Annotated in this window: 57 protein-coding genes (1 of these 57 running past the window's edge); 31 read left to right on the top strand and 26 right to left on the bottom strand. The window is 57.3% G+C overall.

What is annotated here, in order from left to right:
- Nucleotides 1-151, bottom strand: the beginning of a protein-coding gene (locus VGR81_10755; GenBank protein HEV2289421.1) for a hypothetical protein. Its footprint begins 338 nt before the window's first position; 151 of the gene's 489 nt are visible here — the first part of the coding sequence; its start codon is at nt 149-151; its stop codon lies off the left edge, out of view.
- Nucleotides 148-1,722, bottom strand: a complete 1,575-nt coding sequence (locus tag VGR81_10750) for an FAD-dependent thymidylate synthase (GenBank protein ID HEV2289420.1) — start codon at nt 1,720-1,722, stop codon at nt 148-150. The genes VGR81_10755 and VGR81_10750 overlap by 4 nt, the downstream gene beginning before the upstream one ends.
- A 289-nt stretch (nt 1,723-2,011) precedes the next feature.
- Here VGR81_10750 and VGR81_10745 point away from each other — a divergent pair, with 289 nt between their 5' ends.
- The 20 genes from VGR81_10745 to VGR81_10650 all read left to right on the top strand — a co-directional run bounded on the left by VGR81_10745 (nt 2,012) and on the right by VGR81_10650 (nt 21,561).
- Nucleotides 2,012-2,236, top strand: a complete 225-nt coding sequence (locus VGR81_10745) for a hypothetical protein (GenBank protein ID HEV2289419.1) — start codon at nt 2,012-2,014, stop codon at nt 2,234-2,236.
- A 46-nt stretch (nt 2,237-2,282) separates the two neighbouring features.
- On the top strand, nt 2,283-3,002 hold the full coding sequence (locus VGR81_10740) for a hypothetical protein (protein HEV2289418.1): 720 nt from the start codon (nt 2,283-2,285) through the stop codon (nt 3,000-3,002).
- A gap of 50 nt (nt 3,003-3,052) precedes the next feature.
- Nucleotides 3,053-3,406, top strand: coding sequence for a hypothetical protein (locus VGR81_10735; GenBank protein ID HEV2289417.1), 354 nt, complete (start codon nt 3,053-3,055; stop codon nt 3,404-3,406).
- Nucleotides 3,407-3,645: 239 nt separating this feature from the next.
- Nucleotides 3,646-5,076 carry a tRNA lysidine(34) synthetase TilS gene (tilS, locus tag VGR81_10730; GenBank protein HEV2289416.1) on the top strand — a complete coding sequence of 477 codons (1,431 nt, stop codon included), beginning with the start codon at nt 3,646-3,648 and terminating at the stop codon, nt 5,074-5,076.
- Nucleotides 5,077-5,083: 7 nt separating this feature from the next.
- A complete protein-coding gene (locus tag VGR81_10725) occupies nt 5,084-5,650 on the top strand; it encodes a phosphoribosyltransferase family protein (GenBank protein ID HEV2289415.1) in 567 nt (188 codons plus the stop codon).
- Between the two features lie 31 nt (nt 5,651-5,681).
- Nucleotides 5,682-7,622: an ATP-dependent zinc metalloprotease FtsH gene (gene ftsH / locus VGR81_10720; GenBank protein HEV2289414.1), complete on the top strand. Its 1,941-nt coding sequence runs from the start codon at nt 5,682-5,684 to the stop codon at nt 7,620-7,622.
- A gap of 73 nt (nt 7,623-7,695) precedes the next feature.
- Nucleotides 7,696-8,004, top strand: a complete 309-nt coding sequence (locus VGR81_10715) for a hypothetical protein (GenBank protein ID HEV2289413.1) — start codon at nt 7,696-7,698, stop codon at nt 8,002-8,004.
- A gap of 45 nt (nt 8,005-8,049) precedes the next feature.
- Complete coding sequence (locus VGR81_10710) at nt 8,050-9,225, top strand: VWA domain-containing protein (protein ID HEV2289412.1); 1,176 nt, start codon at nt 8,050-8,052, stop codon at nt 9,223-9,225.
- An 84-nt stretch (nt 9,226-9,309) separates the two neighbouring features.
- Nucleotides 9,310-10,179, top strand: a complete 870-nt coding sequence (folP, locus tag VGR81_10705) for a dihydropteroate synthase (GenBank protein ID HEV2289411.1) — start codon at nt 9,310-9,312, stop codon at nt 10,177-10,179.
- Between the two features lie 27 nt (nt 10,180-10,206).
- Entirely contained in the window at nt 10,207-11,793 is a 1,587-nt protein-coding gene (locus tag VGR81_10700) for a M20/M25/M40 family metallo-hydrolase (protein HEV2289410.1), read from the top strand.
- A 64-nt stretch (nt 11,794-11,857) separates the two neighbouring features.
- Nucleotides 11,858-12,331 carry a Holliday junction resolvase RuvX gene (gene ruvX, locus VGR81_10695; GenBank protein HEV2289409.1) on the top strand — a complete coding sequence of 158 codons (474 nt, stop codon included), beginning with the start codon at nt 11,858-11,860 and terminating at the stop codon, nt 12,329-12,331.
- 3 nt (nt 12,332-12,334) lie between these two features.
- Entirely contained in the window at nt 12,335-13,519 is a 1,185-nt protein-coding gene (gene mltG, locus VGR81_10690) for an endolytic transglycosylase MltG (GenBank protein HEV2289408.1), read from the top strand.
- Nucleotides 13,516-14,079 carry a hypothetical protein gene (locus VGR81_10685; GenBank protein HEV2289407.1) on the top strand — a complete coding sequence of 188 codons (564 nt, stop codon included), beginning with the start codon at nt 13,516-13,518 and terminating at the stop codon, nt 14,077-14,079. The genes mltG and VGR81_10685 overlap by 4 nt, the downstream gene beginning before the upstream one ends.
- A complete protein-coding gene (locus VGR81_10680; protein ID HEV2289406.1) occupies nt 14,080-14,631 on the top strand; it encodes a hypothetical protein in 552 nt (183 codons plus the stop codon).
- Nucleotides 14,632-14,986: 355 nt separating this feature from the next.
- Nucleotides 14,987-17,491, top strand: a complete 2,505-nt coding sequence (locus VGR81_10675) for a PilZ domain-containing protein (GenBank protein HEV2289405.1) — start codon at nt 14,987-14,989, stop codon at nt 17,489-17,491.
- A gap of 139 nt (nt 17,492-17,630) precedes the next feature.
- On the top strand, nt 17,631-18,458 hold the full coding sequence (locus VGR81_10670; GenBank protein HEV2289404.1) for a hypothetical protein: 828 nt from the start codon (nt 17,631-17,633) through the stop codon (nt 18,456-18,458).
- Complete coding sequence (locus VGR81_10665; GenBank protein HEV2289403.1) at nt 18,455-19,555, top strand: FtsX-like permease family protein; 1,101 nt, start codon at nt 18,455-18,457, stop codon at nt 19,553-19,555. Before VGR81_10670 ends, VGR81_10665 begins: the two co-directional genes overlap by 4 nt.
- 98 nt (nt 19,556-19,653) lie before the next feature.
- Nucleotides 19,654-20,337, top strand: coding sequence for an ABC transporter ATP-binding protein (locus VGR81_10660; protein ID HEV2289402.1), 684 nt, complete (start codon nt 19,654-19,656; stop codon nt 20,335-20,337).
- Nucleotide 20,338: 1 nt separating this feature from the next.
- Entirely contained in the window at nt 20,339-20,743 is a 405-nt protein-coding gene (locus VGR81_10655; GenBank protein ID HEV2289401.1) for a hypothetical protein, read from the top strand.
- Nucleotides 20,744-20,862: 119 nt separating this feature from the next.
- Nucleotides 20,863-21,561, top strand: coding sequence for an outer membrane lipoprotein-sorting protein (locus VGR81_10650; GenBank protein ID HEV2289400.1), 699 nt, complete (start codon nt 20,863-20,865; stop codon nt 21,559-21,561).
- A gap of 12 nt (nt 21,562-21,573) precedes the next feature.
- On the opposite strand, the gene ada is transcribed toward VGR81_10650, so the two are convergent.
- On the bottom strand, nt 21,574-22,683 hold the full coding sequence (gene ada, locus VGR81_10645; protein ID HEV2289399.1) for a bifunctional DNA-binding transcriptional regulator/O6-methylguanine-DNA methyltransferase Ada: 1,110 nt from the start codon (nt 22,681-22,683) through the stop codon (nt 21,574-21,576).
- Nucleotides 22,684-22,947: 264 nt separating this feature from the next.
- On the opposite strand from ada, the gene VGR81_10640 reads away from it, so the two are divergent.
- The gene (locus VGR81_10640) at nt 22,948-23,430 is read left to right on the top strand and encodes a PilZ domain-containing protein (protein ID HEV2289398.1); all 483 of its coding nucleotides are present in this window, start codon (nt 22,948-22,950) and stop codon (nt 23,428-23,430) included.
- A gap of 95 nt (nt 23,431-23,525) precedes the next feature.
- On the opposite strand, the gene VGR81_10635 is transcribed toward VGR81_10640, so the two are convergent.
- On the bottom strand, nt 23,526-24,404 hold the full coding sequence (locus VGR81_10635; GenBank protein ID HEV2289397.1) for a hypothetical protein: 879 nt from the start codon (nt 24,402-24,404) through the stop codon (nt 23,526-23,528).
- A 208-nt stretch (nt 24,405-24,612) separates the two neighbouring features.
- On the opposite strand from VGR81_10635, the gene VGR81_10630 reads away from it, so the two are divergent.
- Nucleotides 24,613-27,414: a protein kinase gene (locus VGR81_10630; protein ID HEV2289396.1), complete on the top strand. Its 2,802-nt coding sequence runs from the start codon at nt 24,613-24,615 to the stop codon at nt 27,412-27,414.
- Between the two features lie 7 nt (nt 27,415-27,421).
- On the opposite strand, the gene VGR81_10625 is transcribed toward VGR81_10630, so the two are convergent.
- Entirely contained in the window at nt 27,422-28,048 is a 627-nt protein-coding gene (locus tag VGR81_10625; protein ID HEV2289395.1) for a PEP-CTERM sorting domain-containing protein, read from the bottom strand.
- Between the two features lie 104 nt (nt 28,049-28,152).
- Between VGR81_10625 and VGR81_10620 the strand changes: the two genes are divergently transcribed.
- On the top strand, nt 28,153-28,611 hold the full coding sequence (locus tag VGR81_10620) for an acylphosphatase (GenBank protein HEV2289394.1): 459 nt from the start codon (nt 28,153-28,155) through the stop codon (nt 28,609-28,611).
- Nucleotides 28,612-28,626: 15 nt separating this feature from the next.
- Nucleotides 28,627-29,148, top strand: coding sequence for an adenine phosphoribosyltransferase (locus VGR81_10615; GenBank protein HEV2289393.1), 522 nt, complete (start codon nt 28,627-28,629; stop codon nt 29,146-29,148).
- Between the two features lie 2 nt (nt 29,149-29,150).
- On the opposite strand, the gene rlmB is transcribed toward VGR81_10615, so the two are convergent.
- The 17 genes from rlmB to VGR81_10530 form a co-directional block, all read right to left on the bottom strand.
- Nucleotides 29,151-29,906 carry a 23S rRNA (guanosine(2251)-2'-O)-methyltransferase RlmB gene (rlmB, locus tag VGR81_10610; GenBank protein HEV2289392.1) on the bottom strand — a complete coding sequence of 252 codons (756 nt, stop codon included), beginning with the start codon at nt 29,904-29,906 and terminating at the stop codon, nt 29,151-29,153.
- A gap of 58 nt (nt 29,907-29,964) precedes the next feature.
- A complete protein-coding gene (locus tag VGR81_10605; protein ID HEV2289391.1) occupies nt 29,965-30,546 on the bottom strand; it encodes a hypothetical protein in 582 nt (193 codons plus the stop codon).
- Nucleotides 30,547-30,599: 53 nt separating this feature from the next.
- Nucleotides 30,600-31,511 (bottom strand): 2-C-methyl-D-erythritol 2,4-cyclodiphosphate synthase, encoded by a 912-nt coding sequence (gene ispF, locus VGR81_10600; GenBank protein ID HEV2289390.1) that lies wholly within the window; start codon nt 31,509-31,511, stop codon nt 30,600-30,602.
- Between the two features lies 1 nt (nt 31,512).
- Nucleotides 31,513-32,229 (bottom strand): 2-C-methyl-D-erythritol 4-phosphate cytidylyltransferase, encoded by a 717-nt coding sequence (ispD, locus tag VGR81_10595; protein ID HEV2289389.1) that lies wholly within the window; start codon nt 32,227-32,229, stop codon nt 31,513-31,515.
- Nucleotides 32,230-32,311: 82 nt separating this feature from the next.
- Nucleotides 32,312-33,556: a PIN domain-containing protein gene (locus VGR81_10590; GenBank protein HEV2289388.1), complete on the bottom strand. Its 1,245-nt coding sequence runs from the start codon at nt 33,554-33,556 to the stop codon at nt 32,312-32,314.
- Nucleotides 33,557-33,716: 160 nt separating this feature from the next.
- Nucleotides 33,717-34,889 carry an alanine racemase gene (gene alr / locus VGR81_10585; protein ID HEV2289387.1) on the bottom strand — a complete coding sequence of 391 codons (1,173 nt, stop codon included), beginning with the start codon at nt 34,887-34,889 and terminating at the stop codon, nt 33,717-33,719.
- Nucleotides 34,890-35,150: 261 nt separating this feature from the next.
- Entirely contained in the window at nt 35,151-36,512 is a 1,362-nt protein-coding gene (dnaB, locus tag VGR81_10580; protein HEV2289386.1) for a replicative DNA helicase, read from the bottom strand.
- Between the two features lie 254 nt (nt 36,513-36,766).
- Nucleotides 36,767-37,213: a 50S ribosomal protein L9 gene (gene rplI / locus VGR81_10575; protein HEV2289385.1), complete on the bottom strand. Its 447-nt coding sequence runs from the start codon at nt 37,211-37,213 to the stop codon at nt 36,767-36,769.
- Nucleotides 37,214-37,286: 73 nt separating this feature from the next.
- On the bottom strand, nt 37,287-37,652 hold the full coding sequence (rpsR, locus tag VGR81_10570) for a 30S ribosomal protein S18 (protein ID HEV2289384.1): 366 nt from the start codon (nt 37,650-37,652) through the stop codon (nt 37,287-37,289).
- A gap of 12 nt (nt 37,653-37,664) precedes the next feature.
- On the bottom strand, nt 37,665-38,075 hold the full coding sequence (gene rpsF, locus VGR81_10565; GenBank protein ID HEV2289383.1) for a 30S ribosomal protein S6: 411 nt from the start codon (nt 38,073-38,075) through the stop codon (nt 37,665-37,667).
- Nucleotides 38,076-38,110: 35 nt separating this feature from the next.
- A complete protein-coding gene (pth, locus tag VGR81_10560; GenBank protein HEV2289382.1) occupies nt 38,111-38,734 on the bottom strand; it encodes an aminoacyl-tRNA hydrolase in 624 nt (207 codons plus the stop codon).
- Between the two features lie 27 nt (nt 38,735-38,761).
- Complete coding sequence (locus VGR81_10555) at nt 38,762-39,487, bottom strand: 50S ribosomal protein L25 (protein HEV2289381.1); 726 nt, start codon at nt 39,485-39,487, stop codon at nt 38,762-38,764.
- Between the two features lie 27 nt (nt 39,488-39,514).
- Entirely contained in the window at nt 39,515-40,459 is a 945-nt protein-coding gene (locus tag VGR81_10550; protein ID HEV2289380.1) for a ribose-phosphate pyrophosphokinase, read from the bottom strand.
- Between the two features lie 24 nt (nt 40,460-40,483).
- On the bottom strand, nt 40,484-41,362 hold the full coding sequence (ispE, locus tag VGR81_10545; protein HEV2289379.1) for a 4-(cytidine 5'-diphospho)-2-C-methyl-D-erythritol kinase: 879 nt from the start codon (nt 41,360-41,362) through the stop codon (nt 40,484-40,486).
- 12 nt (nt 41,363-41,374) lie between these two features.
- Nucleotides 41,375-43,459 carry a tetratricopeptide repeat protein gene (locus VGR81_10540; GenBank protein HEV2289378.1) on the bottom strand — a complete coding sequence of 695 codons (2,085 nt, stop codon included), beginning with the start codon at nt 43,457-43,459 and terminating at the stop codon, nt 41,375-41,377.
- Between the two features lie 130 nt (nt 43,460-43,589).
- Complete coding sequence (gene purH, locus VGR81_10535) at nt 43,590-45,155, bottom strand: bifunctional phosphoribosylaminoimidazolecarboxamide formyltransferase/IMP cyclohydrolase (GenBank protein HEV2289377.1); 1,566 nt, start codon at nt 45,153-45,155, stop codon at nt 43,590-43,592.
- 98 nt (nt 45,156-45,253) lie between these two features.
- On the bottom strand, nt 45,254-45,874 hold the full coding sequence (locus VGR81_10530) for an MXAN_5187 C-terminal domain-containing protein (GenBank protein ID HEV2289376.1): 621 nt from the start codon (nt 45,872-45,874) through the stop codon (nt 45,254-45,256).
- A 160-nt stretch (nt 45,875-46,034) separates the two neighbouring features.
- Between VGR81_10530 and selA the strand changes: the two genes are divergently transcribed.
- Nucleotides 46,035-47,474, top strand: coding sequence for an L-seryl-tRNA(Sec) selenium transferase (gene selA / locus VGR81_10525; protein HEV2289375.1), 1,440 nt, complete (start codon nt 46,035-46,037; stop codon nt 47,472-47,474).
- A gap of 11 nt (nt 47,475-47,485) precedes the next feature.
- Here selA and larB read toward each other — a convergent pair whose 3' ends face one another.
- From larB to VGR81_10510, 3 genes are all read right to left on the bottom strand, one after another.
- Nucleotides 47,486-48,238, bottom strand: a complete 753-nt coding sequence (gene larB / locus VGR81_10520) for a nickel pincer cofactor biosynthesis protein LarB (GenBank protein ID HEV2289374.1) — start codon at nt 48,236-48,238, stop codon at nt 47,486-47,488.
- A gap of 120 nt (nt 48,239-48,358) precedes the next feature.
- Nucleotides 48,359-48,829, bottom strand: coding sequence for a hypothetical protein (locus tag VGR81_10515; GenBank protein ID HEV2289373.1), 471 nt, complete (start codon nt 48,827-48,829; stop codon nt 48,359-48,361).
- 121 nt (nt 48,830-48,950) lie between these two features.
- Nucleotides 48,951-49,427, bottom strand: coding sequence for a hypothetical protein (locus VGR81_10510; protein ID HEV2289372.1), 477 nt, complete (start codon nt 49,425-49,427; stop codon nt 48,951-48,953).
- Nucleotides 49,428-49,741: 314 nt separating this feature from the next.
- On the opposite strand from VGR81_10510, the gene VGR81_10505 reads away from it, so the two are divergent.
- From VGR81_10505 to VGR81_10490, 4 genes are all read left to right on the top strand, one after another.
- Nucleotides 49,742-50,380: a UbiX family flavin prenyltransferase gene (locus tag VGR81_10505; protein ID HEV2289371.1), complete on the top strand. Its 639-nt coding sequence runs from the start codon at nt 49,742-49,744 to the stop codon at nt 50,378-50,380.
- The gene (locus tag VGR81_10500; GenBank protein HEV2289370.1) at nt 50,377-51,264 is read left to right on the top strand and encodes a UbiA-like polyprenyltransferase; all 888 of its coding nucleotides are present in this window, start codon (nt 50,377-50,379) and stop codon (nt 51,262-51,264) included. Before VGR81_10505 ends, VGR81_10500 begins: the two co-directional genes overlap by 4 nt.
- 15 nt (nt 51,265-51,279) lie before the next feature.
- Nucleotides 51,280-52,452, top strand: coding sequence for an aminofutalosine synthase MqnE (gene mqnE / locus VGR81_10495; GenBank protein ID HEV2289369.1), 1,173 nt, complete (start codon nt 51,280-51,282; stop codon nt 52,450-52,452).
- A gap of 305 nt (nt 52,453-52,757) precedes the next feature.
- Nucleotides 52,758-53,516, top strand: a complete 759-nt coding sequence (locus tag VGR81_10490) for an alpha/beta hydrolase (GenBank protein HEV2289368.1) — start codon at nt 52,758-52,760, stop codon at nt 53,514-53,516.
- Nucleotides 53,517-53,703: 187 nt separating this feature from the next.
- Here VGR81_10490 and VGR81_10485 read toward each other — a convergent pair whose 3' ends face one another.
- Complete coding sequence (locus tag VGR81_10485) at nt 53,704-55,035, bottom strand: glycosyltransferase 87 family protein (protein HEV2289367.1); 1,332 nt, start codon at nt 55,033-55,035, stop codon at nt 53,704-53,706.
- A gap of 17 nt (nt 55,036-55,052) precedes the next feature.
- On the opposite strand from VGR81_10485, the gene VGR81_10480 reads away from it, so the two are divergent.
- Both VGR81_10480 and efp read left to right on the top strand, forming a co-directional pair.
- The gene (locus VGR81_10480; GenBank protein ID HEV2289366.1) at nt 55,053-56,690 is read left to right on the top strand and encodes a cellulose synthase family protein; all 1,638 of its coding nucleotides are present in this window, start codon (nt 55,053-55,055) and stop codon (nt 56,688-56,690) included.
- A 201-nt stretch (nt 56,691-56,891) separates the two neighbouring features.
- Nucleotides 56,892-57,449, top strand: coding sequence for an elongation factor P (gene efp / locus VGR81_10475; GenBank protein ID HEV2289365.1), 558 nt, complete (start codon nt 56,892-56,894; stop codon nt 57,447-57,449).
- The last annotated feature ends 222 nt before the right edge of the window (nt 57,450-57,671 follow it).

Here is a 57,671-nt window from a genome sequence, read left to right as displayed (position 1 = left end):
AAATGGCGAAAAGCAAACTGATGACGCCGGCTGGTCCGTCCAATGCTTCGGCGCCCGTGAGCGAAATTTTTGCCCAAACGCAAAAGCTCATGAACGCGCAGCCGCAAACCCACGCGGCGAGATAATACGCCAGGCTGCCGCGGCGGGTCATATCCGCCGCTGGATGTTGGGGAAATCCTGCCAGACTTTCACGCCGCAGAAATGCGAGCCTTCGGTGCAGATCGGAGTCGTGATTCCGGCGCGGAGATAACATGGCGGGCCGATATACCGCGCAAGCTCGGGGAAAACGGCGCGGACCTGCTGCACTTCTTCCATCGAAGCTTGATAAATCTCTTCCTGCGCGTTGAAACACGTGCGCATGGTCCATTTGTGCAGCAGATGAAGCAGGGAGCCGGATTCAACGAGGCGGATCGATTTCGCGTTGGGCAGAAGATAGAGAGCGATTTCGGCGGGAACGCCGTGGTCAAGCAGCGCGTTCTTGGCCGCCCAGGCTTCGGCCATCGCGGTCTCGTAGATTTCGCGCGCGCGAGCGTTGTCGCGAATGAGCATCGGGACGATGTAATCCGGCGAGCGCGTGTCGGCGAGCGTCAGTAGCGGGCGCGAGCCGGGAATCATGCGATGGCGCTGATCCTGGCTGTCGGCCGTGTGGCTGATTTTTTTCGCGAAGGCGAAATTGGCGTGCTGGAGCGCGCGCATCATCGGAGCATTGACGCCAATGTCGAGCGTTTCGCGGCGATAGGGATTGCGTGCGGGATTCAGCAGGCGATCGATGGCTTCGGCGTCAGAGCAATTGGTTTTAGTGACGCCAACGACGGCGCGATAGGCCGAGGCCACGACTTGCATTGCGCGCGGAGAATAATCGACAAGCTTCGAGGTTTCACCGAAAAGCTGTGCATCAAATTCGGCGGCGAATGCCTCACCATTTGCAGATTTCGCAAAAGACTGCCATTCGGGCAAGTCTTCCATCGGCGCCGAATCGAAGCGATCGAAGAATTGCGGATCGACTTCGCGCACGCGGCTGACCATGGCCTCGAGAACGGCGCGCGATTCGGAAGGCGTGTCGCAGGCAGATTGCATGCGCCAGAGACGATGCAAGACGATGCCGGAGAGCGTATGCACCATGGTGGTGAATGCGGCGACGGGAAGAACGTAGCGGGCGACTTCGATGGCGCGCTTTTGCGCGGCGCGCTTGACCTTCTCGATGCGGCGCGGATGAGACATTGCGCCGACGTGCCAGATGTCGTCGAGGATGGCCTGCGCTTCGGATTCGAGAATCTTGGAGAGTTCGCGATAATACGACCAAGCGCGTGCGATGGCTTGCTCGTAAATGGCGCGCTCTGCTGGACCGAAGAGTCCGTCTTCGGGGGGAATGTAGGCCTGAGCGCGATCGAGGCGCACGTAACGCTGGCTCTGCTGTTCGGAATTATAGAAGGGGTGGGCGTGAAGGAAAGACCAGACGAATTGGCGGCTGACATTTTCGAGGCCGAATTCGAAGTGGGCGTGTTGGTACACGGTATGATGACCGCTGTAGAAGGTTGCGGCGCCGATATTGACGCGCTGCTTTTCGGTGATTTCCCCGGGGTTGACGATGCGCGGGGCGTAGCACGTGCGCGCGGCGGCAATGGCGGAATCGTAGGGATGCGTGAAGAAGTTTCGAAGAGTGACGCGCGGAGCGGCCGTTTCCACGGGATCGACGGGAAACGCTGAGATGGGGAGCGCCATGAGCGGGGACATTCTACACCCTATTCGGCGACTGGAGATTTGCACGAAGAAGCGAGACTGCGGGGCCACAACTTGAGGTTGCACAGCAGAGTCCCAGTCCGACAGTACTATAGTACCGTTGACATCGGCGGACGTGATGACTAGGCTGGACGCGAAAGGTGAAGTGAGGTTCTGGCAAACCAGGGACGAGAGGGGTGTATCTTTTAGACACATAGTCTAAAAAAAAACCCCTTGACGGCACAATAGCTCATAGAATCCGCCAGGTTGTTACCTGATTCGGGGGGTTCCTATGAGCAAGTGGTTGATGGTGGGTGTGTTAGTGCTGTTGGCCCTGGTAAGCGCAGTCGGACTGCGCAGCCTGACGGCGAATGCGCAGATGGTTGCCGGCGGCGGCGCACCGATGCCGATCACACCTTGGACAAACGCGAAGGGCGGCGGCGCACCAATGCCGATTACGCCTTGGACGAATGCCAAGGGCGGCGGCGCTCCGATGCCTATTACACCCTGGAACTAAACAGGGCGTAAGCGGCAGCTGGGCCTAGCCTCGCGATACGAAGTGAATGCTTGGCCCTTTTGATTACGTTATATGGATTACGAGTTTCCTAGCGGAACTCTACGTGGTGGTTTGGGCTCTCAGCCGTAAACAATTCCTTCGCAATATTTCCCTTAATGTCTATATCATGGCCGTCGCGCTGCAGAGCGCCGTCCTCTATCCGCTGGTCAGGCATTACGGAGCGGCGTCGCTGCAATACCGCTACACGTACTACTACACAGACAGCTTGCTGATCATCTTGCTGTACTTTGTCATCATGCGTTTTTACAAGGAAATGTTCCGCGAAATGCATGTAGGAAAGTATGTGCAGGGCGCGTCGGCGATGCTGCTGACGGCGACGGCGCTATTTTCCTACGTAGTCATCCACCAGAATAAGGATCACCTGACCAGCCGGTTCGTGGTCGAGCTGGGGCAGAATCTTTATTTCGTGGGGGTCGTACTGACCTATTTGCTTTGGGGCGCGATCGTGAAATTGAAGGAGACGCGCGCGAGGCTTGTCCAGCTGGTGCTGGCGCTGGGTATATATTTCAGCGCGAACGCTGCGGCCTATGCGATGCGAAATCTTTTCCCCGGCCTCCAAGCAAACTTCCTGCGATTCATTCCGCCGGTGATGGGAGCATTCCTGCCGCTGGCATGGGCCTATACGTTTACACGAGTTCCGGAAAGGGCGAAACTGGAAACGGCGCGCGTTGTGGCTTCGGGCGTTCCGGTTCAACAGCACTCATGATTGCTGCCCTTATCTGCGTGGCCTCCATTGCAGCGCTCCTGCAATTCTTTATGGCTCATTCGCGCGCGGTGATCGCCGTCTACCGGAAGTCGGAGCTTTCGGAACAAGTGCGTGAAGTCGCGGGCATCGAGGGTCAGCAAGTCAGCAGCGAGCAATTCGGGCGGCTGGTGCAATTGGTTCGTTTGTGCCCGCAAAAGAGCGACGATCAGACCGATCTGAGGGTGGTAGGAGTCTATTATCGCCTGATGGGCGTCCTGCGTTCAGTGGGCCGGGCGTTTTCTTCGCGAATTTCGGCCTGGGCGGAGAGTGAGCGAAGCGCTTGCGCATATTTTGCAGCGGTGGCTCTGGACCGACGGATCGCCAACAGCCGAGACCTGCTGGCGCAGCAGATGGGCGAGAATTAATCCGGCTTTTCCCTCCCTTTCTACTTATTGATTTTAGTTGTCACAAGCCGTGGTGAAGGTCCGTTTGCATTCTGAATTCCTCTGTCACGAACCAGAATATTCATGCTAATCCATCGTCAGAGCCCTAATGCTATACGCTACTCCTTGCGGCTGGTAAAATAGCCGTGCGCCAGTTTTCTTTTCCTGCAATGAAAAATACTCTTCATCAGAAGGTTCGAGAATCGATTCAAAGGCACGAGATGCTGCGCGCAGGAGACCGCGTTGGCGTGGCTGTGTCTGGCGGCGCAGATTCGGTTGCACTGCTGCGAATCCTGCATGGGCTGCGCGGCGAAATCGGATTTACGCTCTGCGCCCTGCACTTTAATCATCAACTGCGAGGCGCAGAGTCCGATGCGGATGAAAGTTTCGTTAAGGCTCTGGCGGGTGCGCTGAATCTCGAATGCATCGTGGATCGAGAGGATGCCGGCGCGACAGCAGAGCGAGAAGGCTGGAATCTGGAAGATACAGGACGACGGCTGCGGTACGGTTTTTTTGAAAGCGTGGTAATGCGCGGGATGGCCACGCGAGTCGCCACGGCGCACACCGCGGACGATCAGGCGGAAACAGTTTTGACACGACTCCTCCGAGGGACGGGACTGACTGGATTGTGTTCCATCTATCCGGTTCGCGGGAGGATTATCCGGCCGCTCATTGAAGTCCGGCGCGAAGAGCTGCGAAACTACCTGAGGCAAGTCAAACAGGAATGGCGCGAAGACGCAACCAATCTGGACACGGAACGGCTTCGAGCACGCGTGCGGCACCGATTGATTCCTGAGCTTGAGAAGGATTTTTCGAACGCCGCCGTCGCCAAGCTCTGCGAGGTTGCGCAACTCGCGCGAGACGATGAGTCATTTTGGGTGGCGCTGGTTGAGGACCGCTACGAAACGCTGGTCTCGCAAACGACTGATGGCGTATGCGTGAAAGCGGCGGACCTGCTGCGGCCGATTGCGCTGACGCTCCAAGCGGTTGACGAGGAATCGGCGCGGCGGCTGCATGCGCTGACAGCCAGGCTTGTGAGGCGATTGTACGGTGGAGTAAAAGGCGACAAAGGCGAGCTTTCCCAGAAACATGTGGAGCAAGTGATTCATCTCGCGGCAGCGGGAAAGAGCGGACAGCGCATCGAGCTTCCTGGTCGTGTGATTGCGGAGCGGCAGGCGGATCGGTTGATTTTTGGAGGCGCCGAGGAGGAAAAGGGCGCCCGTATTTCGAAAACCAACCGTTTTCCTGTGCGATCTTATGCCTATGAAGTGCAGCTTCCCAAGAGCGGGTCGGCGGCAGTTTCCATTCCGGAACTTGGGAGGGCCTTCCGTTTGAAAGTGATTGACTGGCCCATGAGGGAGCGCGACACTATTCGTGCAGGGGTATTTCTGGATTTCGAGAGGCTTCGGGCTCCGCTCATGCTGCGGAACTGGGAGCCTGGGGATGCGTATCGCCCTTCCGGGCGCCAGAGAGTGCGGAAACTGGCGCGGATGCTGGCTGCCCGCCGAATTGGTGCGGGGGAAAGAGCCGGGTGGCCGGTTCTGACGAGCGAGGGAAACGTGGTCTGGGCTGCGCGGATGCCGGCAGCGGCGAAGTATTCGGCTGGCGACGCGACGCGCACCGGCGTGTGGATTTTCGAGGAAGGCCTGTGAGGCAGGCATGAAGGCTGCGTATTCGCGTCAGCAAATTGCAGCGCGGGTGGCGCAGATGGGCCGAGCGATTTCGAAAGATTACGCCGGCCGGACGATCGACGTCATTTCGATACTCGAGAACGCGTTTCTCTTCGCAGCCGATCTGGTGCGGGAGATTTCGCTGCCGGTGGTTTGTCACTTTGTGCGGACCGAGTTGCGGCATGTGGAACTCGGCGGATTCGAGCGGGCGGAGATTTTCTTTTCGACCCCGCCGCAGCTCAAAGGGCGCGACGTGCTGCTGGTGGACGCGATATTGCACACGGGCGTGCCGCAGGATTTTTTGTGGAAGCGGCTGGAGGAATGCAACCCGCGGTCGCTGGCGATGGCTGTGCTGTTCGACAAGGAACGCGACCGGAGAGTGGGGCTCCAGGCGAAGTACGTTGGGTTCGCTTCTGCATCTAAGTATTGGGTGGGGTACGGTCTGGCAGGACGCGATGGGTTGTACCGCAACCTGCCGTATGTGGGAACGGCAAGGAAAGCCGGCGAATCAGGGGCCCGGAGACCGGCGAAGCGGCCGGTGCGGAAACACGGATGAACATTTCAGGGCCAGAGCGTGAGGCACAACGGTGAACTCGACAGTTAAAACGGTGTTCTTCTGGATGGCGATGATTCTGCTCGCCGTCGTGTTGTGGGAGATGGCTTCCAAGGGAGGCCAGACATCACGGGATGAATCTCCGAGCTATACGGAGTTTCAGACAGAAGTGCAGAAGGGCAACGTCAGCGAAGTGACGATCATGCTGTCGCAGGTAAGCGCGGAAGTGGATGGAGAGTTCCGCGATCCGAAGGCGAAGTTTCACGTCACCGTGCCCAAGGAAACGCTGAGCGACCTGACCAAGGAACTGCAGGACAAGAACGTCGATGTGAACATCAAGGAAGTGCGCAACAACGATTGGATCAGCATGTTGATCGATACGGTTCCGTTCATTTTGCTGCTGGTGATCTTTCTCATCATGATGCGGCAGATGCAGGCGGGCGGAAACAAGGCGCTGAGTTTCGGAAAATCCCGCGCGCGGCTGCTGACAGCGCAGCAGAAAAAAGCCACGTTCAAGGATGTGGCGGGCATCGAGGAAGCCAAGGAAGAGCTGCAGGAGATCATCGACTTTTTGAAAGACCCGCAGAAATTCCAACGATTGGGCGGGCGCATACCGAAAGGCGTGCTGCTGGTCGGACCCCCGGGAACGGGCAAGACGCTGCTGGCGCGAGCGATTGCCGGGGAAGCGAATGTGCCGTTCTTCTCGATTTCCGGTTCCGACTTTGTGGAAATGTTCGTGGGCGTTGGCGCGAGCCGCGTGCGCGACCTGTTCGAGCAAGGCAAGAAAAACGCGCCGTGCATCATCTTCATCGATGAAATCGACGCCGTGGGGCGGCACCGGGGAGCAGGTCTTGGCGGCGGACATGATGAGCGCGAACAAACGCTGAACGCGCTGCTGGTGGAAATGGACGGCTTCGAATCGAACGAAGGCGTCATTTTGATCGCGGCGACGAACCGGCCTGATGTGCTCGATCCAGCGCTGCTGCGGCCGGGACGCTTTGACCGGCGCGTGGTGGTTCCGCGGCCCGATGTTAAAGGCCGTGAAGAAATTCTCCGCGTACATACACGGAAGGTACCCATCGCTGAAGATGTGGATTTGTCGATTTTGGCGCGAGGCACGCCGGGCTTTTCCGGTGCGGACCTTGCGAATCTGGTGAACGAAGCAGCGCTCTGGGCGGCGCGGCAAAATCGCAAGCTCGTGACCATGGAGGACTTTGAGATGTCAAAAGACAAAGTCCTGATGGGCGCTGAGCGGAAATCGATGATTCTCTCGGAAGAAGAGAAGAAGAATACGGCTTACCACGAGGCCGGGCATGCGCTCGTGGCGGCGATGACGCCGGGAGCTGACCCGCTGCATAAAGTGACGATCATCCCGCGCGGCATGGCGCTCGGCGTGACGATGCAACTGCCGATCGACGACAAGCACACGTACACAAGAGATTTTCTCGAAAGCCAGTTGTCCGTGCTGATGGGCGGGCGCGTGGCGGAAGAGATGTTCTTGCAGCACGTGACGACAGGTGCGGGAAACGACATCGAGCGAGCGACAGAAATCGCGCGGCAGATGGTTTGTGAATGGGGTATGAGCACGCTCGGACCGCTGACCTTCGGCAAGAAGGAAGAAGCGATTTTCCTTGGACGCGAAATCGCGCAGCATCGCGATTATTCGGAAGATACGGCGATTAAGATCGATGCGGAAGTGCGCGGCATCGTGACGACGGCATACTCGCGAGCGCGGACGATACTCGATACGCACCGCGATGCTCTGGAGCGAGTTGCGAAAGCGCTGCTGGATCGCGAAGTGCTCGACGCGAACGAATTGAAGCTGCTGATGGACGGCAAGCCCCTTCCGGAAAAACCGCCGAACCCGCCACCGTCGGCGCCTCCCGTGCCTTCGAAGGAGCCGCAACTTTCCTTGCGGCCGGAGCCGCGTCCCGTGCCCGGCATGGCGAAGGGCGAGAAACCCGCGCCGGCTTGATTGATATTTTTCTTCCTTTGGATTTTGCTGCTGCGTGAAAACTTTCTCGCCGATTTGTCGTAATATATCTCGCATGGCAAAGGATCACCGGGAACCCATCGAAGTGGAATGTCCATGTTGCCAGGCTAAACTCACCATCGATCGTGAGCTTGGCGCTGTGCTGTCGCATACGCCACCTCCCAAACCCCCGTCTTCTGTCGATCTTGATGACACTGCGCGCTTGCTTCGCGAGCAGACCGAACGCGTAGAGGCAAAATTCCGGCAATCGGTGGAGGCGGAACGGACGAAAGACGATGTCCTCGAACGCAAATTCGCCGAGGGGCTGAAAAAAGCCAAAGACAAACCCGTCGAAAAGCCGATTCGCGATTTTGATCTCGATTGAACTGCAATCGCCTGGCGAGCGAATTTTTCGCCGTGCGCCAAATCCATGATCTTGCGCCGCAGCAACACCTACGCGATGTGTCTTTTGGGGGTATCGGCCGCGTTTGGCGCCGGGGCATGGGCGCAGAAAAAGCCGAAACTGCCAAGGCCCGTGCCGATGGATTCCGGCGTCCAGATGGAGCGCGACCGCGCAACAGGAGACCTGGTTTTCCAGCATCCGAAATCCGGCAGGCCGGCAGCGGAGACGCCGAAAAATATTCCGGCGGTGCTGCGAGTTCGCGTCAATCTGGTCGAAGTCGGGTGCAACGTCTTCGCGCCGGATGGGACGGCCGTGCGCGAGATCCCGCGAAGCGATTTTCAGATTTTTCAGGATGGAGTCGAGCAGAATCTCACGCACTTCGACGCTTCGAGCCAGGGCGCGAGCATTGCGCTGATCCTCGATGCAAGTCCCAGCGTCCTGCCAGATACCGATGCAATGAAAGCGGCTGGGGAACAACTGATTGCCAATCTTTCTCCTGCTGATGAAGTCGCCGTGGTGGAATTTGCCGAGCACACGTTTTTGCTGCTCCCCTTTTCGCGAAATCGAGAGTTGCTGCAGAAAGCCATCGCACGCGTGGATGTGCGCGGCTTGTTCTCGCAGGCGATCGGTTCCAACATTTACCGCTCAGTGTATCTGGCGGCGGATGAACTTTTTCCCGGCCGCACCGGACGCAAAGCGATCATCCTGCTGACGGATGGGCAAGACAGCGGGATGGGGCTCAACCTGGACGGCGAAGGCGTGCGGCTGCGTCCGGGCGATCCGCCGAATCGCGTTACGCTGGAAGACGTGGCGAGGACACTTTCATCGCAGGGCATCGAAGTTTACGCGATCTCGACGCAGAATCGCCCGAGCATAATGACACCCGAATGGCTCGCCGCGCATCAGGGAGATTCGCTGGTCACGCCGGATGCGTTGACGCTGGGCATTCCTGCGTACACGGATTTTTTGGCAGAGCTGGTGCGGCGCGCAGGGGGGCACCTCTATTTCATGAATGAGACGCGAACAGTCGCCAATGCCTATCGCGAAATTATTCAGAATTTGAGCGCGCAATACACGCTGGGCTACTATCCGCCGCGGACAAGCCAGCCGGGCTGGCACTCGTTGCGCGTGGAAGTCCGAGGGCAAGGGCCCGTGCGCGTCGTGCATCGTCTGGCATTTTACGAGTCCGCAGAATTGCATTGATTCCCGAGGAAAATGTGCTGTACCTGCATTTGGCATGAACCGAGATTTCCCGCGCTGCTGGCCAGTGTGATTTAATCGAAACTCATGGTGCCGAGAAAACGATTCCGGCTGCGGCTGCCCTCGCGCACGCTGATTTTGGGCGAGCGTACGCTGATTATGGGAGTCCTTAATGTGACTCCGGACAGCTTTTCTGATGGCGGGAAATTTCTCGACGCCGAGAAAGCTATAGAGCACGCGCTGGAAATGGAGCGCAAGGGAGCGGACATCCTCGATATCGGCGGCGAATCGACGCGGCCCGGTTCGACAGGCATAACTGCGGAGGAGGAGCTGCGGCGCGTGCTGCCAGTCATCCAAGGCCTGCGCGGGCGATTGAAGATTCCGCTCTCAATCGACACACAGAAGGCGGAAGTGGCCGAAGCGGTAATTGCCGCAGGTGCGGAGATCCTCAATGTCATCGGCGCAGTGCATGCCGAAGCGGAAATATTCGAAATCGCGCGGCGGCGAGGCGTGGCGACGATTTTGATGCACATGCGCGGAAGACCTCAGACGATGCAGAAAGGGCCATTTGCCAAGAACGTGGTTCAAGACGTGATGACGGGGTTGCGAAGCGGGATCACCCGCGCGCGCCACACCGGAATTGCAAAATCAAAGATCATCGTCGATCCCGGAATCGGTTTCGGAAAGAGACACCGGCAAAGCTTGGAATTGATCGCGCGGCTACCGGAGCTGGCAAAGCTCGGATACCCGGTGCTCGTGGGCGTGTCGCGCAAAGCGTTTATCGGCGATGTGCTCGGTGGCGTTGCCACGGAGCAACGCGGCTGGGGGACGGCGGCGGCGGTTGCCGCGTCCATCTTCGGCGGCGCGCACATCGTGCGTGTGCACGACGTCGATGAAATGAAACAGGTCGCGAGAGTAGCGGATAGAATCCTCGCGCTTCCGAGGAAGCACGCGTAGAATAAATTTCGCGGAGGCTTTAGGAATATGCTGCGCCGCTTGACAATCCTCAGTGCGACAGCCGCGCTGACATTTTCGCTCTGCACGATGCGCATCGCTGCGCAGGGACTTCCTCCGGCGCAAAAGCCATTCGAGCCAAAAGTGCCGCAAGGCACGGGCGCGTGCTCGATCGACAGGCCGTGCGCGGAAGTTGCTCCGCTGATTATCTCGAGTGCGCTCGGGGCTTCGCCGCTGGAAAACAATTTGCGCGAGCTGACCGATGTGATTGGCGGTCGGGTTGCGGGCACACCGGCGAATGACAAAGCCGTGGAATGGGCGGTGGAAGCGTTTCGCCGCGCTGGTGTGGACGAAGTTCATACAGAGAGATTCACGGTGCCGGTGAGCTGGGCCGAAGGACATACGCATCTAGAGGTGATTGCGCCGGAGGCACTTCCGGTGCATCTGGTGTCGATTGGATGGTCGCCGGCCACGCCCGCGGGAGGCATCACGGCCAGCATGGTGGACGCAGGAATAGGCGATGAGGCGGGTTTTGCGCGCCTAGGCAACGCGGCGAGTGGCGCGATTGTCCTGGTGCATACAAATGTGCTGAAAACGTGGGACGACCTCATGAACGAGTATAACTATGAGCCTGCGGTCATTGATCGCGCGGTGAAGGCAGGCGCAGCGGCGATTTTATGGATGTCGACGCGGCCGTACATGCTGCTCTACCGGCACAATCTTTCGGTGACTGGCGAACTGGAACGATTGCCACAGGCCGTGGTGGCGCGCGAAGATGCGATGCGGCTGGCTCGGTTCATCGCTTCCGGGCAGCCGGTGAAAGTCCGCCTCGACATGCCAAACAAAATCGGCGGACCTGTGCAGTCTGAGAATGTTGTGGCGGAGATTCGCGGCAGCGTGAAGCCGGATGAATTTGTGCTCCTGGGCGCGCATCTGGATTCCTGGGAGCTAGGAACGGGCGCGCTGGACGACGGCTGCAACGCAGCGATGACGATTGACGCGGCGCGTGCGATTCGCGCTGCGGGAGCGATTCCGAAGCGGTCGATTCGGTTCGTTTTGTTTTCGGGCGAGGAAGAAGGAATGCTGGGGTCGCGGGCCTACGCAGCGGCACACCGCGCGGAGCTCGATCAGATGGACACGACGATCATTTTCGATTCTGGCGACGGAAAAGTGACGGGATATTCGCTCGGAGGACGAAAGGACATCGCCGCAACGGTGACACGGGCTTTAGAGCCGCTGAGTACTTTTGGACCATTTGAGAATACCGATGACGCCGATCTTGGCACGGACAATTTCGATTTCTTGCTTGAGGGCGTGCCGACGCTCGTTGCCAATCAAGAGCCCGACGACTACATAATGAATTACCACGCAGCTTCGGACACTTTCGACAAAGTGGACTTCGCGCAACTTAAGCGCAACGAAGCGATCGCGGCGGTCACGGCATATGCGGTCGCGGATCTGCCGGAAAAATTGGGAGCACGGCAAAATCGAGAGCAAATCGAGAAATTGCTGGAAGACACCGGTTTGAAAAAGGAAATGCAAGCAGCGGGCGCCTGGCCACTTTGGGTCGATGGCAGGCGCGGGCGGCGGTTGACATCCAGCAGCAGCGGCCAGTAACTTTACGCGCTGTACGCGCGACAACTCCGAGTTCCATTCTGCGACGGCGCTATAATGATGAGAGATGGAATTCTCTCGCGCCACTTCCCGTTCCGCTGCGGCACAATCCCGCCGCATCCTGGCGATTGATTACGGACGGAGGCGCATCGGCTTGGCGATTTCCGATGAGCTGCGCCTGACGGCAACGCCACTCGAAACGCTGGTGAGGAAAAACAGGCGGGAAGATATGCGGCGACTCCGCGAAATCGTGCGGCAAAACAGCGTCGGATTCATTTTAGTTGGCTCGCCCGTGCATATCGGCGGAGAGGCAGGAGAAATGGCGGAGGAAGCGGCACGCTTTGCCGCGCGCGCAGGGAAAGAACTGGCATTGCCGGTGGCGCTCCGCGATGAACGATTGACGAGCTGGGAGGCAGAAGAGATCGCGAAGGAAACAGGCCGGAGAAGTGCGAAAAATCTCGATTCCGTGGCGGCGGCGATTTTGTTGCGCGAGCATCTGGATGAAATGCGCAATGGAACCCCTGCGGCGAAGGGTAAATAGAACATGCGGCGACTGGTATTTGTGATCGTTATTCTTATTGCCGCCGTGGCTGGTGCGGCCGCGTGGGTGCGCAGCGAACTGAAACGGCCGTACCGCGGCTATTCGCAGGCGCAGATCTTCGTCGAAATCCCGCGCGGCACGCCGCGGTGGACCATCGCCGAGATGCTGCAGAAAAGCGGTGTGATTGACAGCCGTGTGGCGTTCGTTTTGCTAAGCAAATGGCATCACCATGGCGTGCTGCAGGCGGGCGAGTATATGTTTTCCCGACCGATGACGCCGCGGGAAGTGTACGCGCAAATCGCGGGCGGGCACATCTACATGCACACAGTGATCGTGCCGGAAGGCTGGACGATGTTCGACATCGCCAACGAACTTGCAAAACAGGGCCTCAGCAGCAAAGAGGACTTTTTGCGCGCGGCGCAAGATACTTCGCTGGTGCGAGACATTGCACCGCAGGCTCCGTCGCTTGAGGGATTTCTGTTTCCTTCGACCTATCAATTTTCGAGGAACACCACGCCCCAAGAGATTGTTGCGACCATGGTGAAAGAATTTCGGGGAGAATGGGGGAAATTGCAGAACGAAGCGGCGGAGGATCCCAACCCGGATTCTCCGGAGCTACGGAATGCTTCTGCGAAGCACAAGATAGATGATTTGGTGTCCCCGGTTACAAAACTTTCCACCTCGCAAATTGTGACACTCGCGTCTCTGGTGGAGCGCGAAACACCTCAGCCTGCGGAGCGGCCGATTGTTGCGAGCGTTTTCTACAATCGGCTCAGGCTCCGGTTGCGGCTGCAATGTGATCCGACGGTGCAATATGCGCTCGATCTGGAGGGCAAGCCAACTCCGAAATTGACTCCAGGGGATCTGCTGGTCTCCTCGGACTACAATACCTACCGGCATCGCGGGCTGCCGCCTGGGCCGATTGCGAATCCGGGAGATGCATCTTTGCGCGCGGCGCTCGATCCGGCGCAGACGAAATACCTATATTTTGTGGCCAACGGATCGGGCGGCCATTTTTTTGCGCGCACGCTCGCAGAACACAATCGCAACGTGCAAAAATATCGGAGAATCCTTGAGGGTTTGCCGCCTGAGGCACCCCCTCCCGTGCATCGGAGGACGAAACCGGCACGCAAACGCCCGAGCATGAAGCATCGCAAATCCACAAAGAAGGCACAAAGCCGCTCATGAACGTGGAGAAAAAATCGGTGAAGAAGGAAATGATTCTGGCCGCCGCGCGCGAAATGAATAAGGCAACCTATACACCGGCGGAAATCGAACAGATCCGGAGAAAATTGATTGCTAAGCACGGCGAAGCCGGCAAGACTTCCGCGGACTATATCGCCGACGTCCTGGCTGCCGCGAAAATGCGCGTGGTGATGTCCGCGCACGTCGATACCGAGGGCCTCTACGAAGAAGAATTTGAGGACCTGCTCCATTTTTCCACCTTTGAAGAAGCGGAGATGTGTTTGGTCCGGCTGGATGAACTCTTGAGAAAATTTGAAACGGAAGGAGAGAAGGCCGCCGAGGCACGCGTGTTGGAAGTGGCGCGGCTCGGGCGGCGGCGCGCCGAGATGATCGCACGAAATCACAAAGTGGACGCGGAAAGGAGGCGCGAGAAGGAAGAAATCGCGCGATGGTTCGCAGTCTGGCTGGAACAGCCCGACGCTTTTTTCGACTGGCTCGAACTCCGGAAGCAATCCGCAGAATTCCGAGAACGCTTTCCACAGAGCGAAACGCAGGAAGATTAAATGGCCATTTTAGTGGTGGAGGCGATGGACTTGGGGCCCGACGTCCGGGCCGCCAGCCTTGAATTGGTGGAAGGTGCGGACCATGAACCTCTTCATGGATCGGAGGCTGCGCAAGTCTGGAGCTCCGCGCTTCCAGCGATTGCGGCACAAGATTCTTGGGCGCTCGATTTTTTCAGCCATCTCGAACCACTGCGCGAATATTGCGAAGCAAAGAAGATCGAATACCGGGAGGCATCCGAAAGATGCATCGTCATCCCCGCGCTCGGGCCAGAGGATTTGTCTTCACTGCTGGCACGATTCGAGCACGAGACAATCGGCGTGCGCGCAGGAAATCTCGTGAGTACGGGGGATGTAGAGCTCGAAAACGAGCTCTCACGGCAGGGCGGCGATGCTTACCATAGGGCCTATTCCAACTACCATTTCTGCGCCATTTGCGATCTCGAAAATGGTTCGGTCGTCGTGCTAAGTGCGAAACTCTGGGCCAGCGAAATTGTTCGGAGGCTGCGTCCTAGGCTCAGCGGCATGAATGTGGAAGTGCGAATCGGGGCGTGAGGCGCGTGGGATCTTTCCTTAGCGCCAGAAAGTGTCACTTTCTGTAACCTACTGATTCCCCCCGGGAATAGCTGACCCTTCGGCACTTGCCTGAATGCGCACGTTGGTACGCCCGTACCATTCCCACGGGGTTACTATACCGAGCAGGATGCTACGAAGAGATATTTGAGGTCCCCCTATGCCGACCGCAAACGAGTCGTTGCCCTCATTATCCAAAAACGAGTCGTTGCCCTCATTATCCAAAGCCTTCGTGCGCAGTTTGAACCTGTTGTTGAAGTTCGCCCGGCTCTATGGATTGGAACACGCGCGAACTTCGGGCCAGCTAGAAGGGGCGTGGACGGAGTTAAACGTAGCATTGAACGCTTCCGGATCGTCGGGTTTGGTTCTGGGCACATCAGGGACAGACCTGCTGGTGGACGGAATGACGCTGGAATCGACCGCATCGGAACGCAGCTTGGCTCAGCTCCTCACCACGGCCAACATCTCAAGTATCGTTTTTACGCACGAATTGACCAAGGACGCTTTTACGGCTTTTGTGCGCACATTCGCCGAGGCAGGACAAAAACCAGCGGAATTAATTGAGCGTTTAAAGGCCTCTTTTGAGGAAGGACCAGCGTCTGGAATCCGCGTTAATGAAGTTCGCTTTGTGGCCGCCGATTCGGAAATGGCCGACTCGGCGATTGCAGCGCAGCTTGCAGCGAAATCGCTCGGCGCGGATGCAGAGAAACTGCAGGACTGGCTGAGAGATCCAGAAAAACTGATTCAACTCATCAGCGCGGCAGAAGGCTCTGGCATCTCGAAAACTTCGGGGTATGTCTTCGGAGAGGAATTGATCGGGACGGGGAACGGCGGCGGAGAAAAACAGGGCGCTTACCTGTTATCCGAAGATGAGATGAAGTCGCTGATGCGCATGGCGACGAGTTTGAATGCCGCGTCGCGCGGGCCGGCCGGAGAAGCGCAAAAAGCAGACTGGAAAGAGCGGTTTGCGGCGCTTCCGGCACCTGCTCAAATCACGCTCCGAGAAGCTCTGGCGGGGATGAGTTCGAAACACCCGAGGCAAAAACTGGACGACGCAGCGATGTTGCGGCTGGCCGAAGACATGGCCATCCATTACGCGATCGAACGATTTCAGCGCGGCGACCTGAAAGTAGACGCAGTGCGGCAGGTGCTCGAGAAGCTCGGAAAAGAAGTCGAGACGCTGCGGAAGGTCCTGCAATGGCACGAAGACAAAATGGTCAAGGCCGGAATGAACGTGGAGACGCACGCAGATATTCTCGACCGGCAGTTTTGGTCCTCGGTGCCAGAATCCGGGAAGCGCGGTGTGCTGCTCTCGCCAGAGAGCTGGTGCGTGCCTACGCGAAATGTGCGGCAATACTGCGAGGAATTGCTGAGCCGCGGAGACAATGAAACCACGGGGAAAATTTTGACGCAGTACGCGGGCTGCGTGAAGCACCATGACCCGGAAGCGCGAAAAAAGGCGGCGACCGGTTTGAGCCAGATGGTTGACCTTTATGTGCAGGCGGATGATTCGCGTCTGGATGAGGCGGTTCGGTCGATCGGCGAGCAATTGGGAGTCGAACGCGATCCGCAACTGCAAAGCCTGCTCAGCGCAGCTTTTGTACGCTTCAGCCAGGAAGCGACGGAACGAAAATCGTACGGTGCGGTGCGCCATGCTCAGGATACGCTGGCGAAAATCGAACGATCGCGGCCGAACTGGTCGCAAAGCATCGAGCCGCGGATTGGGATCGCGAATCGAATTCCGGAATTCATCGATCATGGACTGAGAAATTCTGGTGTCGTGGCGGAGCTGCTGGAAGTCCTGCGGCGCGCTCCGGAAGCGGCGGTGGAACAGATGGCAGCGCGTCTGATGCGCGTAGCGCGTGGAGCGGAGCGCGAACAGCTTGTGAGCATGGCGAACGCGCTAGGCGAACGCGCGAAAGACCATCTGCGGCGGACACTGGAGTTTAGCCCGGCGGCGAACGCGGTTCGCGTCGTGGGACTATTGAGCCGGATGGAGCCTGCGATTGTAGACGAGCTTCTCCCTAAGAAGATTCGCTCCGGCGAGAGGTCTGCGCATGATGAAGCTCTAAGGCAGCTTTCTGTGGGCGGCGCGCCGGAACGCGGGCGAATGCTGATGAGCTTGATCGATCGGTTTGACCGAATGATTGTCCCTATGGCGCTTGACGAGGTGGGCATGTCCGGCGATCCCAGTGTCGCGCCTGAGCTCTTGCGCCTGGCCGAAGGAGATCTGCTGGCAGATAGCTCGGCCTTCGTGCGCGTGAAGGCTGTCGAGGCGCTCGGAAGATTGCGACCGCCTGATTGCGCCACTCATTTGCGGCTCATCATTGAGACGCGGAGTGCGTGGCGCTGGGCTTATCCTCCGGAAATGCGCTTGGCCGCAGCGCAGGCTTTGTTGAAGGTCGATCCCGAACAAGCGCAAGAAGTGCTGCCGCGTTCCGGGCTTGATGCGGAGATGCTGCGCCTGGCCCCGCTCGACGTGCGAGCAGACCGCGATTTCGTGCGCTACCGGCGCTATCCTCGGATTCGCATGACCAAGCCAGTTTCTGCCGTCATTCAGTCCAAACGCGGCAAATATCAGCCCGCAGTTCAAGTGTTGAGTCTGGAGGGCGGACTTTTGAGCGGCGATGTCCACCTTTCCGTGGGGACGGCTGCGGATTTGAAGATCTCCTCGGGAATACGGCCGATCCGGCTGGAGGTTCTCGTGAGATTTACGAAGACAAATCAGGCTGGAGTCGAAATGGTTGGCATGGATTTGGAAGATCGCTCGCGGCTGCGGAGCTTGCTGGTGTCCATGGCAGGCGCAGCGCCGCAAAGCCAGTCCTTGCCGATGTCTGCCTGACTTCGACTTTTCGCTCATTCACACCCGGCGATAGCCGTTGCGTTGACACCCCTAAATGCGGCTGTTAAATTCATTGTTTGTCCTTTTACGGGGGATTTCGCTGCAGATTCACAGGACACTTTGGATTGCGGGGCTATGCTTGAATGCCGCTATTTTGGCCGGTTGCGCCGTGAGCCGCAAGACGGTTACGATTCCCACCACAACAAAACCGGCGCTGACAGCGACGAGGGCCGAATTAATTGCGCGGTATAACCAGATTGCATCTGGCGTGCAGACGCTCAACGCGGCAGTGCGCATGTCGCCGACGGCAGGATCGGCGCTGAGCGGAGTCATCGAGCAATATCACGATGTAAATGGGTATATCCTGGCGGCGCGGCCAGCGTCCATACGAATGATCGGGCAGGCGCCGATTGTGGCCAAAGACATTTTTGATATGGTGTGCGACGGGCAAACATTCCGAATTTACATTCCGTCGAAGAATAAGTTTATCGTGGGGCCAGCGAACCTCCGAGAGAGGGCGCAGAAATCCATTGAGAACCTTCGGCCACAACATCTGTTCGACGCACTGATGTGGACCGAGATCGCAGCGGACGCGCCAGTGCTGATGGAAGAGGAAAATGAGCCGCCGGAGCAATATTACGTGCTGATCGTGGCAGCGCAGGGCCCGCAGGGATGGAATCTGGACCGCAAGATATGGTTCGAACGCAGCGATTTGCAGGTGGCACGCATACAGATTTTTGGCAGCAAGGGCGAGGTTCTATCGGATATTAAAACGAGCGATTGGCAGCCCCAAGGAAACATCATGTATCCTCGTGAAATTGTGCTGAACCGGCCAGCTGATGAATATCAGCTCGCCATCGCGATTACGAGTTTGACGTTGAATCAACCGGTCTCCGCAGACCGCTTCCAGCTGGCTCAGCCAGCGGGCACTGAACTCGTGCAGCTTGGCGAAGGAAAACAGCCGTGATTAAGCACATGATCCTGCGGAACATTCTGTACCGGCCGGTGCGGACGCTGATCACGATTATCGCCGTAGGCGTGGAAGTAACGCTCGTGCTGACGGTGGTGGGGCTGACGTCAGGGATGCTCTCCGATACGGCGAAGCGTATTGAAGGGATCGGAGCGGATATCATGGTGCAGCCTCCTTCCGCTTCGGTTTTCATGGCTTTCAGTGGAGCGCCCATGCCGATTGAAATCGGGCAGAGGCTCGGCCAAATCAAGAACGTGCAATCGGTTGCGCCCGTTCTGCTGCAATTCAATTCCACGAATGGGCTGGACATCATTTACGGGATCGATCCTGTGACGTTTAGCGAGGTTTCGGGCGGATTTGTCTTTCATGAGGGACACGGTCTGCAAGCTCACGATGACATCCTGGTTGACGACTGGTACGCGAAGGGACGAAAAGTGAAAGTTGGTGATACGCTCCACGTACTCGGACACGATTTTCATGTGGCCGGAATCGTGGAGCATGGAAAGGGCGCGAGGCTGTTTGTGCTCATGTCCACGCTGCAAGATCTTTCCGGGGCGCGCGACAAGGCTTCCGTATTTTTCATCAAGTGCGACAGCCCGGACCAAACCGAGAAAGTCATCGGCCTAATTAATGTGCTTTTGCCGCACTATGAAGTGCGCCCACTAAGGGACTACATGTCGCTAATGACGTCGTCCCATCTGCCGGGACTGAAAACCTTTATTGACTCAATGATCTGGCTCGCGGTGGCTATCGGATTTCTGGTGATCCTGCTTTCGATGTACACGACGATTATTGAGCGCACGCGCGAGATTGGCATATTGAAGTCGCTTGGAGCGTCGCGAAGTTACGTGGTGCGCGTGATCCTCAGCGAAACCACGGCTTTGTGTCTGGCGGGGATTGTGCTGGGATTTGGGATGAGTTATGGCGTTCGCATGCTGTTTCTCACGATTTTTCCCACTCTGACCATCCTGATCACGCCCAGCTGGCTGCTCAAAGCCGCTGGGTTGGCGATCGCCGGCGGATGGCTGGGCGCGACATATCCGGCCTGGCTGGCAAGCCGGAAGGATCCCATCGAGGCGCTGGCGTATGAGTGACCCCGAGATTCTCTTCTACGGCACACTAGCCATTGGCGAATTGACCGAATAGAATCATTGTATCGGGGGAAATGGGAGTTCCTTCCGGTGGGAGCGAGTTGGAACCGATACTCAAGACCGAGAACCTTTGGAAGATATTCCGCGCCGGAAGCCTCGACGTGGCGGCTCTGCGTGGAATTGATCTGGAGATATTTGCGGGGGAATTTGTTTCCGTCATGGGCCCTTCCGGGTGCGGCAAGTCCACGTTGCTTCACGTAATCGGTGGGCTGGCGCGGGCGAGCCGCGGGCGCGTCTTGCTCGATGGTAACGATCTGACGAGTCTGGGAGACGCGGGGCGGACGCTCCTGCGGCGGCACAAAGTAGGATTTGTGTTCCAGCGATTCAATCTCCTGCCCACGCTGGACGCGCGCGGAAATATCGCGCTGGCGCAGCACATTCATGGTGACGGTTTCGACCCGCACCGGTTCGACGTGGTTACACAAATGCTGGGATTGAGAGAAAGGCTGGAGCACCGGCCCTCGCAGTTGTCGGGCGGCGAGCAACAGCGAGTTGCAATTGCGCGTGCGATCATCCACGAGCCCAAAATCGTCCTCGCCGATGAACCAACCGGCAATCTGGACACCAAGAATTCGGAGAATGTCCTCGGGTTGCTCCGCCAGCTGAACAAGAATCTGGGGCAGACGATCGTGATGATTACGCACAATCCGGAAGCGGCGGCTTATGGAACGAGAGTGCTGCACATGCGCGATGGTCTGGTTGTCGACGGCGCGGCGGCGAACTGAGATGCGCAAACTCTGGCATGGCTTTGCCAATACGATTCTGTGGTCGTATGAGCGCGGGAGTTGGCCCTACGATGTCATGGTCGTCGCGATTGTGATGTTTGTTCTGCTTACGCCGCGAAGCTGGTTCCACGACAGGCAGCCGAGCAGCAGCCAAAGCAATAGTGGAATCACGCTGATCATGCGCGACCCAACCATGCACATCGAAACCTATCGGGTGGACGGCAGCCTTCTTCCGCATTCCGATCCTGTCAAAGCCGCAGACCCTCAGTTCGAGGAACGAGCACACGAGATTCTAAGTCAATCAGTGGACGAACTTAAGAACCAGTCGTTTCAAATTCGCAGAATCCAGACCGTGCGAGACAATGACGGGGCAGTTCTCTTCTACGATGTGGATGTAAGTCATTAGTTCCTACCTTCCATAGCAAATGTGTCCTTGTGGCAACATCTGTTCACTCAGCTTTTCCGGCACTTTCCGCCGCTGTGTTATCATCCATGTTTCTCAGAGAAGAGGTTTTTAGTCCGAACGTGTTTCGAAAATACATTTTGCTTTCGACAATCCTAACGATGGCGTTCGCGCTCCCCGTGCTTGCCGAACGCGCTCAAGAACGGAACCCGCTGACATTGAATGCCGTCTTGCGCGAACTGGACGATCAAGCCAAGGGTTTTCAGAGCCTTACGGCCGATATTGCGCGGACGAAGGTGACTGTGGTCGTGAATGTGAAATCTACCGAAACAGGTGTCCTTTACGTCCACGGCGAAAAAATGCGCCTGGAAATGAAGACTCCGGACCCACGCACCATCCTCCGAACGGGCGACACGATTTACATTTACACGCCGGGACTAAAACGAGTCGAAGAATACAATTTGGGCAAGCACCGCCAGCTTGTGGATGAATTTCTTCTCCTGGGTTTTGGAACCTCGGGGCATGATCTGGAAAAAGGCTTCCTGGTGACGCTTCTCGGTGAGCCAACGCTGGACCATCAGAAAACTGCGCTGCTGGAGCTCACACCCAAGTCAGCACAGGCCAGAAATCAAATTTCGAAAATCCATTTATGGCTCGATGAATCTTCGTGGCTGCCTGTCCAGCAAAAATTCTTCGAAACGGGGTCGGACGACTACTTCATTATTCAGTATTCGAGCGAAGTCCGAAATCCGAATATCCCCGATTCGAGATTCCGGCCCCACTGGCCCAAAGACACGCAGAAAATCCGGCCCGAGGGATAGCACAAGGGCGTGCTACTGGTTTTTCTGAACTAGTTCTCTTTCTTGCGTAATCAAAGCGTTCTTCCGATTCAAGCCCCAGCGATATCCAGCCAAGTTGCCGTCTTCCCGAACAACACGGTGGCATGGAACGACGACGGAGACAGGATTGGTGGCGCAAGCGCGGGCCACGGCCCGAATGGCGCGAGGCTTGCCAATCGCGCGAGCGACCTCGCGGTAAGAGCGCGTGGCGCCATACGGAATGCGGCACAATTCCTGCCAGACGCGGCGCTGGAAGGCGGTAGCCTGAACGTCGAGGGGGAGATCGATGTGCGGCTCGCGCCCGCGAAGGTGCTCGACAATCTCGCGAACCCAGGGACCGAGTCTCTTCGCATCACGGCGAATTTCAGCACGCGGATATTCCTCTGCAAGAGCCTTTTCGAGCGGCGCATCGGAGTCGCCCAGATAAACGGCGCTGACGCCGCGCGACGTGGCCGCGACGAGCACGCGGCCAAGCGTACAAGGAACAATCGTGTAACTGATGTTCATGCCCGCGCCGCCGCGGCGGTAGATGGCGGGCGTCATACCCATTTGCGCAGGAGCGCGTTCGTAAAGGCGGCTGCTTGAGCCATAACCTGCGTCATACATTGCCGTAGTCACTTTTTCCCCCTTGCGAAGTTTGGATTTCAGTTGCGCCATACGTCGCGCGTCGGTGAATTGTTTTGGCGTTATGCCCAGGATGCGCCGGAACAGGTGCTCCATCTTGTGCGATTTGAGGCCGAACGAACGGCCTAACTCAGACAGCGTTAGACGAGCCTCGGAATCAACGGTCAGAGTTTCATCGATTTTGGCGCAAATCTGGTGAACGAGACGAGCCGCTTCGCTTCGTGACGGCTCCATCTGCGGCCAACAGCGGCGGCAGGGGCGATAACCAGCGAGTTCCGCTTCGCGTGGCCCCTGAAAAAAAATCACGCGATCCCTGCGCGGACGTTTGGACGGACACGATGGCCGGCAATAGATTCTCGTCGTGCGCACGGCATAGACAAATCGGCCATCAGCAGCGGTGCAACGATGCTGCACATCGCGCCAGTAGTTGGCTATCCTCGTCGCCACAATTGGCTTCGCCGTCATTTTCTTCGTTCGCATTCAATCCAACTGCGCGTCCCCTTATTAATTTTCGGGTTTGCTCCGCTAAGCATCAAATTAGTCCATCCATTCGATGATATCTATCCGATTTTCGCATCCAAACCCGGCTAACCAAAGGCGGACGCTGAGGGTGATGGAGCTTCCTGAAACCTTGTTGAATCAAAAGACACATTTTTCTTGACACCGTTGACGTTGAGTAGGGGCGCGAGGCATATTGCCTTACTCGGCAAATTGGTGGTTGCCGGACACTTGGGGGGCATTCACATGGGGGCAAGCTCAAATCTCAAGCCACGACTGTCTGTCGACCCGTTCGCTTTTCCTGCTGAAAGATTACGTCCAAATCTCGAAACTCTGCCGCCGCGGCGATTTTTGCGCGTCCCAACTCACGCTGTCAGCATCGTTCCGGATCGCCGGCGAAGCCCCCGCGCATATTTGAGTCTGCCATTGCAATTGACGAAGATTGGCGAACGCGCCGAAGCGACTCCCGTTACGCTGGTGACCAAAAACATCAGCTCGTCCGGCATTTATTTCCTGGCTCCGCGCATTATCGAACCAGGAACCGGCATCGAACTTGAGGTTTCGCTCATCGAGCGGCCTCTTGGGAGAGGAAGTGTCCGGCTGAAGACTGCGGCGCACGTGGTGCGCATCGAGGTATGCGAGGTTCCGGGTTGGAACGGTTACGCAGCTTCTTTCGATGACATCGATTTTCGGCGCGACGACGACATTCCGCACAACAGCGCGTCTTAGCTGAGGATTCGCATCGACTCCTTGGTGTTCTTCCGTTGGAGAAACCTGCGCAGAGCGACAGACCTTCCGCTCAGAAACAATGCTGCGAATTCACTTTAGTTGGAGGGCTTTGAAGAAGGCGCCGCAGTAGGCGTTGCTGCTGGGCCGTTCGGCTTGAAATTCTCGGACCGGACAATGAGGCGGATAGGCACATCTCCATTGGGCGTTTTCACATGGCCGTCGGAACGAATATACGTCGGAAACCACAGGTGACCTTGCAGATTCTGGCTATATACCTCAAACATTGAAAAAGGAAATGTGGAATAGGCGTTGCCGGTAATCGTGAGAAACTGACCATCGCTCTTCACAATGGCGAAATCCTGATCGTCAACCCAAATGACGCCGTCGAATAGCGGTTTATTACCCAACTCCTTGGCCTTTACGCGAAAGATGAAGGTATTGATCTGGTCGAGTTTTTCCTGGCCCTCGTAGGTCAGATTGTAAAGCGGCAGGTTTTCTGAAGTCAGAAAAAATAAAGGCAGAGCGTCTATTGTCTTTACGTCTTCGAGTGAAAATTCCGTGTAGTGCAAAGTAGAGGTAGGCGGCTTCGTAACAGTCTCATAGCGCTCCCCGGAGGGTTTCGTGTATTCCTGTCCCGCGAAGTCGAATTCTCCGCCGCCGTTCACGAGCTCTTCAAGCTTAACGCTTTGATCAAAGCTCTGCGCATTGTAAGCGGCATTGATGAAATCCTCGTTTTTAACGAGTCGCTGAATAATCTGGTCAGCAGACATCGGCGGTGCACCAGGATTAGGCTTGGCTGGAATGGACTTCACTTTGAATGTGGGCGGCGGAGTAATGGGGCCGACGGTTTGCGCACGGGCAGACATCGCCGTAGCAAAGATAAGAAAAAATAAAGGCGCTTTTAGAGAAGGCGAGAATGTCACTTTTAGATATACCCTTCTTTTCTCCCGTATTTTACCGTGAATTAGATGCAAGAACGCACTTTTACGATGACTGCAAGTTTACTCACTCCCGGCTGCGGGTCGTGGCCCTTCCATTGCTTGCAGGCAAGAGAGAGGTGAGTCATAATCGCCAGATTCTTCGCTTGTTTCGTGGAGAGAGGGCAGGCGATACATGATCTGTCCCCAATGCCGGACAGAAAATGCCGATGAATCATACTCCTGCTTGAAGTGCGGTTCCTCGTTGGATCTGCAAACTCCCGGGGGATTCGACCGTCCGATGGATGCGGATCAGACGCTCGATTCCACGACGCCGATCTCGCGAAATTCGACGGACAATTTATCCTCTCAAGAGACCTCGCGTACCCCGGTTTCTTCACGCTCTGGGTCCGGATCCGCCTCGCGTACGGGCGCGCGTTCGTCCGTAACCGTCTATGGAGTTCTGGAACCTGGCGATGAACTTGGAGCGCGATATCAGATTGAGGCATTGCTTGGACAAGGTGGCATGGGTCGCGTCTATAAGGCGCATGACAAGGAACTCGACCGGTCCATCGCTCTGAAAGTTTTGCAACCTCAGCTTACGACCGACGCGAACGCCATGCAGCGATTCAAGCAGGAATTACTGCTTGCCAGTCGCATCTCGCACAAAAACATTCTGCGCATTCATGATTTGGGGGAAGCCGATGGCGTGAAGTTTATCTCCATGGCCTTCGTCGACGGAGAGGATTTACATCATTTGCTCCGTGAGCAAGGAAAACTGCCCGTAGCACGCGCGGTTGATATCACGCAGCAACTGTGCGAAGCACTCGACGCGGCGCATTCGGAAGGCGTGGTTCACCGCGATCTGAAGCCGCAGAACGTCCTGATGGGCAAGGATGATCACGTTTACATTTCGGACTTTGGCTTGGCGAAATCCCTCGAGTCCAGCTCTGCCGGAATGACGCGCACCGGACAATATCTTGGAACGCCCAAATACATGGCCCCAGAGCAAGTGGAAGCGAAGCCGGTGGACAACCGAGCGGATTTGTATGCGCTCGGATTGATCTTCTTTGAGATGGTCACCGGCACGGAGCCATTCAAGGGCGATTCGACGCTACAGATTATGTACCGGCGGGTGAAGGAAAAACCGCCGAGCCCAAAAGAGTTTTCTCCGAATCTTCCTGACAATATCTCGCGAATCATTCTTCGCTGCTTGGAGCGAGATCCGTCTCGACGGTACCAAAATGCGAAGGAAATTTTGGCCGATCTGGGGGCAGGCAAGGCGACTTCCGCAGGGCGCAGCCTGCGACTTCCATTACCAGAACTAGGCCGCCGGTGGTGGTATGTGGCAGGTGTGGCGATAGTAGTCATAGGCGGGCTACTCGCTATTCCTTCTGTTCGGCGAGCGATATTTCGCACTCAGACTGAATCTTCTGGCATTGCGACTCCTGCCGGTGTTCCGCCTCTGTCTGATGGGCGTTTCGTCGCGGTGCTGCCTCTGCAAACTCTGGGAGAGCAGTCACAGCTGAACTATCTTGCGCAAGGCATCGAGGAAGCGCTCTCGGCCAAACTTTTTCAGTTGAAGGGGATTCATGTTTCCTCAACAGATGCCACCGGAAAGGCAAACCAGAAGCAAAGTTTGCCAAAGATTGCTCGAGCGCTTGGCGCAAATTTGCTCGTGCAGGGGATGCTGCAGGGCTCTGGCGATAAGATTCGAATCATCCTGAACCTGGAGGACGTGGCCGACGGGAAGCGCCTTTGGAGCCAGGAATTTAACGGCGTTACGGGAGACCTTTTTACTCTGGAAGATCAAATGTACAACCAGCTGGTCTCGGCGCTGAACGTGAATCCGACGAATGAGGATTTGGCTCGTGCAGCGGTTCGGCCAACGGACAATGTCGCTGCTTATGACCTCTACTTGCGCGGCCGCAATGCTTTGCGAAATTCGCAAGACCCCAAGAGCATTCAGCAAGGGCTCGATTATTTTGATCAAGCGCTGAAACAGGACGCGAAATTCGCTCTCGCCTATACCGGAATTGCGGATGCCAGCCTGCGGATGTACCACATCAAGAAAGACAGTTTCTGGGCGGAGAAAGCGCTCGCGGCAGCGCAGCAAGCGGACCAGCTCAATGACAATTTGACAGAAGTCCACATGGCGCTGGGGAATGTATATAGCACGACGGGAAAGTATGTGGAGGCCATCGCAGAACTGAAACGCGCATTGGCTTTGGCGCCGAACTCAGAGGATGCTTACCGTTCGCTTGGCGATGCATATATGCGCAGCGGCGACAGTGCCAAAGCGATCGAGGCTTACCAGAAAACCATCCAGCTCGACCCGTACTACTGGTTCAATCAAAATATTCTTGGAAATGCTTACTTTCGTCTGAGCGATTATCAGAAAGCGCTGGGCGCCTACCAGAAAGTCACGCAGATGGATCCGGACAATGCCACGGGATATGACATGAGCGGAATGGTGTACGCGCAGGAAGGCAAATATGCCCAGTCGATTCCTAATTTCCAGAAGGCCATCCAGCTAAGCCCCGATTGGACGGCCTATACGAATTTGGGAACCGCATACTTTCTCCTCAAGCAGTACGGGCCAGCCGCCGACAACTTTGCCAAGGCTGTGCAATATGATCCCAACAATGAGATCAATATGGGAAATCTTGCAGACGCGTACCGTCTCTCAGGGCAACAGGATAAAGCGCGCGCATCCTATCTACAGGCGATTTCGCTGGCTTATAAACAGTTGCAGACCAACCCCCAAGATGCGGACGTAATGGATCATATTGCGCAATACTACGCTAAGACAGGCAACGCGCAACAAGCGGACAATTTCATCCGGCGCGCTCGTGCAATTCAACCGAGCAACGTCTCACACATTTACGACCAGGCGCAAATTGACGCGATTCTGGGACGGACAGACGCGGCGTTGAAGCTATTGAAAGACGCTCTGGGAAAACATTATCCGGCAGATTTTGCAGCAGCAGATCCGGACATGGCTGGCGCGCGGAAAAGCCCGGAGTTCGACAAGCTGATAAAGCAATACTCCAACGGAAAGCCCTGACTGGTAGTTAATCCCGGAATTTTTTGCGCAGAGTCCACAGCGGTAGCAACCCGCTGGCCAGCAGAACCAGGCTCGCTGGCTCAGGCGTCGGCACGGTTGTCACGGTCACCGTTGTGCCTGCTCCAGCCCAATCAAACGAGGCATTGTTTCCCCCCGGGGGGTTCGTAAACTGGAGGTCGAAAGTATTTCCGGGAAGGATTCCGCCACAGAGATCATCCGCGTCGTGGTCGCCATCCGGTGTGCATGGACCTGTGACTCCGACGTTAGAGAGGAGAACGTGGAACTCGTTATCTCCGGATATAGTGGACGTTACTTGCGTCACGTTGCAGCTATTGAAAAACGCATCTATAGAACAAGTGAAGAGGCTTGGGCTGACATTCAAACCCGTAAACAAGTCGAAGTTCAAACTCGTGAGAGTCACGTTAGTGCCGTTCTCAAACAGCAAATTCGCGGTACTTCCGGGCGGAATGCTTGGCATCGTGAATGAAAATGTGGTGGAGGTGATCAGAGTGCACGAGGTTGGCAGGCACGAAGGGTCCTTGATCCCGAAATTGACGTCTGCGGGATTGGCTGACGCGATGCCAGCAAGAAACAAAACCGCAGCACCCACCATCCAGAAACGCGAAATCCTCATGTTCTCTCCTTTGCAAACTGCGTTCGGGCAAACCACAGGTATGGGGATATTAAGCAAACCACTAGCCAAAGAACGTGCGGATTGCAGGTCCCTAACATCCTATAATGCAATGGGTTAGGGCACACCAAGTGCTCGGATTTCGAATCCCCGGCGCACGACCGCAAACGTTTTCTTCTTTTCTGCAATCGACACAGCATTCTGCGGCGTGGTGGATTCCGATGGCTCTGGTAAACTCCAAAAGGATTCGAGGAAAAAGCGAGTTACAGGTGACGCCAACCAAACGGGCAAAGCTCTATTATGCTTCTGGTGTTGTCCAAGGGGTTGGTTTTCGCTATTTCGCTCAAGCCGTGTCACTCCGAATTGGGGTGACCGGATACGTAAGGAACCTGCACGACGGACGCGTTGAAGTATACGCCGTCGGTACGGAGGCTCAGCACTCAGCGCTCCGAAAGGAATTGAAGCGCGGCCCGCGTGCGGCGTCGGTGAACGAAGTGGCGGAAGAGGAAGCGAGAATCGAGGAAAAATACACGCACGAATTTTCAATTGAGCACGACTCGTGGTGAAAGGGGAACGCTGGAATGGACGACCTCAAGAAACTGATTCGCGAAGTGCCCGATTATCCGAAGCCGGGAATTCTCTTCTATGATCTGACGACTCTCTTGCAGGACAAGAAGGGATTCCACGAACTGATCGAGAGGCTTTGCGGCCAGTTTTTGGGTAAGCACATCGACGTCGTTGCGGGAATCGAAGCACGCGGATTCATATTCGCGCCGGCACTTGCCTATCGGCTCGGCGCCGGATTTGTGCCGGTGCGGAAGCCGAATAAGCTTCCATGGAAGACCGCACAGGTGAGTTATCAGCTCGAATACGGCACAGACAAGCTGGAAATTCATCAGGATGCTGTGAAGCGCGGCCAACGTGTGCTCGTCTGTGACGACTTGCTGGCAACCGGCGGCACGGCTGCCGCCGCCATCCAATTGGTGCGCCAATTGGGAGGTGAAATCGCAGGCGCGGCTTTTGCTGTGGAGCTGAATTTTCTCAAAGGCCGCGAAAAACTGAACGGAACCGAAGTTTTTTCGCTGATCCGGTACGACGAATGAAATTACCGTGCCGACTGTTTGCGCTGGCGGACGGCTTCAAAAAGAACAACGCCGGCGGCTACCGAGACGTTGAGAGAACGAACCGGCCCTGTCGTTGGAATTGAAACGAGGAAGTCGCAATTTCTGCGAATCAGTTCGTGCAGACCCGCGCCTTCGCTGCCCATGATGATGGCAATCCGGCCCCTATAGTCCACATCGGTGTAAAGCTTCGGCGCGTGCTCGTCGAGACCAATCAGCCAAAAACCAGATTCTTTGAGCTGCTCCATCGCGCGAGCAAGATTTTTCACGCGTGCGACGGGCAAATGGGCAAGCGCTCCCGCGGAGACCCGCTCCACGGTTTCCGTCAGTCCAGCAGCACGACGTTCCGGAATCACAACGCCAGTTGCCCCGGCGGCCAAAGCAGTTCGAACAATTGCGCCGAGATTATGAGGGTCTTCGATGCCGTCGAGCAGAACGAGCAACTGCTCGGGCACGGTTTCTTGTCCTCCCGTTTTTCCGCTGACGGAAAGGAGATTCTCGATATCGATTGCAGGACGTGACGCAGCGATGGCCACAACGCCCTGGTGGCGCTCGCCACCGGCCGCGCGGTCGAGTTGGGCGCGATCCTCGAAGCGCACAGGGACGCTTTTTGCCTTTGCAAGATCGATTATTTTTTGTATTCGGCCCCCGTGCTGGCCGCGCGCGATCAAAATACGGTCGAGCGGTCGAGAACCGGCGAGCGCTTCTTCGACAGCATGAATTCCAGCCAAAAAATTCATCTCATCGCCACGTTCGTGAACCGATGTGCAGGTGCGAACCGCCGTGTCATCTTAATCGCTAGAGCAGTGCGGCGCAAAATTCGATCATGCGTGCTCGCGTAGTTTTGACCGATGCTGCAAAACCCAGATTTGCGGCCCCATCGAGAAGCAGGATGACCCGGTCAAGTTCGCCTTCGCCGACGCGCCCGGCAAGCGCGAGCCGGACGGGATGGAACAGCTCTCGCCCGCGAAAATGCAGCGACGCTTTCAGCGATTCGACGATCCGCTGATATCGCTCAGAATCGATTCTGGCATCTTCGAGGGGAGTCGCGGACAGGACGCGATTTGCCAGCTCACGGATCACTTCACGAGCGCCCTCGCGCGCCATCACCGTTTGATTGTTCACGTCTTCGAGCAGTGTTCGCGCATGGTAAGAGAAAACGAGCGACAAGAGGTCCCGCAAGCCGGAACGTGCATCACCCAGAGCAACGGAGCGGGCAGCAACATGTGGCCCCAAGAAGGCAGCCGCGACGTGCATCCACGCTTTCATCTCCGGCGTGATTTCGGAGGCCAGCCAGCCGTCTTCGCGCAGGATTGCTTCGACGTCCGCAGCCGAACAGGGATTCGCTCGTGCGAGAGACGATTCTGACAAGGGATTCATGTTCATTCGCAGAGATTGTACAGCACGGTTAAAGGAAAACGTGCGGGAGCAGATCAGCGTTCAATCGTAGCAATGGCATGCGCGACGATCGCTTCGCCGCGGCCAACTTCACCGAGTCCTTCGTTCGTTTTTGCCTTCAAATTGATCTGTTCCGGCGGCATGCCGAGTGCCTTTCCCAGTGTTTCCCGCATCACTGGGAAATGAGGGCCGAGCTTCGGCCGCTCCAGGACGACTACAGCATCGATGTGGCGGACTTTCCAGTTCTTTCTTTCGAGGTACTGGCGAACTTGGCGGAGAAAAACCAGGCTCGAAACGCCACGCCACTTCGGATCGGAATCCGGAAAATGCGTGCCGATGTCGCCCATCGAGGCAGCGCCAAGCAACGCATCGCAAATCGCGTGAGCGAGGACGTCACCATCCGAATGTCCGAGCGTGCCTTTTTCGAATGGAATCTCAACGCCTCCAATCATCAACTTGCGCTTTTCAACGAGTCGGTGAAGGTCGTACCCGATACCCGAAGAGGATGCATGTTTCCCCTCGCCAGCCGTACGGCCCAGACTGCGCGCGGATTTGCCCGGCGCTTCCATCTCGAGTCCGGCTTTCTGCAGAGCTTTGCGCAGCTTCGCATCCGTCGCAAGAACACAGGCCAGGAGGTGCACGGGCATGACCTGCTCGGAGCCGGACTTCTTTGCAATTTCAGCGGCGGAGACAAGAGCGCGTTTGGCTTTCGTGTCCAGGGGAAGGTCACCCGTAATCTGGCTGGCTTTGCGCAGATTTTCGGGCGAAAGGTACGCCAGCTTGATCGGCGATTTAGCCCAATTCACGCCGCGAAAAATGGCCGGGCTTTCTTTGCGAATTCCTGAGAGGAAATGCAGCGTGGTGATGTTCTTCGATTTTTCCGTCAATGCGGCGAGTCGCGCCATGAAGATGCAGCGCTGCGCTTCGGCGTTGAATTTTTCGAACATATTACTTCGCGCGGTGCTCCTGTTCGAGATAGAAGCGCGCTAACTCCATGTCCGCCGGGCGCGTAATTTTGATATTTCGCTCGGAACCCTGAACGACGTACACGTCACGTCCAAGGCGCTCCACAAGAGCCGCTTCATCCGACGCTGTGTACCCATCCTGCTCGGCGCGCGCGAAGGCCTCTTTCAGAAGGGCCACGTGAAAACCTTGCGGCGTCTGTGCGAGGACAATTTTTTCGCGTGGAATAGTCGCGGAGATCAGCGCCACATCTTCCGGCAGCGTCGACCGGCGAACCTCTTTAACCGTGTCAATCGCCGGAACGCCGAGTATGGCCGCGCCTCTCGCTCGAGCTTCGGCAATGACGCGCTCGATTTGCTCCCGTGTGACGAACGGTCGCACGGCGTCATGCACCAATACAATTTCCGTGTCGGTAGAAACTCGCCCCAGGGCATTACCGACCGATTGCTGTCGCGTCTCTCCGCCTTTCACGACATGCACGGCGCGGCCGAAATTTTCTTTTGCGAGGCGCTGCTGTACGGCTTCGACTTCTTCAGGACGTGTGGCGATTAAAAATTCCGTAATCGCCTTGCATTCCGCGAGCCGACGAAGAGTAAAAAGAAGCAGTGGAACGCCGTCGAGCTCAAGGAATTGCTTGGGGACATCGGTGCCCATGCGGGTGCCCAGTCCGGCAGCGGGAAGTATGGCGGCAATGCGGCTCATAAAGGGTGTCGTAGTCTATCGCATTCGAGGCGGCAGATAAATAAGGCCCAAAGCAGGGCACCCATCCTTCCTGCAACGGTGATCAGTTGTGACCTGTCTCCGGTGCAAGCGAACGAGGCGGACGCTCTCCCGGCGGGGCAGACTCAGGCGCACGGCTTTCCGAAGGCGGCGTGCGGAGCATGGAAGGTTCCGCCGCTGGGGCAGCGGTGCGGCCTTGAGATTGCTCTCCGCGTTCATCGTAGCGGCCAAAGATCATTTTCCCCGCAGTGGTCTGGTGCACCGACGTCACGGAAATGTCGACCGTCTTATTGATCATCTTGCGCGCGCCGTCGACGACGACCATGGTCCCGTCATCGAGGTACGCAACGCCCTGATTGTACTCCTTGCCTTCGCGCAGAATGAAAACGCGCATAATTTCGCCCGGGAGAACCACGGGTTTCAGCGCATTGGCCAGCTGATTGACATTGAGAATCTCGATACCCTGCAGCGTGGCCACCTTGTTCAGATTGAAATCATTGGTGATGATTTTGGCGTCGTAACGCTTGGCCAGCTCGATCAGCTTCAAATCGACTTCGGCGATATTCGCAAAATCATCTTCGGCGATCTGCACATCCAGATGGGGCATTTTCTGGACGCGCTGGAGAACTTCCAGCCCGCGCCGGCCGCGCTGGCGCCGCAGCGGATCGGCGGAATCCGCGACCATTTGTAGTTCGTGCAAGACAAATTGCGGAATAATGATCGTGCCATCGATGAAGTGCGCTTCGGCGATATCCGCCACACGCCCGTCAATGATCACACTGGTATCCAGAATCTTGTAGACGTGCCGCGTACCGCGCTCAGTGCCAAAGAGTCCGCCGAGCGCCTGCAGATTCAGCATGTCGCCCTTATTGGCGCCGACGATCAATCCGATATACGCCATCACCAGAAAAACCGCGAGGCTGATGAAAGAGCGCGTGCTCTCCGGCATGGTGGTGTGCGCTAGAACAAGCGTCGTAAGATAAGCGCCCAAAATCCCGAGGATTGAACCGATCACGGCTCCAATCAGCCGCCGGAGGCTCGCGCGCCGGAGGCGCAGTTCAAAGAAAATCACGCCGACCGCGAACGCCAGCCCCACGAGTGAGCCAAACAAATGCGAAAGGCTAAAAGGCCCAAAGTGATATCCAGCGGCGACGCAAACGACGGTAAAAATCAGCCGAATGGCGAGCATGTCCCAAAAACTCCCGACTCGGCCCACTTCGGCTCTGGAGAGCAAAACGGATTTCGGAGCAGAGTTTTCAGGATTCGCAGACGGCGAGGAAAGCTTGGAAATATTAGAAGTGCGGTTCATTCTGGGCCCCTTATATGAGAAATATGAAACTATGAATTCGCCAACTTCACCTGACTGCCATACGGTCCGGCTGGATGATTTGCTTCAAAATCACACCGGAATGAATTGGATAAAAGTGTGAACCCTGCTGGAAGTATACCACCGTGAGAGGGAGATTGGTTCAATGAACATAGAAGCGCGGTACGCGGCGGCCAATGGCGCAAAGCAAGTCGGAGGTAACCGTGCCGATCTGGCGAGCGACCTGATCCACGTGAATGGAAACATCGCCATCTTGCCCGTAGATCGTCGCAACGTCGCCAACGGCTGCACTCGGAACGTCCGTAACGTCCACCATGGAGAGATCCATCGAAATCGTGCCCACTAAGGGAGCCATGTTTCCGCGGACGATCACGCAGCCGCGATTGGTGCGTTGCCGTACAATTCCATCTGCGTAGCCGGCAGCGATCACCGCGATCCGCGAAGGCCGCTCCGTGACGAAGCGCGCGCCATATCCGACGCCTTGGCCGGTCGCGACGTCGCGTAATGAAATAATACGCGCGCGAAAACTAAGGCACGGGTGGAGCGACATCGCATTGCGTACCGCCGCCGCTCGCTCCGGTGGCTCGAATCCCTGGTGATAGCCGTAGAGCACAGCGCCTGGCCGCACCACGTCCGCGTATGTTTCCGGCCGCGCACAAATCGCTCCGCTATTCGCCATGTGAATGATTCCCGGAGAGACCCCCGCTGCTCGCAACCGGGCCAGCGAATCAGCAAAGATTTTTTCCTGCTGTTCATTCTGATCCGATTGGAAATTCTCCGAGGAAGCGAAATGCGTGAACGTCCCGCCCAGTTCAATATGAGAACAATCGCCGAGTTCGTGAACGAAGGCATCAATTTCTGCAGGCGAAATCCCCAGGCGGTTCATACCCGTGTCGATTTTGAGATGAACTGCAAACCTCTTTCTCGAATTCTTGCCGCGCCATCTCGCAACGGCGCGGTCGAGAGAACGAAGCTGGCCCAGCCGCGAGATTGTGGGCGTCAGGTTGTATTTCAGCAGGCGCTTCTCTTCGCCAGGCCAAAACCCGGTGAGCAGCAAAATCGGCCGGCGAATTCCAGCATCGCGCAATTCGATTCCTTCGGCCGAGCAGGTCACGCCAAAAGCATCAACTCCCATGCGTGACAGCGCTTTGCTGACTTCGACGGCGCCGAGGCCGTAGGCATTGGCTTTTACGACGGCAAGCACTTTGCGTTTCTTGCCGATTGCCTGGCGAATGATGCGCAGGTTGTGGGCAAGTGCCGAAATCGAAATTTCGGCCCAAACCGGGCGCCCTTCGAACTGGATTCCTTTCGTCATTCTGAGCGTGTGCCTGAAGGCGAATTACCAGCTTACTCCGCGCGACCTCTCGCGGCATCCGGAATCCGGCGTCTGCAATGCCGTTTAGTAAACAGCGCGAAATAGTGTGCAAATTGGTAGCCGGGTGCATACGAATGTGACGACGATTGAAATCCCTTGTTTTGACGACGCTACACGGTAGCCGCCATCCTGCAAGATAGCGCCACGCAGCCTCTCCATGTGCTGCGAGACACAATGTCGCTGCCTGAGGACAGTAGCTCTCTATTCAGGGATCACGCTGAAGGAATCCGGCGCGGCCTGCTCGAAGCGCGTAAAACGGTTCAAGAACACGAAATCCAGGCTGCCGGTCGGGCCATTGCGCTGCTTGGCGATGATTAGTTCGCACTTCGCACGTTCTTCTTCGGGAAGATCTGTTTTGTAGAAGCCGGGCCGATTGATAAAGAGCACGACGTCCGCGTCCTGCTCGATTGCACCCGATTCACGGAGATCGGCCAGTTGCGGCTTGCGGTCCTCTCGTTCCGGGGCGCGTGTCAACTGGCTCAAGACGAGCACGGGAATCTTCAATTCCTTCGCGAGCCCCTTGAGCGACCGGGAAATGCTCGAAACCTCTTCGTTGCGGTTGCCGAAGCGGCCGCGCGCGGAAATAAGTTGGAGGTAATCGACGATGAGCAGGTCGAGTCCTTTGTCTCGCTTCAAGCGTCGCGCTTTCGCGCCCATTTCCATCACGGTAGATGAAGCCGAATCGTCAATCCACAGCGGAGCCGTGCCCAACCGTGCCAGCGCCGGTCCGATTTTCGCCCAATCCTGCTGGCTCAAATGTCCGGTTCGGAATTTATGCGCATCGATGCGTCCATGAGAGGCGAGCAGGCGAAGCAGGAGCGACTCTTTGGACATTTCCAGGCTGAAAACCGCCACGGCGCGAGGCCCATCGCTCAGCGCCACATTTTCCGCAATGTTCAGAGCCAGAGAAGTTTTTCCCATTGAGGGCCGCGCGGCGAGGATGATCAATTCTCCCGGCTGCAGCCCGGCCGTATCGTTATCCAAATTGAGATATCCGGTCGCCACGCCCGTAAGCCGCCGCCCCTGCTCCATCATTTTTTCGAGGCGCGCGTAATTCTCTTTAATCAGGTCCTTGACGCCGATCAGCCCCGCACGAACGCGTTCCTCGGCGACTTGAAAAATATCGGACTCGGCTTTGTCGAGAATGGCGTCGGCGTCTTCTTCCGCGTCGAGCGCGCGCTGCTGAATGGCTTCCGCTGTGCGGATCAGATGACGCAGGATGGACTTCTCTTTGACGATGCGCGCATAATGCTCCACGTTTGTCGCGCGCGGCAGGCCATCCATCAACTGCGCAAGGTAAGCCGGCCCGCCTGCGGCTTCGAGCTCTCCGTGGCGATCCAGGCATTCGCTCAGCGTGACAAGGTCAATCGCCTGCTGCGCTTCGGCCAGCTCCACCAGCCGTTCGAAAATCCGCCGGTGCTGATCGAGGAAAAAATCTCCGGATTTTAGCTTTTCCACGGCGACGTTCAGCGAATGATTGTCGAGGAGAACTGCGCCGAGAACACTGCGCTCGGCATCGGCGTTGTAGGGCAGGGCGCGTTCGAGGGTCGCTTCGGTAGCCATCTATTTCGCTTTATTTTCGTCTAGCAAGATTCCGATGGCAACGCATTTTTTCACATGCGCCATTTCGGGTACTCGTCGCTCCAAATTTTTCTGCAAATTGAGGCAGGCATTCTCTGCGTCAAGCGGCGAAGAGTCAATGCGTAGCGGCTGTGGATTTCACAGGCGCTGTTGAAAAGCGTCACAGAGAAGAGAAGCGATAAAAAAATGGCGCTGAGAAATTGTTCCCAGCGCCAACCGTGAACCCACGCAAGAAATTATGCCTCGCGTTCGACCGTGAGTTTGACTGTTGCTGTGATGTCGCGATAGAGCCTCAGCGTAATCGGAAACTCGCCAATCGTCTTGATGGGCACGTCCAGCTGAATTTTTCGCTTGTCGATTTCGTATCCCTGCGCTTTGAGGGCATCCGCAATATCGCCTGCCGTCACCGAGCCAAAGAGCTGCTCGTTTTCGCCGGCCTTACGCGAAAGTTTCAACGCCACAGAGGAAAGCTGGTCTGCCTGCTTCTGCGCGCTCTCACGCTCCGTCGCTTCTTTCTTGGCAAAAGCGGCGCGCATCTTTTCGAGCCGCTTCATGTTGGAAGCATCCGCGACGATGGCCAGCTTGCGTGGGAGCAAATAATTCCGCGCGTAGCCTTCCTTGACGTTCACGACCTGTCCGCGCGTCCCCAGCTTCTCGACGTCTTCTTGCAGAATGATTTCCATGATTCCGTCCTCGAAATTTGGTTTGTGCGGCGCGATGGCCTGCGCCCCCGTGTTCCGTCCCGGCGATATTTACTCAGAGCTCCGAAGCAAACGGCAAGAGCGCGATGTTCTGCGCTCGCTTGATGGCAATCGTCAGCCAGCGCTGATGCCGCGCACAGGTTCCCGTCATCCGCCGAGGGAGAATCTTGCCGCGCTCCTGTACGAACGATTGAAGCACCTCGGGCTTCTTGTAGTCGATGAGGTCAACCTTGTCTACGCAGAAGCGGCAGACTTTCTTTTTGCGAACGTAATTACGCTTGCCCCGCCGATGCGGCCCAGCAGGCCGTCCGCCTGGCCCTCCGCTTTCGGGCCTGCCCGGTCCGCGTCCTCCGCCGGATCCGTGCTGCGGCGATGAATGCTGTGGCGATGAATGTTGTGGTGCGTGCGTTTCTTCAGCCATTCGATTTTCCCCTTATCCCTGTGCCGCGGCTTGTTCCGTGGCCGCTGGAGGAGCAGCCACAGGCTTGCGCGGACGCCGCGCGGCGCGTTTTTCGCGGCGCTTGCTTAGTTTTTCCTGGCGCTTGATTTCTTCATCGAGGCGCACTGTCAGGTATTTCACAACGGCGTCCGATACCCGCAGGCGCCGTTCCAACTCCTTGAGCAACTCGCCGTGGCTCGAGCGCAGAACCATGTAGACGAAGAATCCTTCCCGCAATTTCCGGACGCGGTATGCCAGCCGCCGCGTGCCCCATTTTTCCACTTTCTCAAGTTTCGCCTGCTTCTCCTGGATTGCGTGCTCCAGCGTGGCGATCAATTTATCGATCTCCGTCTCCGGCGTGTCCGGTCGGCAGATGAAGATCAGGTCATACAGTCTTTCTTCCATGTTTCCTCTTTTCATTCACCACAACAAGCGTTGACTCAAGAACTTTGCTCGTCAGTTTCGTCGAGCGGCGTCTCGCGGCGATTGAATCGCGACATCGCCCGTCCCGCGCCTTCCGCAAGAATCATTTCTACGGCTTCAGCCGCCGCGGAAATCATTTCGTCGGCAATCGCTTGTACATCCTTGCCGATCGGCGCAAGAACGTAAGCCGCCAAATCGCTCGGCGGGAATTTCGGCTGAATCCCCAGTCGAATCCGCAAAAACTCGTCCGTGGCCAGCGAACCGATAATCGACTTCAGCCCGTTATGCCCGCCGGCGCTGCCGCGTTCGCGAATCCGAATTGTTCCCCAGGGCAGTGCAGCCTCGTCACTGGCCACGATCATTTCCGCCGGATCCGCTTCATATCGCCGAATCAGCTCGCTCGCCGCTTGTCCGCTCAGATTCATGTACGTCTGCGGCTTTGCAAGCACGACATCGTGACCAGCAATCTGCCCGACGCCGATCAAGGAATGTGCCTCGGAGCGAGTCACGCGAATCGCAAACCGTTCCGCCAGCAGGTCAATCACCCGGAAGCCCAGATTATGCGGCGTCCAGGCGTATTCGCGGCCGGGGTTGCCAAGCCCCACGATAATTCGATTGCCAAGGCCCAAAATGATTCGCATCCGCGCGTGCCCGTCTTGGGCGCCGCTTTACTTCTCCTTGCCCTTTTTCTCCTGCTTTTCGGCCTTCGCCGGTTCCGCGCCCTCTTCGCCTTCCTCGGCTTCCTTCTTGCCCTTCTTGATGACCTCGGGCTCGGCTGGCACCGCCTCGGTCGTAGCCGCGGCCGCTGCTTCCGGCGTGACTTCCTCTTCCTTCTTGAGCACGACAACGTGCGCCAAAACGCGCTGCGGGTCCGTAATCAGCTTGATTTTCGCCGGGTCGATCGGCAGGTCCGCGGCGCGAAGCTGCTTGCCGATGGTCAGTCCGCTGACATCCATTTTAAATTCTTCCGGGATGTCCGCGGGCAAACATTCGAGTTCGACTTCGCGCGTCACCATCTCGAAGATTCCGCCTTGCAACTTCACACCTTCAGGCTCGCCGAACACATGTACCGGAACGCGCACGCGCATGCGCACATCCATCGCGATGCGCAACAGATCCACGTGCAGCAAGGAACCGCTCACAGGATCGACCTGCCAATCCTTCACCATCGCCTTTTCATCTTTGTGGCCGGTGACGTGAACGGTGAAAATCGTGTTGTGACCAGTCTCCGAGCGCAGAATCCGCGCGACCTGCCGCGCATTTACGGACATTGCCAATGGCTCTTGCTTGCCGCCGTATAGCACGGCCGGAACCTGTCCCGTTCGTCGCGTCCGCCGGGCGGCGTTCTTGCCTCGCTCCTCGCGCGGCGCTGCTTCCACAACAAAGGCTTCCATATGTCTGTCCTTCCTGTTAAATGCCCTCTAAATGAACAATTCGCTGATCGAAGTTTCTTCGTGAATCGAGCGGATGCCGCGCGCCAGCAGTTCCGCCACGCTGAGCACTTTAATCTTCGGAACTTTTCTCGCTTCCGCGGAAAGCGGAACCGAGTCAGTGACAATCACTTCTTTTATCGGAGAGCTGCAAATCCGCTCCACCGCAGGCCCGGAGAGAATCGGGTGCGTGCACCCTGCGTAGACATCGGTCGCTCCTTCTTTCAGCAGCGCCTCGGCCGTTTTCACCAGCGTGCCCGCTGTATCGATGATGTCATCAATCACGAGCGCCGGCCGGCCCTTCACATCGCCGATCAAGTGCATCACTTCGCTCACGTTTACATCAATGCGCCGCTTATCAACGATAGCCAGCGGTGCATCCATTTTTTTGGCGAAAAATCGCGCTCGTTCCACGCCGCCAGCGTCCGGGGAGACGACCGTGGGCTTCTGCATCCCGCTCTTCTGGAAATACTCGACAAGCACCGGCGCGGCGAACAAATGGTCCACAGGCACGTTGAAATAACCCTGAATCTGCGGTGCGTGCAGGTCGAGCGTCAGTGCACGGCTCGCTCCGGCAGTTTCAAGCAAGTCCGCAACCAGCTTCGCGGAAATCGGCACGCGCGGTCGGTCCTTGCGATCCTGCCGCGCGTAGGCGTAGTAAGGAATCACTGCCGTCACGCGCCACGCCGACGCGCGCTTGAACGCGTCGATCATCAGCAAAAGTTCCATCAAGTGGAAATCCACAGGATGGCAGCAGGCCTGCACGACAAACACGTCCGCGCCGCGAACATTTTCCAGTATCTGGAATCGCGACTCGCCGTCGCTGAACTGCCCGCGTTCCGCATGTCCGCGCGGCACGCCCAGGTAGTGGCAAATCGCTTCGCAGAGCGCCGGATTCGCGCTTCCACTGAAGATTTTGAATTTGTCGTCGGTCAAAGGATTCCTCTTAGACGACTGCCTCTAGAGCACAGCCCTGCGATACTCTTCCTTCGAAAGGGTTCTGGTTACAAAAACCTCGTCCTTCGGAAAAGCTCGCGCGGCTCGGCGCGCCTGCGCTGGGGATTGGAAAACTCCAAACACCGCCGATCCGCTACCCGCCAGCGCGGCTTCCGCAGCTCCTCCCCGGAGCAAAGCCCGCTTGATTTGACTCAAACGAGGGTGACGGTGGAAAACGGCATCCTCGAAATCATTCGCGATGCCGCTACCCTGCCGACTCCAGCACAGAGCGCAGAAACCCCATATTTTAGGGGCAGCGGCGCTTCTTGTCAATCGTTCATCTACCCATGCGTAGGCGTCCTTCGTGCTCACGCTCACGTTGTGCGGTGAGACGACCAGCACTGTTTGCCGCGGTCCATCCGGTAACGGATAGATCTCATCGCCTCGATTCACGCCGAGCGCGCGTCCGCCGAAAAGAAAAAAAGGCACGTCGGCTCCCAGGCTTGACGCAATTTCGATCAATCGCGGAAGCGGCACTTTACCGCTCGTCAGCCGCAGCACGCCCAAAAGCGCCGCTGCTGCGTCGCTCGAACCGCCCCCGAGCCCTCGCGCCACCGGAATTTGCTTTATGAGGCGCGCGTGAACTCCCTGTTTTAGCCGGAGCTCGCGGCGCAGGAGATCAATGGCGCGCCAGACCAGGTTTGTCGAATCCGCTGTCAAATCCGAGTTATCAATCTCGAGCGAAATTCCCCCCGAAGCGGAAAGCCGGAGCTCCAGTGTGTCGTGCAATGAGACGGCCTGGAAGATCGTGCGCAATTCATGGTAACCGTCGGGCTTGCGGTCCAGCACGTGCAGACGCAGGTTTATCTTCGCAAACGCGGGCAGTCGAACGGATTTCTTCATCCGCAGAGGATATTACGGATTGCCACTATTGCCGGAGGACTTTTCGGCGACATGGCGCTTGAGGTCTTTGAGTTTTGCTTGCAGGTCCGCAACTTTATCGGGCGCATAATCAGCTGGCAGCGCCTTTTGCCAATAGAAGAGGGCTTTCTTCCAGGATTGCTCTGCAAGGTCGTTCTGCCCGAGCTTGGCATAAACCTCGCCCAAATGCCCGAGCACCGTCGGATCGTTTCCGCTATGAGAAACCGCCTGCAGTAGATATTGCTGTGCCTCCGTTAGATTCCCCTGTTTGTAATAAGCCCAGCCGAGGCTATCGAGATAGGCGCCATTCGTCGGGTCTTCCGCCACGGCGTTGCGAATCATCGAAATCGCTTCATCGAGCCGCACGCCTCGATCCGCCAGCATGTAACCGTAATAGTTCAGAACCATCGCATCGTGTGGGTCCACGGCCAGCGATTTGCGGAACATATCCTCGGCTTGTTCGTATTGCTTTTCATCGTCGTAAATCGCTCCAAGCATGAACCATACCGACTCCTTGTCCGCAGGCGCCTGGGACATGGAAAGAGCGGCATTGGCGTCTTTCTGGGCTTCTGAATATCGCTTGCCGCGCTCCTCGACTTGCGCGAGGTCCAGATACGTATCGCGGTTCGCTGCGTTTCCCTGGCTCATGCCACGAAGAACTTTTATCGCATCGTCCGTCTGGCCGTTATCGCCAAGCAGCATGGCGTGAGTAACAGCGAGATTCTGGTCCTCCGGATTGGCCGTCGAGGCCTTTTCCGCCTCAGCGATGGCTGATTTAATGTCTCCACTGGCGCGATAGCTGTCGATAAGCAGAAGTTCTCCGCGCTTTTGCGTTCCCGGTCCGAGTTTTTCCATCTCCTCGAACGTTCGCTCCGCCGTCGCATAATCCCCGGAATCTTGGTAAGCCAGCCCCAGCTGTTCGTACAATATGCCCAGCGCATTTGGCGCCGGCTGACCCTGTTGTTGCTGTGCCTTCACACCGGCGATCGCATCGGAAAGAATTTCAATGGCGTCTTTGTAACGCGCTTGCGCTTCGTAGAGGAGCGCCTCGTTGTACAGCACCTCCAGATTATCCGGTGCGTATTTTTTCGCTTGCATCAGGCTGCTCTCTGCCTTGTCGAGCTCATCCAGATGACGATAAATTTGCGACATACGCAGGTAATTCTGCGCAGAATCAGGTTCGAGCTGAGTCAGACGCTGAAATTGCGCCAGCGCTTCTTGGTACTTGTCATTCGCCAGCAGCGCATCCGCTAATCCATGCCGGTGGCTCGGCTCATCCGGATCGAGTTTCACGGCGCGCTGGTATGCGGCTTCCGCCTTTTCCAGATCGTTCATCTTTGTGTAAGCGCTTCCCAACAAATCGAAAATCGCCGGGTCCTGAGAATCCGACGCGGCGTTCTGCAGCACGGAAACCGCATCCTGTGGCCGGCCTTCATCCAAATAAAGCTGGCTGAGCTGTTCGAGCGCCCCTTCATTGTCTGCTGCGCGGCTCAAGATAGCTTTAAGAACTTTTTCTGCTTGATCCGGATTGTTCTGGAATCGGTATAAGTGCGCCAGCCAAAGCTGTGACTGGGCGTCATTCGGATCCAGCCGCTGCACCGCCTGCAACTGCGTGACAGCCTCTGCGATTGTCGCCGCCTGCGTATCGTTGGAACTCGCATCCCCCAGCTGGCGAATATAAATCCGCGCCAGTAGGCGATGTGCAGCCAGGTTATTGGGATCTTTTTCCAGCGCGGCTTTCGCTTCCTGGATCGCATCATCGGTCCGTTGTTCGGCGGCATAGACTTCCGCCAACCGTTCGGTAATGTAGGGATCTGAATCAAGCGTCAGAGCCTTCTGGTAATAGCCGATTGCCTGGTCGGCCAGTTCGGCTTTCCTTGACTCATCGAATTGCTGCTCAGCCAGATGCCCCAGCATGAAATCGGAGTAGGCTTCGGCGCGTTTTGTTTGGTCGGTCTGCGTGTAGGGAAACGAGTTTGCCGCGGACTGCGGCGTTGACCCTTGCGAAGCAGTTTGCGCCGCCGCACCGCTCGCGCTCAGCGCTGCAACGAGGACGGCGCGGATTAGATTATTTTTCATGCCTACCCCACAATCCTGCTGCTCATTATGGTATACGAAGCCGGAGGCGTCAAAGCGTTCCCGCCCATTGTTACCGCTGCCATCACACTTTAATTTTGGATGCGCGGAAGTCTTTCCGCGGCTAATTCCATTAGTGGCGGAAATGCCGTACGCCGGTGAAAAGCATCGCCAATCCGAGCCGGTTCGCTGTTGCCACCACGTCGGCATCGCGTACCGAACCTCCAGGCTGAATCACCGCCTTGGCGCCAGCCTTCGCCGCTTCTTCGACGCCGTCAGCAAACGGGAAAAAAGCATCCGAAGCCACCACGCTTCCGGCCAATGGCATTTGTGCCTTCATCACCGCGATCTTGACCGAGTCCACGCGGCTCATCTGTCCCGCGCCGATTCCAAGAGTCTGCCCGTCACGCGCAAAGACGATGGCATTCGATTTCACGTGCTTGCAGACCTTCCACGCAAACAGCATGTCGCGTCGCTCCGGCTCTGTCGGCGTGCGGCTTGTCACCACTCGTAATTCAGACTCTTCCAGTCTGTGGCTATCCTGCTCTTGCACCAGAACTCCTCCAAAGATTCTCTTCAACTCCAGTTGCTTCGCTGGTTCCTCGCCGGCCATTTCGAGTAGGCGCAGATTTTTCTTCGGCGCGAATTTGTTTCGCGCCGCATCGTCGTATCCCGGCGCCACGATGCATTCCACAAAAAGCTGTGCCACTTCCTCGGCGGTTTCGGCATCGAGCGCGCGATTGAACGCGATCACGCTGCCATACGCCGAGACCGGATCGCACGCCAGCGCGAGGCGATACGCTTCCGCAAGATTTGCATGCTCGGCGACGCCGCACGGATTGTTGTGCTTGATGATTGCCACGGCCGGCGCGGAGAACTCGCTCACGAGCGACCATGCGGCGTCGAGGTCCACAAGATTGTTATACGAAAGCTCCTTGCCCTGATGTTGCCGCGCCGCCGCGAATCCTGCATGTGGGCGTCCAGCCGGAGCATAAAGCGCGGCCTGCTGGTGCGGATTTTCGCCATAGCGCATCGCCTGCTGACGTTCGAGCGCGTAGTGCAGTCGAAACGGCAGAGTTTCAGCTTTGCTCGCGAGATGCAATTCATGATTGGCCGAAAGCCGCTCCATCTGCGTCGCGATTTCGCCGTCGTATCTCGCCGTTTGCGCAAAGGCTTTGCGCGCAAGCCTCAGTCGGGTCCCGAGGCTTAATTCGCGGCTTGTTTTCAGCTCTTGGACAACCTTCGCGTAATCATCCGAACTCGTGACCACCGCGACGTTTTCGAAATTCTTCGCCGCCGACCGCACCATCGTCGGCCCGCCTATGTCGATATTTTCGATCAGCTCTTCGGCCGTCACGCCCGCCTTGCTCGCCGTCGCGGAAAAAGGATAGAGGTTCACAACCACCATATCGATGGCCGAAATCGAATGTTGGGCCGTTTCCTCGCGGTCTCCCGCATTTCCGCGCCGGAAAAGAATCCCTCCGTGAACCTTCGGATGCAAAGTCTTCACGCGTCCGCCCAGCATTTCTGGCCAGCCGGTGAGCTCGGCCACGTCCCGCACGCGAATTCCCGCCTCGCGCAGCAGCCGTGCTGTCCCCCCCGTCGACACAATCTCGATTCCCAGTTCTGCGAGCTGGCGCGCAAAATCCACCAGGCCCGTCTTGTCATAAGCGCTGATCAGTGCGCGCTCAATCGCCACACAATCCTCCTCATTGAAAATGGGCATACTAGTGTATGCGGTCGCGGAAAAATCGAAAAGGGGAACCTGGGGCGAAAAAAAGAGGTGAGAATCTGTACTTATTTGCTGACGCGCGCTTTCAATTTCACGCGCCCGCCTTCCACGCTCACCGTGTACTCCACTTCCGCGGCGCCTTTCTGCGTCTTCAATTCGTGCGTCTTTTGGCGGACGAACTTCCCGAAATCCTCGAAGCTCGGCGTCCCGCCGGTTTCCCCGGTGGAATTTCGCGCTTCCACGAGCTTGCGATAAAGCTGCTCGACGCGATCTTTTTCCTGCTCCGGATCGCGAAGCGCCATCGAGTACCCCGTAGCTGCGGCTTGGCGCCGTGTCTCCGGCGCCGGCACGGGATGATGTTCTGTCTTGGCGCGTTCGGCTTCGATCGCCCGCGCGGCAGCGCCGAAATGCCGTTGCGTCGTGCCTTCCTCTCGCTCCTTCAGTTTTTTTCGCCAGATTTCGCAATATTTCGCGAAGGTTTGCGCGATATTCGTGTAACGGAATCGCTGCGCATTGTTCATATCCGGGCCGCGGTCGCCATACTTCTTGATGATCGTCTCCACGCGCCATTGCGTGTCTGCGGGCGGGCGTTTGCGTCCGCCGCCGAAGAATTGTTCGTACTCGATCTTCAGTTGGCGGATGTCTTTTTCGAGTTGGGCGAGATCTTCCTCAGCGGTTCCGGCCATAATCGAAGGGCAAAGAAAGGCTCCTCACAACATCCTAAATTTGCTCGATTCCGGGGGTCAACGACGGCGTAAAAATCTGTGCCCGAAGGGTATTTGTCCCCCCAGGCAGGCTCATCGCCAGGTTGCTTCGGCGCGGGGCGTATGCTGAAATAGCTTTATTATGGCCTCTCCCACCCGGCGTGCAGCGAAGCTGCAGAATCCGCAAGCGTCGGCCCTTCGGCAAATTCCCTCTGTCGACGAACTCTTGAATCGGCCGAAAATCGCGGAGATCATTCACCGCGCCGGCCGCGAAACTGCGGTTTTGGTTGCGCGCCAGGTGCTCAGCGGCATCCGCGAAGAACTCGCCGGTCATTCCCCGGATGGTCAAGCTTCCCGTAACTTCGATGCGGCGCAAATCGAATCTCGAATCGTCGCCTGCGTGGAGCGCGAATTGGCGCCCTCTCTGCGCAGCGTCATCAACGCAACCGGCGTCGTCCTCCACACCAATCTTGGCCGTGCGCCTCTGCCGAAATCCGCCGCGGAACGAATCGCCGCAACGGCGACGCACTATTCCAATCTCGAATATGATCTCGATACCGGTGAGCGCGGAAAGCGCGACGTTCATACCAGCCGCGCTTTGGCGGAATTGGCCGGCGCCGAATCCGCCATCGTCGTCAACAATAACGCCGCGGCGGTTTTTCTCGTCCTGAACACTCTGGCGAAGGGCGCGGAAGTCATCGTTTCGCGGGGCGAGCTAATAGAAATCGGCGACGGATTCCGCATCCCCGACATTATGGCGGAAAGCGGCGCGCGATTGCGCGAAGTCGGCACAACGAATCGCACGCGCATTGTGGATTACGAGCGTGCCATCGGCAAAGAAACTCGCTTGCTGCTTCGCGTGCATCCGTCGAATTTCAAAATCATCGGCTTCACCAAGCGTCCGGAACTCGAGGAATTGACCGCGCTCAGCCGCAAGAAACGCATTCCCCTCTTCGAAGATTTAGGCTCCGGCTGCTTGACGGGCCTCGCGGATGCTGGCGCCGGCGAGCCAGTCGTGCGTGCGAGTTTTGCCGCCGGAGTCGACATCGCCACGTTCAGCGGAGACAAGTTGCTCGGCGGCCCGCAAGCCGGAGTCATCGCCGGCAAGCGCAAGCTCGTCGAACGCATCCGGCGGAATCCGCTCTTTCGCGCCTTGCGCGTCGATAAATTGACCGTCGCCGCCCTCGAAGCGACTTTGCAGGCCCATCGCCGCGGCGCATTGGACGAGATCCCCGCGCTGCGCATGATTCGCATGTCCGCCGACGAAATGAATCGTCGTGCCTGCTCGTTCGTCGAAAACCTGCGCGAGAAATTGCTCGATGGCGCGGCACTTGAGATTTGCCGCGGATTCTCCGTGATCGGCGGTGGTTCGACGCCCGAACAAAAACTGCCGACGACGCTCATTGCCGTGCGCAGCCCGCGCCACTCCGCGGATTCGCTGGAAGAGCGGCTGCGCAAGCCGCAAACTGGCTCGCCGGTCATCGCGCGAATCGAAAAAAACACGCTGGTACTCGACTTGCGGACGGTTTTTGAGGATGAAGAATCTGCCCTGCATCAAGCGCTTGTATTGGCGCTGCTCTGATCCCGCGCGGCCTACAGACGGTTGATGCAGCTCGCCACGCACGCCGCGCCAAATCCGTTGTCAATATTCACCACGCTGACGTTCGATGCGCAGCTATTCAGCATCGCGAATAGCGCCGCCAGCCCCGAAAAACTCGCACCGTAGCCAACGCTCGTCGGCACGGCAATCACCGGCGCGCTCACCATCCCCGCCACGACGCTCGGCAGCGCGCCCTCCATCCCCGCCGCACAAATAATCACGCGCGCCGACGTCAATTTCTCTCGATGCTTCAGCAAGCGGTGCAGCCCCGCCACGCCTACGTCGTAAATCGCCTCCGCGCGGTTGCCCATCATCTGCGCGCTCACCAGCGCCTCTTCCGCCACGCGAATGTCGCTCGTTCCCGCCGTCACCACGAGAATCAATCCTTTGCCGGTGACCTTTTTGCTTCGCTCGATCGTGATCGCGCCCGACGTCGCGTGAAATCTCGCCTGTTGCGAAATTTTTCGTACCCGCCGGTAAATCTTTTCGTCGGCGCGCGTGATCAGAATGTTGTGTGACGACTTCGTTCGCAGCATTCCGCGCACGATCTCCGCCACTTGCTCCGGCAATTTCCCTGCGCCGAAAATCACCTCCGGATAGCCCTGCCGCAGCTCTCGGTGATGGTCGATCCGCGCGAACCCAAGATCTTCGTATGGCAAATTCTTCAGCCGCTCGACCGCCCCCTCCGGCGACACCCGCCCCTTTTGCACCGCCTCCATCAGTCCGCGAATGTATTCTGCGTTCACATGTTCCTCTGCTGTCCGAAACGCGAACAAGATTTTAGCATTTTGGCGCTGCGCATATCGAAGAGCCCTCAGTTTCTTGACGGTCAGATCGCAGAGGCGTTACGGAATCGCTTGTCGTACTCATTCATCCTTGGATTTCATCACCCAGCGATATTCACAGAAAGCCAAGGCTAAAAGGATGCCGCCAAGACAAAAAGGAAAGAGGGATAGTCTTCGTCCTGAAGTAATAAACCAAATGGGAAGACGAGGCTTGACAGCCAGAGCCTCGGTCGTAATGCCGTAAACAACCACTAACGCAAGACAATGTCCCAGCAGGGCTTTTCCACGGATCAGTCGATTCCAGGGAACGAAATTGAGGAAACGGTCTGACGCGATGTAAGGAATCAAAAAAGTGTACGCCACCATCGCGAGAGTTTGGATTCCGCCCGGATGGTCTACTAGATTCACGCACAGGACGCCACTAAGCACAAGGGAGCCAAGCGTGATGAGGACAACCATGCCGTAATTTCTCTTATTTGGGTCGGGTTCGGCGGAGCCTGATTCAGGACTTCTTGGCGTTTGCAGCAGACTAAGCGGTTCGTCGTCGGGCATGATGGTAGGCCTCAAGCATACATGGCAAACGGATTTTGCATCAAACTTCTCCCCTTCTTAAATTTGTCCGAAGCCGCTCCATAAACTCGAAGATTCACCTCAGCCCAACGCCTCCGCCGGTTCAAAGCTTCGCAAGAATCTTGAGCGCCAACGTTTTCTCGATTGCTTTGACCTTGTCGTCCGGCATGCCGTAGCTGAGAACGTGAACGTCAAAGACCACGTCCCCTTTTTTGACGGTCATAACCGAAGCGGTCCCCTGAAATGTGGTGTAGACCGCGTCGTCGCCAACACCACTGGCGCCGGTGACAATCTTTCCGGAAATCGGTATTTTGGCGTAAGTCAACGCCTGCGCGTCCTTAAGAAATAGCTGTACTCGGATGTTGGTCCGAGCGGCGGTAGACCGCCATTGACAATCTTTCGGGTGGCTCGCAAAGAGGGGCGTGCCCGCGTCTACCGCCGTCCCCACGGCGTCGCTCACCTGCGCGGACGTGAGCAACAAGCATGCATTCGTCGGCGGCGCAGCGTTCGTGATTCGTGCGCCGCCCACATACGAAACAAAAACCGCAGCAATTGCTAAAAACTTGAATCTTGAATTCATTTTCTCATCCTCCGTTTCGGAAGTCGCTGCGTCCCCAGCTTATTCCGTATCAATCGCGATCCCCGTGTTTCCCCCATCGGCTCCGCCAACGCTCATCGCTCCTTCAAACAAAAGGACTTTCTGGCCGAGTCAACGTAACGAATAGCCCCTTACCCCTGGTCGCGACTTGAGAAGAATTGCAGTGGAGGGAACAAGGGAGGATTAACAAAGGTCTTAGTGCCTGTCAACTATAAAGCCGCAGGAACTGCCCCCTCGCTCGCCGGCTTGACTTTGCGCAAAGCGGCTGCCTAGACTCAGAGATTCGACTCATCGCAATGGCCCATACCGAAGCCAAGACCATCACTGTTGGCATCACCGGCGCTAGCGGCGCGATCTACGCGCAAGCCATGCTCCGCGCACTCGACCGCGACCCGCGCGTCTCCCGCGTCTATGTCGTCGCCAGCGACGCTGGTCTGCGCCTCATCTCGACCGAACTCGGCGTCGTCGCGCAGGAACACAAAAAGCTCGCCTCGCTGCTCACCGCAACCGCCGCGAAAAAATTCGAGTGCCTGCCGAATAAAGACATTGGCGCAACCATCGCCTCTGGTAGCGCCACGGTCGACGGCATGGTCATCATTCCTTGTTCCGCTGGAGCGCTCGGCGCTATTGCCTCCGGCACGAGCGACGATTTGCTCGCGCGCGCCGCCGATGTCTGCCTCAAAGAGCGCTGCAACCTCGTCCTCTGCCTGCGCGAGACGCCGCTCAATCGCATTCATCTCGAAAACATGCTTCGTGTCCACGACGCCGGCGCCATCGTCATGCCCGCGATGCCCGCGTTTTATTACGCGCCGCAATCCATCAGCGAAATAGTCGAGCAATACGTTTTTCGTGTCCTCGCGCAGCTCGGCCTGCCGCAGGAAGAGCAATATCGCTGGTCTGGCGCGGCAAAAAAGAGTGGAGCACAAAATAAATGACGCGCTCGCGCATCCGCACTGTGCTCGAGATGATTAAGTTCGAGCACTCCGTCTTCGCACTGCCCTTCGCGCTTGTCGGCGCGCTCCTCGCCGAGCGCGCCGGCCGCGTGGGATGGCCTGCAGGACGCACCATCGCCTGGCAGCTTTGCTGGATCGTTGTCGCCATGGTCGGTGCGCGTTCCGCGGCCATGACCATGAATCGCATCGCCGACGTGCGCTACGACGCCGCAAATCCCCGCACGCAAAATCGCGCGTTGCCGAAAGGCGAACTCACGGTCCGCTTCGCCTGGACCTTCACGCTCGTCTCCGCCGCCATCCTCGTCATCGCCGCCTGGCAACTCAACCGCCTCGCGCTCGAACTCTCTCCCGTCGCGCTCGCGATTCTGTTCCTCTACTCCTACACCAAGCGCTTCACCGCCTGGTCGCACATCGTCCTTGGATTCTGCCTCGGCATTTCTCCCGCCGCCGCGTGGATCGCTGTCCGGGGCGCGCTCGATGCGCGCATGCTCATCCTCTGCGCCGCCGTCACGCTGTGGGTCGGCGGCTTCGATGTCCTCTACGCTTGCCAGGACGTCGAATTCGACAAGCAAGCCGGCCTCTATTCCATTCCCAAGCGTTTCGGCGTCGCGGGCGCTCTCGCCGTCGCGCGCGTCATGCATGTCCTCATGGTTTTGTTGCTCGGATGGCTCGCCCGGAGCTTCGCTCTGGCGTGGCCTGCCTGGGCGGGAATCGTCGTCGTCGCCGCGCTGCTCGCCTACGAGCATTCGCTTGTTAAACCGAACGATCTCAGCAAAATCAATGCTGCGTTTTTCACCATCAACGGCTATATTAGTTTATTGTTCCTGATTTTCTGGGGCACGGCGACTTTCGTGACCCGTTTCTGAACTGCGCCTTTTTCGATGAACACGCAACCGCAAATCACTGACCCGCGCCTCGAGCCCATCGCGCAAAAAGTTCTCGCTGGCGAACGCCTCTCCGCCGCCGACGGCCTCGCGCTCTATTCCTCGAGCGATCTTCTCGCCATCGGCTGGCTCGCCAATCACGTCCGCGAGAAGCGCCACGGCAACGTCTGCTACTTCAACGTCAATCGCCACATCAATCCCACAAACGTCTGCGGCGCGCACTGCAAGCTCTGCGCCTTTGGCCGCGACAAGGACGTGACTGGCGCTTACACCTACTCTCTCGATGAAATCTGGCACCGTGCGGCGCAGGGCGTCTCCGAAGGTGCCACGGAATTTCACATTGTCGGCGGCCTGCATCCCGATCTGCCCTTCGATTTCTATCTCGACATGATTCGCGGCCTCAAGCAGCGCTTCCCGCAAGTCCATCTGAAAGCGTTCACCATGGTCGAAGTCGGATTCTATTCGCGCATCTCGAAACTCTCGATTCGCGACACGCTTCTCGCCATGAAAAACGCCGGCGTCGATTCTCTCCCCGGCGGTGGCGCGGAAATTTTCAATCCGCGTGTGCGCAAAATCATCTGCGACCACAAAACCAGCGGCCGCATGTGGCTCGATATCGCCCGCACCGCACATCAAATCGGCTTGCGCTCCAACGCCACCATGCTCTATGGCCACATCGAAACCGTCGAGGAGCGCGTCGAGCATCTCCTGCTGCTTCGCGAATTGCAGGATGAAACCAAAGGCTTCCAGACTTTCATCCCGCTAGCGTTTCATCCCGACAATACCGGACTCGACTTCTGCCCCAAGCCCACCGGCTTCGACGACTTGAAGACCATCGCCATTTCGCGCCTGCTGCTCGACAATTTCGACCACATCAAAGCCTACTGGATCATGCTCACGCCGCGCATCGCGCAAATCGCTTTGCGCTTCGGCGCGGACGACATCGACGGTACCGTCATCGAAGAAAAAATTTATCATGACGCCGGCGCCACCACTCCTCAGCATATGACCCTCGCCGAACTCGAGCGCCTCATCCGCGCCGCCGGCCGCGTCCCTGTCGAACGCGACACGCTCTACAATCCCGTCGACCGCTCCAAAATGCCACCTGCCCCCAACGCCAACCGCACCGCCGACTTCATCCCCCAAACCTCCCTCTCCCTCAACGTTTAGTTTTTTGGAACAGAGCGTTTCTTCCGCGTTGTACTCACCGAATTTCCGCGTACAGTTGGCAGCCTAAGCCTTGATATCTAGTGCGAATCCTGCATGGAATGAAGGTTATGAATAGAGTGCTTTTGATCTTCGCAGCGTGTTTCGCATTTTTATTTTCGTTTCGCGCTTCGTCAGCACGAACGAACGTCTGGCAACCCTCGCCCGGTCACACCCAAATCGCGATCTGGCCCGGGACGCCTCCCGATGCGCAACCTGTCCCGGGTCCGGAATACGTGCAAAGAATTGGTGAGGAGCCGCCAGGCGCTGTGGTTGAACACAACATTTCGCAACCAACGATGACGGTGTATTCACCCAAAGGAAACAACAACGGAGTCGCGGTCGTCGTATTCCCCGGCGGGGGGTTTCAAGAGTTGTACATGGATCTTGAAGGCACCGAGGTCTGCGACTGGCTCACGTCCAAAGGAATCACCTGCGTGCTCCTGAAGTATCGCGTGCCGAGCCTGCCTTATGACTGGCACTGTGACTGTCGTCCCCACAATCGCATGATATCGACATTGTCCCTGGAAGACGCGCAGAGAACCATCGGCATCGTGCGTCTTCACGCCGCGGAATACCACGTCGATCCGCACAAAATCGGAGTGCTCGGTTTTTCAGCGGGCGGCTATCTGATCGCGGAAATCAGCACGAATTACAAGCGCCGTTTGTATAACCCCGTCGACGCGGCCGACAAAGAGAGCTGCCGCCCGGATTTTGCCGTGGGCGTTTATCCGGGGCATCTGTGGGTTGACGGTGCCGGGTACAAGTTGAACCCGAACATTCCGGTCACGCGCCAGACGCCCCCAACGTTTTTGGTCCAGGCAGAGGATGATTATGTGGACGGCGTAAACCAATCGCTCACGTACTTCATCGCTCTGAAAAACGCAGGCGTTCCTGCGGAGATTCACATCTACGCGCACGGCGGCCATGGCTTTGGCCTGCGCCGCACGAATCTTCCGATTACCGAGTGGCCGCAGCTTGTGGAAAAATGGCTCGGGACAATCGGCATGATCTCAACATCGCATTGATAAACTTCGGCAATCAGTGAACTCATTTCCGCACGATGCAGGTTTCGCCAGCGCCGCCATCGTGCTGAATATCTGAACGAACATTTGCTCCGTTTCGTCAGGGCACGGCTTCAGCCGTGCCGAAAACAATCGCAACGTCATCGGCTTTAGCCGCTGAGGTGCGTCGCTTTTGCTTTTAGTCCCTCCGCTAAGCTTCCGCCGTCACGTTCATCTTTGTTCGATTCGCGCGAACCAACTCCCACCCCATCCACCCATAAAACGGCGCATATTCCAGCCACAGCATCAGCGGACTCCAATGCCACGTCCCCAAAATCCCATATCCAATCAGCACGCTGTACGACAAAAACTGCAAGATCGTCAGCAGTAGCCACGCCGGATTCGGGAAAAAGCACAACAGCGGAATGATCCACGTGAAATACCACGGATACGCATTCGGCGAGAGCAAAAGGATCGCTCCGAAAATCAGAAACGCCGCCCGCTCTGGCTGCATACGCCTCGCTGCCGCCCAGAATGCCAGCGCAACCACAATTCCTTCCCCGATTCCCGCCGCCACTTCTGCGTGCCCGCTGAACATCCGCAGCAACGTGAACAGGCTCGCGTTGTTGTCCAGCCAGTGCGCTGAAAAATAAGCGAGCGTCGCCGGAATCTGCGCCAGCGCCGCGTGATATGGCCAGAAGCAAATCGCCGCCAGCGCTGCCGAACCGATTCCCGCCGCCCAGGAAACGCGCGTCCGCGGCCAGCCCGCGCGCCGCAGCCATAGCGGAAAAAGCGTCGCCGGGAAAACTTTGAGCAGCGCTGCCGCGGCTAGCAGAATCGTTGACACCCCAATCCGCGACCGTATAATCAAGAGCGCTGCCAGCAGCGCGGCCAGGGCCAGCGCGTCGCTGTGCCCCGTACCCGCGAATTCGACGATGACCAGCGGATTCCAGGCGTAAATCGCCAAGCGAAAGTTCCGGTTCGTGCTGGACCTCAGGCACCCAGCCAGCAGGAAAACAGCCAGCAGATCGGCGAAAAGGAACGGAAGCTTGAATGCGATTGCCCCTGGCAGATATCGCGCCGCCGTTTTGAAGACCATCTCGGCGAGCGGCGGATAAACGTTGGGCATGTCGTGGGCAGGCAGCGCGTGTCCCAGCGGCGTAACGTGCTGGCCCAGTGGCAGCGTATCCGGGCTGGCGATATACGGATTGTAGCCAGCGAGCTGAATGTCGCCGTCCCAGTGGTAGCGATACGGATCGTCGGATAGCGTCGGCGCCAGTGGTAGGAGCGTCAGTCGAAAAAGCATCGCGCCGATCATGATGATCCACAGCGCGGTGCGATTGGCGCGCGAATCGCCGGGCCGATGTTCGAGCCCGTAGAGGACGATGAAATAAACGATTCCTGCGCCGAGGCCGATCGTGATCGTGCCGATGGCGTGCGCTTCCAGATCTCTGAAGCGGTAAAGAATGAGAAACAGAAGTTCGAGAACGACGAAGCCGGCGAGTACGATGGTGCCACCCGAAATTCGGGCGCGGCGCATCATGCGAGGGTGATTCGGACGTGAATTTTTATTCCATCATGGCGTTGCTGGCTGCGATTGCTGCGAATCCCTTCACGGATTATCTGCGCAAGCTCACCAATCGCACCTTCAGCGGGATTTATCAGCCCAACGCTTTCGATCTGGCCATGATGATTCCGTATTTCATTGTGCTTGTCATCCTCGCCGCGTACGGAATTTATCGCTACGTCCTGGTCTACAATTTTTATCGTTACCGCCATAATGTTCCCGGTCCGCCACCTCCGGTCATCGAATGGCCCAAGGTTACCATACAGCTTCCTATCTTTAACGAGCGCTACGTCGTCGAACGCCTCGTCGATTGCGTCGCGCAATTCGATTATCCGCGCGATAAGCTTCAGATTCAGCTCCTCGATGATTCCACGGATGAAACGCAGGCTGTTGCTCGCGCGTGCGTGGAGCGCCATCAGCAGCTCGGCGTGCCAATCGTCTATATTCACCGCGAAAATCGCGAAGGCTTCAAAGCCGGCGCGCTGCAAGAAGGCTTGAAAACTGCCACGGGCGATTTGGTCGCCATCTTCGACGCCGATTTTTTGCCTCCTGCCGATTTTTTGCAGCGCACGGTTCCTTATTTCGCGGATCCCAGGCTGGCCATGGTGCAAACGCGCTGGAGCTACATCAACCGCGATTATTCCGCGCTCACCGAAGCCGAAGCCATTCTCCTCGATGGTCACTTCGTCATCGAACACGGCGCGCGCTATCGTCGCGGCTCGTTTTTCAATTTCAACGGCACCGGCGGCGTCTGGCGCCGCACCGCCATCGAAGACGCCGGCGGCTGGCAGCACGACACGCTCACCGAGGACACCGATCTTTCCTATCGCGCGCAGCTTCGCGGCTGGCATTTTCTCTATTTGCCGGAGATCGATTGTCCCTCCGAACTTCCCGTGGAAATGAACGCGTTCAAATCCCAGCAAGCGCGCTGGGCCAAGGGCCTGATGCAGACGGCTATCAAAATTCTTCCGCGCGTCCTTCGCTCCGATGAGCCGGGTTATGTGAAGGCCGAAGCATTTTTCCATCTCACCGCCAACATCAGCTATCCGCTGATGGTGATTCTCTCCGTGATTCTGCTTCCCGCCATGATCGTGCGTTTTTATCAGGGCTGGTTTCAGATGTGCCTCATCGACTTGCCGCTCTTCCTCGCTTCCACCTGTTCGATTTCCAGTTTTTATCTGACGTCCGAGCGCATCCTGTACCCAAAAACCTGGTGGCGCGCTATTTTGTATCTTCCTTTTGTTATGGCTGTCGGCATCGGGCTTTCGGTTCGCAACGCCGTCGCCGTCGTCGAAGCGCTCTTCGGCAAGCAATCGGAATTCGTTCGCACGCCGAAATACAAAATCGACCGCAACGATCGCGGCGCATGGCTCAAGCGCAAATATCGCAAGCGCGCCGGCTGGATTCCGTACGCCGAAGTGCTCCTCGGCTTGTATTTTGCCGCCACGGTCCTTTACGCAATTCAAAACGAGAACTACATCACGATCCCGTTCCTTTTGCTGTTCGTTTGGGGCTATCTCTATACCGGACTGATGTCCCTCGGGCAGGGTTTGTTCGACCGCATTCGCCTGGGCCGCGTTCCGGAGCCTGCTGAAGTTCGAGCCGCTGCCACCGGCGCCCCCGGCTTTTAACCTTTGCAAGAAATCCGTGCGCCGGCGCGGACATTCCTCTCGCCGTTTCCAGCCTCTGACCACATGCGCGCGTCGACCAAGCGCGCGTTGACCATTCGCGCCTTGGCCCGTTATAATTGAGGCTAGAACATTCGATTCGCGGGACAAGCTTCCACACGCTTCGGCAAGCAGGAAGTTCCCAAACAGAATCAGGAGCAGCGCATGGTCAAGGCAACACAACTGCGCCCGGGGATGATCATCCAGCACGAGGGCGATCTTTACACCGTTTTCAGCGTCGAGCACCGCACGCCGGGCAACAAGCGCGGCTCGATGCAAACCAAAATGCGCAGCCTGCGCACCGGCTCGATTATCGACTATCGCTTCCGCGCCGAGGAATTCGTGGAGCGCGCCATCATGGACGAAGTCGAGTTCGAATTTCTTTACGGCGACGCGACCGGCTACCACTTCATGAACTCGCAAACCTACGAACAGATTTCGCTCGATAAGGATCTTCTCGGCGAGACGACCGATTATCTGATCCCCAATTTGCAGGTGAAGATCGAATTCTATGAAGGCAAGCCCATGGGCGTGCTGCTGCCGGATACGGTGGACCTGACCGTGACGGCCACGGAGCCGACCATGCAGAAGGCCACGGCCAGCGCCGTCGGGAAGCCGGCGACGCTCGAGACTGGCCTCGTTGTCACCGTCCCGCCGTTCGTCAACGAAGGCGACAAGGTCAAAGTCGACACCTCCGAAGGCCGCTACATCCAGCGCGTCTGATACCTCAGAATGACTGTTTCTTGCAAAGCAGGCCGCCACAGGTGGCCGACACGGGAAAGCCTCGACCGCCCGTAAGTGAAGGTGTCCGAAATCGTAAAATTTTTCAAAAAATCGAAAGAATAAGCGATTAGAACGATGTCCGGTTGTTTGTTTTGTGCGAGTTACGGTCAGTTCTAATTCTTCATAGGACAAGCGATTAGAATTGAGTTTTTGAGGGCAAAT

The organism is Candidatus Acidiferrales bacterium, from assembly GCA_035934015.1.
Classification (GTDB): domain Bacteria; phylum Acidobacteriota; class Terriglobia; order Acidiferrales; family UBA7541; genus DAHUXN01.
The sequence above is the reverse complement of the archived record's forward strand: the minus strand, read 5'-3'. Positions and strand labels throughout refer to the sequence as shown.

Excerpts from the sequence above, each read along its gene's own strand:
- VGR81_10750 (HEV2289420.1), bottom strand. The coding sequence starts at position 1,722 with ATGGCGCTCCCCATCTCAGCGTTTCCCGTCGATCCCGTGGAAACGGCC.
- VGR81_10745 (HEV2289419.1), top strand. The coding sequence starts at position 2,012 with ATGAGCAAGTGGTTGATGGTGGGTGTGTTAGTGCTGTTGGCCCTGGTA.
- VGR81_10740 (HEV2289418.1), top strand. The coding sequence starts at position 2,283 with ATGCTTGGCCCTTTTGATTACGTTATATGGATTACGAGTTTCCTAGCG.
- VGR81_10735 (HEV2289417.1), top strand. The coding sequence starts at position 3,053 with ATGGCTCATTCGCGCGCGGTGATCGCCGTCTACCGGAAGTCGGAGCTT.
- tilS (HEV2289416.1), top strand. The coding sequence starts at position 3,646 with ATGCTGCGCGCAGGAGACCGCGTTGGCGTGGCTGTGTCTGGCGGCGCA.
- VGR81_10725 (HEV2289415.1), top strand. The coding sequence starts at position 5,084 with ATGAAGGCTGCGTATTCGCGTCAGCAAATTGCAGCGCGGGTGGCGCAG.
- VGR81_10715 (HEV2289413.1), top strand. The coding sequence starts at position 7,696 with ATGGCAAAGGATCACCGGGAACCCATCGAAGTGGAATGTCCATGTTGC.
- VGR81_10710 (HEV2289412.1), top strand. The coding sequence starts at position 8,050 with ATGATCTTGCGCCGCAGCAACACCTACGCGATGTGTCTTTTGGGGGTA.
- folP (HEV2289411.1), top strand. The coding sequence starts at position 9,310 with ATGGTGCCGAGAAAACGATTCCGGCTGCGGCTGCCCTCGCGCACGCTG.
- VGR81_10700 (HEV2289410.1), top strand. The coding sequence starts at position 10,207 with ATGCTGCGCCGCTTGACAATCCTCAGTGCGACAGCCGCGCTGACATTT.
- ruvX (HEV2289409.1), top strand. The coding sequence starts at position 11,858 with ATGGAATTCTCTCGCGCCACTTCCCGTTCCGCTGCGGCACAATCCCGC.
- mltG (HEV2289408.1), top strand. The coding sequence starts at position 12,335 with ATGCGGCGACTGGTATTTGTGATCGTTATTCTTATTGCCGCCGTGGCT.
- VGR81_10685 (HEV2289407.1), top strand. The coding sequence starts at position 13,516 with ATGAACGTGGAGAAAAAATCGGTGAAGAAGGAAATGATTCTGGCCGCC.
- VGR81_10680 (HEV2289406.1), top strand. The coding sequence starts at position 14,080 with ATGGCCATTTTAGTGGTGGAGGCGATGGACTTGGGGCCCGACGTCCGG.
- VGR81_10655 (HEV2289401.1), top strand. The coding sequence starts at position 20,339 with ATGCGCAAACTCTGGCATGGCTTTGCCAATACGATTCTGTGGTCGTAT.
- ada (HEV2289399.1), bottom strand. The coding sequence starts at position 22,683 with ATGCGAACGAAGAAAATGACGGCGAAGCCAATTGTGGCGACGAGGATA.
- VGR81_10640 (HEV2289398.1), top strand. The coding sequence starts at position 22,948 with ATGGGGGCAAGCTCAAATCTCAAGCCACGACTGTCTGTCGACCCGTTC.
- VGR81_10625 (HEV2289395.1), bottom strand. The coding sequence starts at position 28,048 with ATGAGGATTTCGCGTTTCTGGATGGTGGGTGCTGCGGTTTTGTTTCTT.
- VGR81_10620 (HEV2289394.1), top strand. The coding sequence starts at position 28,153 with ATGCAATGGGTTAGGGCACACCAAGTGCTCGGATTTCGAATCCCCGGC.
- VGR81_10615 (HEV2289393.1), top strand. The coding sequence starts at position 28,627 with ATGGACGACCTCAAGAAACTGATTCGCGAAGTGCCCGATTATCCGAAG.
- rlmB (HEV2289392.1), bottom strand. The coding sequence starts at position 29,906 with ATGAATTTTTTGGCTGGAATTCATGCTGTCGAAGAAGCGCTCGCCGGT.
- VGR81_10605 (HEV2289391.1), bottom strand. The coding sequence starts at position 30,546 with ATGAATCCCTTGTCAGAATCGTCTCTCGCACGAGCGAATCCCTGTTCG.
- ispF (HEV2289390.1), bottom strand. The coding sequence starts at position 31,511 with ATGTTCGAAAAATTCAACGCCGAAGCGCAGCGCTGCATCTTCATGGCG.
- ispD (HEV2289389.1), bottom strand. The coding sequence starts at position 32,229 with ATGAGCCGCATTGCCGCCATACTTCCCGCTGCCGGACTGGGCACCCGC.
- VGR81_10590 (HEV2289388.1), bottom strand. The coding sequence starts at position 33,556 with ATGAACCGCACTTCTAATATTTCCAAGCTTTCCTCGCCGTCTGCGAAT.
- alr (HEV2289387.1), bottom strand. The coding sequence starts at position 34,889 with ATGACGAAAGGAATCCAGTTCGAAGGGCGCCCGGTTTGGGCCGAAATT.
- dnaB (HEV2289386.1), bottom strand. The coding sequence starts at position 36,512 with ATGGCTACCGAAGCGACCCTCGAACGCGCCCTGCCCTACAACGCCGAT.
- rplI (HEV2289385.1), bottom strand. The coding sequence starts at position 37,213 with ATGGAAATCATTCTGCAAGAAGACGTCGAGAAGCTGGGGACGCGCGGA.
- rpsR (HEV2289384.1), bottom strand. The coding sequence starts at position 37,652 with ATGGCTGAAGAAACGCACGCACCACAACATTCATCGCCACAGCATTCA.
- rpsF (HEV2289383.1), bottom strand. The coding sequence starts at position 38,075 with ATGGAAGAAAGACTGTATGACCTGATCTTCATCTGCCGACCGGACACG.
- pth (HEV2289382.1), bottom strand. The coding sequence starts at position 38,734 with ATGCGAATCATTTTGGGCCTTGGCAATCGAATTATCGTGGGGCTTGGC.
- VGR81_10555 (HEV2289381.1), bottom strand. The coding sequence starts at position 39,487 with ATGGAAGCCTTTGTTGTGGAAGCAGCGCCGCGCGAGGAGCGAGGCAAG.
- ispE (HEV2289379.1), bottom strand. The coding sequence starts at position 41,362 with ATGAAGAAATCCGTTCGACTGCCCGCGTTTGCGAAGATAAACCTGCGT.
- VGR81_10540 (HEV2289378.1), bottom strand. The coding sequence starts at position 43,459 with ATGAAAAATAATCTAATCCGCGCCGTCCTCGTTGCAGCGCTGAGCGCG.
- VGR81_10530 (HEV2289376.1), bottom strand. The coding sequence starts at position 45,874 with ATGGCCGGAACCGCTGAGGAAGATCTCGCCCAACTCGAAAAAGACATC.
- selA (HEV2289375.1), top strand. The coding sequence starts at position 46,035 with ATGGCCTCTCCCACCCGGCGTGCAGCGAAGCTGCAGAATCCGCAAGCG.
- VGR81_10515 (HEV2289373.1), bottom strand. The coding sequence starts at position 48,829 with ATGCCCGACGACGAACCGCTTAGTCTGCTGCAAACGCCAAGAAGTCCT.
- VGR81_10510 (HEV2289372.1), bottom strand. The coding sequence starts at position 49,427 with ATGAATTCAAGATTCAAGTTTTTAGCAATTGCTGCGGTTTTTGTTTCG.
- VGR81_10505 (HEV2289371.1), top strand. The coding sequence starts at position 49,742 with ATGGCCCATACCGAAGCCAAGACCATCACTGTTGGCATCACCGGCGCT.
- VGR81_10500 (HEV2289370.1), top strand. The coding sequence starts at position 50,377 with ATGACGCGCTCGCGCATCCGCACTGTGCTCGAGATGATTAAGTTCGAG.
- mqnE (HEV2289369.1), top strand. The coding sequence starts at position 51,280 with ATGAACACGCAACCGCAAATCACTGACCCGCGCCTCGAGCCCATCGCG.
- VGR81_10485 (HEV2289367.1), bottom strand. The coding sequence starts at position 55,035 with ATGATGCGCCGCGCCCGAATTTCGGGTGGCACCATCGTACTCGCCGGC.
- efp (HEV2289365.1), top strand. The coding sequence starts at position 56,892 with ATGGTCAAGGCAACACAACTGCGCCCGGGGATGATCATCCAGCACGAG.